The 53,294-nt window shown below is 72.4% G+C and carries 55 protein-coding genes and 1 tRNA gene (1 of these 56 running past the window's edge); 30 read left to right on the forward strand and 26 right to left on the reverse strand.

The window, feature by feature from the left end; all coding sequences use genetic code 11:
• Positions 1 to 185 carry the end of an AraC family transcriptional regulator gene (locus tag ACZ4TG_RS13215; RefSeq protein WP_468162048.1) on the forward strand. The gene continues 646 nt to the left of window position 1, outside the view, so only the last 185 of its 831 coding nucleotides appear in the window; its start codon lies off the left edge, out of view; its stop codon occupies positions 183 to 185.
• A gap of 19 nt (positions 186 to 204) precedes the next feature.
• Positions 205 to 1,017 (forward strand): esterase-like activity of phytase family protein, encoded by an 813-nt coding sequence (locus ACZ4TG_RS13220; protein ID WP_468162049.1) that lies wholly within the window; start codon positions 205 to 207, stop codon positions 1,015 to 1,017.
• Between the two features lie 38 nt (positions 1,018 to 1,055).
• Here the strand turns inward: ACZ4TG_RS13220 and ACZ4TG_RS13225 are convergent, their stop codons facing one another.
• Positions 1,056 to 2,417: a carboxyl transferase domain-containing protein gene (locus tag ACZ4TG_RS13225; protein WP_468162050.1), complete on the reverse strand. Its 1,362-nt coding sequence runs from the start codon at positions 2,415 to 2,417 to the stop codon at positions 1,056 to 1,058.
• Positions 2,418 to 2,842: 425 nt separating this feature from the next.
• On the reverse strand, positions 2,843 to 3,895 hold the full coding sequence (locus ACZ4TG_RS13230; protein ID WP_468162051.1) for a hypothetical protein: 1,053 nt from the start codon (positions 3,893 to 3,895) through the stop codon (positions 2,843 to 2,845).
• 70 nt (positions 3,896 to 3,965) lie between these two features.
• Between ACZ4TG_RS13230 and ACZ4TG_RS13235 the strand changes: the two genes are divergently transcribed.
• Entirely contained in the window at positions 3,966 to 4,406 is a 441-nt protein-coding gene (locus tag ACZ4TG_RS13235; RefSeq protein WP_468162052.1) for an Lrp/AsnC family transcriptional regulator, read from the forward strand.
• A 12-nt stretch (positions 4,407 to 4,418) separates the two neighbouring features.
• Here the strand turns inward: ACZ4TG_RS13235 and ACZ4TG_RS13240 are convergent, their stop codons facing one another.
• Positions 4,419 to 5,996, reverse strand: a complete 1,578-nt coding sequence (locus tag ACZ4TG_RS13240) for a sensor histidine kinase (RefSeq protein WP_468162053.1) — start codon at positions 5,994 to 5,996, stop codon at positions 4,419 to 4,421.
• Positions 5,993 to 7,030 (reverse strand): rod shape-determining protein, encoded by a 1,038-nt coding sequence (locus ACZ4TG_RS13245; RefSeq protein ID WP_468162054.1) that lies wholly within the window; start codon positions 7,028 to 7,030, stop codon positions 5,993 to 5,995. The genes ACZ4TG_RS13240 and ACZ4TG_RS13245 overlap by 4 nt, the downstream gene beginning before the upstream one ends.
• A gap of 221 nt (positions 7,031 to 7,251) precedes the next feature.
• Here ACZ4TG_RS13245 and ACZ4TG_RS13250 point away from each other — a divergent pair, with 221 nt between their 5' ends.
• Positions 7,252 to 7,953 (forward strand): esterase/lipase family protein, encoded by a 702-nt coding sequence (locus tag ACZ4TG_RS13250; protein WP_468162055.1) that lies wholly within the window; start codon positions 7,252 to 7,254, stop codon positions 7,951 to 7,953.
• Between the two features lie 12 nt (positions 7,954 to 7,965).
• Here the strand turns inward: ACZ4TG_RS13250 and ACZ4TG_RS13255 are convergent, their stop codons facing one another.
• Positions 7,966 to 8,550: a hypothetical protein gene (locus tag ACZ4TG_RS13255; protein WP_468162056.1), complete on the reverse strand. Its 585-nt coding sequence runs from the start codon at positions 8,548 to 8,550 to the stop codon at positions 7,966 to 7,968.
• Between the two features lie 78 nt (positions 8,551 to 8,628).
• Here ACZ4TG_RS13255 and ACZ4TG_RS13260 point away from each other — a divergent pair, with 78 nt between their 5' ends.
• Positions 8,629 to 9,651, forward strand: a complete 1,023-nt coding sequence (locus ACZ4TG_RS13260) for an SCO2400 family protein (protein ID WP_468162057.1) — start codon at positions 8,629 to 8,631, stop codon at positions 9,649 to 9,651.
• A 63-nt stretch (positions 9,652 to 9,714) separates the two neighbouring features.
• Here the strand turns inward: ACZ4TG_RS13260 and ACZ4TG_RS13265 are convergent, their stop codons facing one another.
• Positions 9,715 to 10,137 (reverse strand): MarR family winged helix-turn-helix transcriptional regulator, encoded by a 423-nt coding sequence (locus tag ACZ4TG_RS13265; RefSeq protein WP_468162058.1) that lies wholly within the window; start codon positions 10,135 to 10,137, stop codon positions 9,715 to 9,717.
• A gap of 99 nt (positions 10,138 to 10,236) precedes the next feature.
• Here ACZ4TG_RS13265 and ACZ4TG_RS13270 point away from each other — a divergent pair, with 99 nt between their 5' ends.
• The 3 genes from ACZ4TG_RS13270 (at position 10,237) to ACZ4TG_RS13280 (ending at position 12,706) form a co-directional block, all read left to right on the forward strand.
• Positions 10,237 to 11,259, forward strand: coding sequence for an NADP-dependent oxidoreductase (locus ACZ4TG_RS13270; RefSeq protein WP_468162059.1), 1,023 nt, complete (start codon positions 10,237 to 10,239; stop codon positions 11,257 to 11,259).
• A 65-nt stretch (positions 11,260 to 11,324) separates the two neighbouring features.
• Entirely contained in the window at positions 11,325 to 11,747 is a 423-nt protein-coding gene (locus ACZ4TG_RS13275; RefSeq protein ID WP_468162060.1) for an organic hydroperoxide resistance protein, read from the forward strand.
• 68 nt (positions 11,748 to 11,815) lie between these two features.
• Positions 11,816 to 12,706: an EI24 domain-containing protein gene (locus ACZ4TG_RS13280; RefSeq protein ID WP_468162061.1), complete on the forward strand. Its 891-nt coding sequence runs from the start codon at positions 11,816 to 11,818 to the stop codon at positions 12,704 to 12,706.
• Between the two features lie 18 nt (positions 12,707 to 12,724).
• Here the strand turns inward: ACZ4TG_RS13280 and ACZ4TG_RS13285 are convergent, their stop codons facing one another.
• On the reverse strand, positions 12,725 to 13,624 hold the full coding sequence (locus tag ACZ4TG_RS13285) for an NAD(P)-dependent oxidoreductase (protein ID WP_468162062.1): 900 nt from the start codon (positions 13,622 to 13,624) through the stop codon (positions 12,725 to 12,727).
• Between the two features lie 96 nt (positions 13,625 to 13,720).
• On the opposite strand from ACZ4TG_RS13285, the gene ACZ4TG_RS13290 reads away from it, so the two are divergent.
• Positions 13,721 to 14,059 carry a winged helix-turn-helix transcriptional regulator gene (locus ACZ4TG_RS13290; protein WP_468162063.1) on the forward strand — a complete coding sequence of 113 codons (339 nt, stop codon included), beginning with the start codon at positions 13,721 to 13,723 and terminating at the stop codon, positions 14,057 to 14,059.
• Between the two features lie 16 nt (positions 14,060 to 14,075).
• Here the strand turns inward: ACZ4TG_RS13290 and ACZ4TG_RS13295 are convergent, their stop codons facing one another.
• From ACZ4TG_RS13295 to ACZ4TG_RS13305, 3 genes are all read right to left on the reverse strand, one after another.
• Positions 14,076 to 14,714: a CatB-related O-acetyltransferase gene (locus ACZ4TG_RS13295; protein ID WP_468162064.1), complete on the reverse strand. Its 639-nt coding sequence runs from the start codon at positions 14,712 to 14,714 to the stop codon at positions 14,076 to 14,078.
• Positions 14,711 to 15,424 (reverse strand): carbon-nitrogen hydrolase family protein, encoded by a 714-nt coding sequence (locus tag ACZ4TG_RS13300; protein ID WP_468162065.1) that lies wholly within the window; start codon positions 15,422 to 15,424, stop codon positions 14,711 to 14,713. Before ACZ4TG_RS13300 ends, ACZ4TG_RS13295 begins: the two co-directional genes overlap by 4 nt.
• 97 nt (positions 15,425 to 15,521) lie before the next feature.
• Complete coding sequence (locus tag ACZ4TG_RS13305) at positions 15,522 to 16,106, reverse strand: TetR/AcrR family transcriptional regulator (protein ID WP_468162066.1); 585 nt, start codon at positions 16,104 to 16,106, stop codon at positions 15,522 to 15,524.
• A 173-nt stretch (positions 16,107 to 16,279) separates the two neighbouring features.
• Here ACZ4TG_RS13305 and ACZ4TG_RS13310 point away from each other — a divergent pair, with 173 nt between their 5' ends.
• Positions 16,280 to 18,718 (forward strand): beta-glucosidase, encoded by a 2,439-nt coding sequence (locus ACZ4TG_RS13310; RefSeq protein ID WP_468162067.1) that lies wholly within the window; start codon positions 16,280 to 16,282, stop codon positions 18,716 to 18,718.
• 76 nt (positions 18,719 to 18,794) lie between these two features.
• Here ACZ4TG_RS13310 and ACZ4TG_RS13315 read toward each other — a convergent pair whose 3' ends face one another.
• Positions 18,795 to 19,691: an SGNH/GDSL hydrolase family protein gene (locus ACZ4TG_RS13315; protein WP_468162068.1), complete on the reverse strand. Its 897-nt coding sequence runs from the start codon at positions 19,689 to 19,691 to the stop codon at positions 18,795 to 18,797.
• Positions 19,692 to 19,940: 249 nt separating this feature from the next.
• On the opposite strand from ACZ4TG_RS13315, the gene ACZ4TG_RS13320 reads away from it, so the two are divergent.
• Entirely contained in the window at positions 19,941 to 20,435 is a 495-nt protein-coding gene (locus tag ACZ4TG_RS13320; RefSeq protein WP_054222907.1) for a DUF3145 domain-containing protein, read from the forward strand.
• Between the two features lie 89 nt (positions 20,436 to 20,524).
• On the opposite strand, the gene fabF is transcribed toward ACZ4TG_RS13320, so the two are convergent.
• From fabF to fasR, 5 genes are all read right to left on the reverse strand, one after another.
• Positions 20,525 to 21,802 carry a beta-ketoacyl-ACP synthase II gene (gene fabF, locus ACZ4TG_RS13325; protein WP_468162069.1) on the reverse strand — a complete coding sequence of 426 codons (1,278 nt, stop codon included), beginning with the start codon at positions 21,800 to 21,802 and terminating at the stop codon, positions 20,525 to 20,527.
• Between the two features lie 79 nt (positions 21,803 to 21,881).
• Complete coding sequence (locus ACZ4TG_RS13330; protein WP_468162070.1) at positions 21,882 to 22,130, reverse strand: acyl carrier protein; 249 nt, start codon at positions 22,128 to 22,130, stop codon at positions 21,882 to 21,884.
• A 55-nt stretch (positions 22,131 to 22,185) separates the two neighbouring features.
• Positions 22,186 to 23,190 carry a beta-ketoacyl-ACP synthase 3 gene (locus ACZ4TG_RS13335; RefSeq protein ID WP_468162071.1) on the reverse strand — a complete coding sequence of 335 codons (1,005 nt, stop codon included), beginning with the start codon at positions 23,188 to 23,190 and terminating at the stop codon, positions 22,186 to 22,188.
• Between the two features lie 19 nt (positions 23,191 to 23,209).
• Positions 23,210 to 24,127: an ACP S-malonyltransferase gene (locus ACZ4TG_RS13340; protein WP_468162072.1), complete on the reverse strand. Its 918-nt coding sequence runs from the start codon at positions 24,125 to 24,127 to the stop codon at positions 23,210 to 23,212.
• 89 nt (positions 24,128 to 24,216) lie between these two features.
• Positions 24,217 to 25,386, reverse strand: a complete 1,170-nt coding sequence (gene fasR, locus ACZ4TG_RS13345; RefSeq protein ID WP_468162120.1) for a fatty acid biosynthesis transcriptional regulator FasR — start codon at positions 25,384 to 25,386, stop codon at positions 24,217 to 24,219.
• 164 nt (positions 25,387 to 25,550) lie between these two features.
• On the opposite strand from fasR, the gene ACZ4TG_RS13350 reads away from it, so the two are divergent.
• A complete protein-coding gene (locus tag ACZ4TG_RS13350) occupies positions 25,551 to 26,207 on the forward strand; it encodes a pirin family protein (RefSeq protein ID WP_468162073.1) in 657 nt (218 codons plus the stop codon).
• Positions 26,208 to 26,231: 24 nt separating this feature from the next.
• Here the strand turns inward: ACZ4TG_RS13350 and ACZ4TG_RS13355 are convergent, their stop codons facing one another.
• Positions 26,232 to 27,050 (reverse strand): serine hydrolase domain-containing protein, encoded by an 819-nt coding sequence (locus ACZ4TG_RS13355; protein ID WP_468162121.1) that lies wholly within the window; start codon positions 27,048 to 27,050, stop codon positions 26,232 to 26,234.
• Between the two features lie 87 nt (positions 27,051 to 27,137).
• Here ACZ4TG_RS13355 and ACZ4TG_RS13360 point away from each other — a divergent pair, with 87 nt between their 5' ends.
• Both ACZ4TG_RS13360 and ACZ4TG_RS13365 read left to right on the forward strand, forming a co-directional pair.
• Positions 27,138 to 27,530: a MerR family transcriptional regulator gene (locus tag ACZ4TG_RS13360; RefSeq protein ID WP_468162074.1), complete on the forward strand. Its 393-nt coding sequence runs from the start codon at positions 27,138 to 27,140 to the stop codon at positions 27,528 to 27,530.
• Positions 27,527 to 28,549 (forward strand): aldo/keto reductase, encoded by a 1,023-nt coding sequence (locus ACZ4TG_RS13365; RefSeq protein WP_468162075.1) that lies wholly within the window; start codon positions 27,527 to 27,529, stop codon positions 28,547 to 28,549. The genes ACZ4TG_RS13360 and ACZ4TG_RS13365 overlap by 4 nt, the downstream gene beginning before the upstream one ends.
• 45 nt (positions 28,550 to 28,594) lie before the next feature.
• Here ACZ4TG_RS13365 and ACZ4TG_RS13370 read toward each other — a convergent pair whose 3' ends face one another.
• The 3 genes from ACZ4TG_RS13370 to ACZ4TG_RS13380 form a co-directional block, all read right to left on the reverse strand.
• A complete protein-coding gene (locus tag ACZ4TG_RS13370) occupies positions 28,595 to 29,431 on the reverse strand; it encodes a DUF4429 domain-containing protein (protein ID WP_468162076.1) in 837 nt (278 codons plus the stop codon).
• An 86-nt stretch (positions 29,432 to 29,517) separates the two neighbouring features.
• Entirely contained in the window at positions 29,518 to 30,657 is a 1,140-nt protein-coding gene (locus ACZ4TG_RS13375) for an alpha/beta hydrolase (protein WP_468162122.1), read from the reverse strand.
• Between the two features lie 234 nt (positions 30,658 to 30,891).
• Positions 30,892 to 31,545, reverse strand: coding sequence for a TetR/AcrR family transcriptional regulator (locus ACZ4TG_RS13380; RefSeq protein WP_468162077.1), 654 nt, complete (start codon positions 31,543 to 31,545; stop codon positions 30,892 to 30,894).
• A gap of 118 nt (positions 31,546 to 31,663) precedes the next feature.
• Between ACZ4TG_RS13380 and ACZ4TG_RS13385 the strand changes: the two genes are divergently transcribed.
• A complete protein-coding gene (locus ACZ4TG_RS13385) occupies positions 31,664 to 33,271 on the forward strand; it encodes an MFS transporter (RefSeq protein ID WP_468162078.1) in 1,608 nt (535 codons plus the stop codon).
• Positions 33,272 to 33,469: 198 nt separating this feature from the next.
• Complete coding sequence (locus ACZ4TG_RS13390; protein WP_468162079.1) at positions 33,470 to 33,865, forward strand: peptidase inhibitor family I36 protein; 396 nt, start codon at positions 33,470 to 33,472, stop codon at positions 33,863 to 33,865.
• Here ACZ4TG_RS13390 and ACZ4TG_RS13395 read toward each other — a convergent pair.
• Both ACZ4TG_RS13395 and aceE read right to left on the reverse strand, forming a co-directional pair.
• Positions 33,846 to 34,673: a potassium channel family protein gene (locus ACZ4TG_RS13395; RefSeq protein WP_468162080.1), complete on the reverse strand. Its 828-nt coding sequence runs from the start codon at positions 34,671 to 34,673 to the stop codon at positions 33,846 to 33,848. The two genes, ACZ4TG_RS13390 and ACZ4TG_RS13395, sit on opposite strands and share 20 nt — an antisense overlap.
• 79 nt (positions 34,674 to 34,752) lie before the next feature.
• Complete coding sequence (gene aceE / locus ACZ4TG_RS13400) at positions 34,753 to 37,485, reverse strand: pyruvate dehydrogenase (acetyl-transferring), homodimeric type (RefSeq protein WP_468162081.1); 2,733 nt, start codon at positions 37,483 to 37,485, stop codon at positions 34,753 to 34,755.
• Between the two features lie 458 nt (positions 37,486 to 37,943).
• On the opposite strand from aceE, the gene ACZ4TG_RS13405 reads away from it, so the two are divergent.
• The 6 genes from ACZ4TG_RS13405 (at position 37,944) to ACZ4TG_RS13430 (ending at position 42,443) form a co-directional block, all read left to right on the forward strand.
• Entirely contained in the window at positions 37,944 to 38,369 is a 426-nt protein-coding gene (locus ACZ4TG_RS13405; protein ID WP_371678684.1) for a DUF3052 domain-containing protein, read from the forward strand.
• 172 nt (positions 38,370 to 38,541) lie between these two features.
• A complete protein-coding gene (locus tag ACZ4TG_RS13410) occupies positions 38,542 to 39,000 on the forward strand; it encodes a peroxiredoxin (RefSeq protein WP_468162123.1) in 459 nt (152 codons plus the stop codon).
• Between the two features lie 164 nt (positions 39,001 to 39,164).
• The gene (locus ACZ4TG_RS13415) at positions 39,165 to 39,740 is read left to right on the forward strand and encodes a TerD family protein (protein ID WP_030869027.1); all 576 of its coding nucleotides are present in this window, start codon (positions 39,165 to 39,167) and stop codon (positions 39,738 to 39,740) included.
• A gap of 124 nt (positions 39,741 to 39,864) precedes the next feature.
• Positions 39,865 to 40,440: a TerD family protein gene (locus ACZ4TG_RS13420; protein WP_468162082.1), complete on the forward strand. Its 576-nt coding sequence runs from the start codon at positions 39,865 to 39,867 to the stop codon at positions 40,438 to 40,440.
• A gap of 25 nt (positions 40,441 to 40,465) precedes the next feature.
• Positions 40,466 to 41,581, forward strand: a complete 1,116-nt coding sequence (locus ACZ4TG_RS13425; RefSeq protein WP_468162083.1) for a DUF475 domain-containing protein — start codon at positions 40,466 to 40,468, stop codon at positions 41,579 to 41,581.
• A gap of 109 nt (positions 41,582 to 41,690) precedes the next feature.
• The gene (locus ACZ4TG_RS13430; protein ID WP_468162084.1) at positions 41,691 to 42,443 is read left to right on the forward strand and encodes a TerD family protein; all 753 of its coding nucleotides are present in this window, start codon (positions 41,691 to 41,693) and stop codon (positions 42,441 to 42,443) included.
• 99 nt (positions 42,444 to 42,542) lie between these two features.
• Here ACZ4TG_RS13430 and ACZ4TG_RS13435 read toward each other — a convergent pair whose 3' ends face one another.
• Complete coding sequence (locus ACZ4TG_RS13435; protein ID WP_468162124.1) at positions 42,543 to 43,310, reverse strand: TerD family protein; 768 nt, start codon at positions 43,308 to 43,310, stop codon at positions 42,543 to 42,545.
• A gap of 194 nt (positions 43,311 to 43,504) precedes the next feature.
• Here ACZ4TG_RS13435 and ACZ4TG_RS13440 point away from each other — a divergent pair, with 194 nt between their 5' ends.
• Genes ACZ4TG_RS13440 through ACZ4TG_RS13455 form a run of 4 tightly spaced genes read left to right on the forward strand, consistent with a single transcriptional unit; the run spans position 43,505 to position 48,760 of the window.
• On the forward strand, positions 43,505 to 44,671 hold the full coding sequence (locus ACZ4TG_RS13440; protein WP_468162085.1) for an HpcH/HpaI aldolase/citrate lyase family protein: 1,167 nt from the start codon (positions 43,505 to 43,507) through the stop codon (positions 44,669 to 44,671).
• A gap of 8 nt (positions 44,672 to 44,679) precedes the next feature.
• Entirely contained in the window at positions 44,680 to 47,265 is a 2,586-nt protein-coding gene (locus ACZ4TG_RS13445; RefSeq protein ID WP_468162086.1) for a phosphoribosyltransferase, read from the forward strand.
• On the forward strand, positions 47,262 to 48,083 hold the full coding sequence (locus ACZ4TG_RS13450; protein WP_468162088.1) for an HAD family hydrolase: 822 nt from the start codon (positions 47,262 to 47,264) through the stop codon (positions 48,081 to 48,083). The genes ACZ4TG_RS13445 and ACZ4TG_RS13450 overlap by 4 nt, the downstream gene beginning before the upstream one ends.
• 17 nt (positions 48,084 to 48,100) lie before the next feature.
• Positions 48,101 to 48,760 carry an O-methyltransferase gene (locus tag ACZ4TG_RS13455; protein WP_468162089.1) on the forward strand — a complete coding sequence of 220 codons (660 nt, stop codon included), beginning with the start codon at positions 48,101 to 48,103 and terminating at the stop codon, positions 48,758 to 48,760.
• A gap of 147 nt (positions 48,761 to 48,907) precedes the next feature.
• Here the strand turns inward: ACZ4TG_RS13455 and ACZ4TG_RS13460 are convergent, their stop codons facing one another.
• The 3 genes from ACZ4TG_RS13460 to ACZ4TG_RS13470 form a co-directional block, all read right to left on the reverse strand.
• Positions 48,908 to 49,114, reverse strand: a complete 207-nt coding sequence (locus ACZ4TG_RS13460) for an FmdB family zinc ribbon protein (protein WP_468162090.1) — start codon at positions 49,112 to 49,114, stop codon at positions 48,908 to 48,910.
• Between the two features lie 59 nt (positions 49,115 to 49,173).
• On the reverse strand, positions 49,174 to 49,755 hold the full coding sequence (locus ACZ4TG_RS13465; RefSeq protein WP_468162091.1) for a DUF4383 domain-containing protein: 582 nt from the start codon (positions 49,753 to 49,755) through the stop codon (positions 49,174 to 49,176).
• 230 nt (positions 49,756 to 49,985) lie between these two features.
• Entirely contained in the window at positions 49,986 to 51,230 is a 1,245-nt protein-coding gene (locus ACZ4TG_RS13470; protein WP_468162092.1) for a hypothetical protein, read from the reverse strand.
• Positions 51,231 to 51,335: 105 nt separating this feature from the next.
• On the opposite strand from ACZ4TG_RS13470, the gene ACZ4TG_RS13475 reads away from it, so the two are divergent.
• From ACZ4TG_RS13475 to ACZ4TG_RS13490, 4 genes are all read left to right on the forward strand, one after another.
• Positions 51,336 to 51,410, forward strand: a tRNA-Val gene (locus ACZ4TG_RS13475).
• A 299-nt stretch (positions 51,411 to 51,709) separates the two neighbouring features.
• Positions 51,710 to 52,234 carry a CAP domain-containing protein gene (locus tag ACZ4TG_RS13480; RefSeq protein WP_468162093.1) on the forward strand — a complete coding sequence of 175 codons (525 nt, stop codon included), beginning with the start codon at positions 51,710 to 51,712 and terminating at the stop codon, positions 52,232 to 52,234.
• Between the two features lie 70 nt (positions 52,235 to 52,304).
• Positions 52,305 to 52,955 (forward strand): TRADD-N-associated membrane domain-containing protein, encoded by a 651-nt coding sequence (locus tag ACZ4TG_RS13485; RefSeq protein WP_468162094.1) that lies wholly within the window; start codon positions 52,305 to 52,307, stop codon positions 52,953 to 52,955.
• A 15-nt stretch (positions 52,956 to 52,970) separates the two neighbouring features.
• A complete protein-coding gene (locus ACZ4TG_RS13490; RefSeq protein WP_468162095.1) occupies positions 52,971 to 53,204 on the forward strand; it encodes a DUF2277 domain-containing protein in 234 nt (77 codons plus the stop codon).
• Positions 53,205 to 53,294 lie beyond the last annotated feature (90 nt).

Consider the following 53,294-nt stretch of genomic DNA (forward strand, 5'->3'; position numbering starts at 1 on the left):
ACGCCTATCTGACGGGGCGCCGGGTGGCGCGGGCGCGGAGCCTGCTGCTGGCGGGGATGCGGCCGGCCGAGGCCGCGGCGGCGGCGGGGTTCTACGACCAGGCCCATCTGACGCGGCACTTCGGGCGGCACGTCGGGACCAGTCCGGCGCGGTTCGCCCGGTCAGGGGGTTCCGGCCTGGTGTGAAGGGGAGTTGGCGGGTTCGTTGCCTTCGTGTTTCGGACTCCCTCGACAAGACCACGATCGACGCAAGCCGGTCGCAGGCCTGTCCGGGCTCTCGGTCGACCGGCACGGCAAGGTCGCCGCGATCTCCGACAAGTCGGCGCTGTACACGCTGGACGTGGGCCGCGGGAACACCCCCGAGGCCACCGCCACCGCGCGGCTGCCGCTCACCGACGGCGCCGGGAAGATCCTCGACTCGGAGGGGGTCGTCGTCGACCGGGACGGCAGCTACCTGGTCACCGACGAGTCCGCCCCCGCGATCCGGCGGTACGGCCGGGACGGCCGGCTGCTGGGCACCCTGCCGGTCCCGGCCGCCTTCCGGCTCGCCCCCGAAGGCCGCGCGAGCGCCAACCAGACCTTCGAGTCGCTGACCCTGCTGCCCGGCGGGCACACGCTGGTGGCGGGCGTGGAGGGCGCGCCGACGCGCGACGGCCGGCTGATCGTGCTGGAGCGGGGCTTCACGCAGCAGTTCGCCATCACCGTACGGCTGTACGTGGCCGACCCGCTGGGAGCGACGGACACCTCGGCGGTGGACGCGCTGGCCGCCGGACCGAAGCTGCGGACCGCCCGCAAGACGCTGCTCGCGGACTTCGACGACTGCCCGACGCTGGGCGCGCCGTCGAAGCTGCCGCAGAACCACCCGCTGGTGGACAACGTCGAGGGGATGGTGGCGACGGACCACGACGGGTCGGGCCGGGTGCGGCTGCTGCTGGTCAGCGACGACAACGAGCTGCCGCAGCAGGTCACCCGGCTGTACAACGTGGACGTACGGCTCCCGGCCCGCAGCCGGCGCTAGGCCCTCTTTTCGGACCCCGGCCGGCTTCGGGCCCGCCGTCAGGCCTCGGCCGAGACCACCCCGCGGGCCACGCCCAGGGCCACCAGGTCCTGGGGGCGGATGCGGAGCTGGTCCGCCGTGGCCGGGGCCTCGGCGGCGGGGCGCTTGAGGATCGCCGCCGCCAGTTCCGGGGCGATCACCGAGAAGTAGCTGTCCGGGGTCACCCAGGTGTTCCCCGGCGCGGCCAGCGCGAGGGCGCCGCCCGAGCCGCCCTCGCCGATCAGCAGGGTGGTCACCGGGACCGTGGCCGCCGCGACCGCCGCGAAGGTGTCCGCGATGGCCGCGCCGGCGCCCGCGTGTTCGGCGGCGGCGTCGTTGGCGGCTCCCGGGGTGTCGACCAGGGTCAGCACCGGGATTCCGAGCCGGTCCGCGAGGCGGATGACGCGGGCGGCCGTACGGTAGCCCGCCGGGCGGGTGGCGGTGCCGCACTGGGCGGCGTACGCGACGGCCCGGCCCCCGCGCAGCCCGAACCCGCACAGCATCCCGGGGTCCGTGCCGCCCGCCCGGTCCCCGGAGAGGGGCAGGCGCAGGCCGAAGTACGCGTCGAGGTACGCCTGCGCGCGCGGGCGGTCCGGGTGCCGGGCCTGCCGTACCGCGTCCCAGCCCGTCGCCGGCGGGGCGCCGTCGCGTACGCCGCCCAGCGCGGCCGGGGGCTCCACGGGCAAGGCCCTCGCCGTGCGGGGCGCGGCCAGCAGGCGCAGCCAGTCCGTCAGGGTCCCGGCGAGCTCCGCGGGGGGCACGAGCGCGTCGACGTGCCCGGCCGCGTACTGCCCCTCGGCGGTGTAGGCCCCCGGGTCGGCGTCGGCCGGTCGCACCCGGGACCCGGCGAAGCCGACCTGCGCCCCCGGGAGGGCGAGCACGACGTCCGCCCCCGCCCCGAGGGTGGCCCAGCCGCCGCCGGTGGTCGGGTCGCGCAGGACCGCGATCTGCGGGAGGCGGGCGGCGCGGGTCAGCACGGACTGGCGGGCCACGCGCTGGAGCTGGGTCAGCGCCAGCATGCCCTCCTGCATCCGGGACCCGCCGGTGGCGATGAGGGACACCAGGGGCAGGCGGCGATCACGAGCGTGGCTGTACGCGGCTTCGAGCCGGTCTCCGGTGCGCTCGCCCAGCGAACCCCCGAGGAAGCCGAACTCGAAGGAGATCACGGTGGCTTCGTGACCGCCGATGAGGGCGGTGCCGGTGACCACGGACTCCTGCTCGCCGGTCCGCTGCGCGGCGCGGGCGCGGGAGGCGTCGTAGCCGTCCCAGCCGATGGGGCCGTTGGCCGGGGACTCCCTTGGCGGGGCCGGGAGTTCGGCGAAGCTGCCGGGGTCGGTGATGGAGGCGATGGCCGCGCGGGCCGAGAGGCGGGTCGTCGTCACGGGCTCACCCTAGGGGGTGACCTGACCGGAGCGGGCCCGGGCGGAGGTCGCCCGAGCCGGGCTCGACCGGCCCCGTCCGCGCTCCGCGTGCCGCCGCCGGTGACCCGCGCCCCGGGTGGGCGGGGCGTACCCCGGCCGTCCCTTCCGGATCGGGCCGGCCGGGCCAGGGGCGCCCCCGGGCGTGCGCCGCTCTCGTGCGGCCGTCCGGCCTACGCCGCTGCCACGTCCGCGCCACGTCCGCGGAGCGGCCGCCGCGGGCGCCCCCTTTCCTGCGCCGGCTGGGCCACCGCGACACGGCGGCCCCAGCGTTCGAGGCGGCGCCGACGGTCAGTCGCGCACGCCGTCCCCGCCCGCCGACGTCCGGCCCGACCGCAGCAGCGCTCGCTGGTCTGGTGGTTCGCCGGGCGGGTCCTACCGGACGGGTCCTAGGGGAGCGGGAAGGCGATCTTCACGGCGTAGGCGGCGACCAGGCCATAGCCGAGGCGGAAGGTCCAGGCGCGGGTGGCGGGGGAGATCTTGGTCCCGGCGAAGGAGCCGATCACGACGAGCAGTTGCTGCCAGAGGAGGGAGGCGAGGGCGACACCGGTGAGGAAGGCCGCTCCGGCGGGACCGGTGCGCAGGCCCGCGCCCTGGGCGGTGGTCAGGGCGGTGAAGTAGAGCGCGGTGGTGGGGTTCACGGCGGTGAGGGCGACGTACCGGCCGAAGGCCTTGACCGGCCGGGGGCCCGTCGCCGCGCCGACCGCGCCGTCGGCCGACCGGGGGGCGGGGCCCGCGGGGCTCGGCGCCGCCCCGCCCTTGCGCCACCGACCGGCCACCCCCCGGGCGGCCGGCTCCGCCCGGTCCGGCGCCGCGAACGCCGCGGCCGGAGGCGGGCCGGCACTCCACCCCGCCTCCGGCCCGTCGCCCCGCGGCTCCGGGTCCGGGTGGCCGGGGCCTGGCCCTGTGCCCTGCGGGCCGGGTGCCGCTGGGTCCGCGGCCGGCGCCGGACCTGGGCCTCGGCCCGGACCTGGACCCGAACCCGGAACCGCACCTGGACCTGGACCCGGACCTGGACCCGGGCCCGGGCCCGGACCCGGACCCGGACCCGGACCCGGCCCCGGACCCGGCCCCGGGCCTGGCCCCGGCCCCGGGCCTGGCCCCGGCCCCGGCCCCGGACCCGGCGCCGGCCGCGGGGCCAGAGCACGGGGCGGTCCGGTGGGTCGGAGGCCGTGTGCGGCGATGGCCAGCAGGATCAGGGCCGAGAGCAGCCGGACCCAGGCCTCGACCGGGGCGACGTACGAGGCCACCCACGGGCCGAGGGCCGTGGCCAGGGCCGCATAGCCGAGGTCGACCACGGCGATCCCCGCCGCCGCGGCCATCGCCGTGCGGCGGTGCCGCATCGCCTCCTGGAGCAGCAGTACGCTCATCGCACCCATCGGCATCGCCACGCCCAGGCCCGCCACCACTCCCGACACGGCCGGAGTCATCAGTTCGCTCATGCGGCCGAGGGTGGTCCGGGCGCCTCCGCACACGGCCGCGAATAACGGCCCGCACTGCGAGAATCGCGGTATGGACCGCCTCGACAGGGAAATCCTCGGCATCCTGCAGCAGGATGCGCGGATCTCGTACCGCGACCTGGGCGCCCGCGTCGGCCTCAGCGCCAACGCCACCGCCGACCGGGTGCGCCGGATGCGCAGGGACGGGGTGATCCTCGGGTTCACCGTCGTCGTCGACCCGGCCGCCGACACCAGGGGCGGGCTCGTCGTCTTCATCGACCTCACGCTGCGGCAGGACGTCACCAACGAGGACTTCGAGCAGCGGGTCGCCAAGCTCCCCGGGATCACCGAGGTCGTGCACGTCACCGGGGAGTACGACTACCTCGTACGGGCCCGGGCCGTCGACGCGGCGGCCCTCGACGCACTGCTGCGCCGCCTCAAGCGGGAGGCCGGGGTGGCCCAGTCCAGCACCCGGATCGCCCTGCGCGCCGCCACCCGACCCGGCCAGCCGTGATGCCGCGAGCGCTCAGAGCGGCGCCTCCCACGTCAGCGTCGTGCCCCGGGTGTCCGTCTCCGTGCGGCCGTCGTCGGAGACCGTCAGGCGGACCCGGGTCGGGACGGCGTCCACCTCGACCTCGATCGCGCTGACCTCCGCCCGGCGGTGGGCCGCGGCCAGGGCTCCGCGCAGGGTGGCCAGCAGGTCGCCCACCACCGGCTCCGGGAGCAGGGCGTCCACCGCTCCGGCGAAGTGCACCGACGGCTGGAAGCCCAGCAGCACCGCCGCGCCGCCCGTCTCGCGCAGCACCCGGCCGCGGAAGGTGGTCGGGGCGTCGGTCGGGGGCTGCTGGAGGGCGAAGATGGCGGTGCGGACCTCCTGGATCGTTGAGTCCAGTTCGTCCACGGCCCGGCCGAGCTCGTCCCCGACGGTGTCCCCGGCGGTGTCACCGGCGGTGGCCGCCGCCGAGCGCTTCTTGGTGCTCTCCAGCATCATCTCCGTCGCGAACAGCCGCTGGACCACCAGGTCGTGCAGGTCGCGGGCGATCCGGTCGCGGTCCTCGTACACGGCCAGCTGCTCGCGGTCGTGCTGCGCGTCCGCCAGTACGAGTGCCAGCGCGGCCTGGGAGGCGAACTGCGAGGCCAGCAGCCGGTCCACCGCGTCGTACGGCCGCCCGCCCCGGCCGCGCGGCAGGGCCAGGGTTCCGATCAGCTGGCCGCCGCTCTGGAGCGGGAGCATCATGCTGGGGCCGAAACGTTCCCGCACGTGTGTGGTCATCCGGGGATCCGTCGCGGAGTCCTCGATGAAGACCGGCTCGCCGCCGAGGAGTTGTTCCAGGACCGCCGACCCGGGGGCGATGGTGGTGCCGACCAGGTCCCCGGGGTCCCCCTGGGTGGAGGCGGCCACGATCTCCATGCCACCCTCGGCGGTGGGCTGGAGGACCACCCCGGCCGTCGCGTCCGCCAGCAGCCGGGCCCGCTCCGCCACGCACTTCAGCGCGTCCGCCGCCGGACGCCCCGCCAGCAGGGTCGTGGTCACCGCGGCGGCGCCCTCGATCCAGCGCTCCCGGCGCCGCGCGGTCTCGTAGAGCCGGGCGTTGCCGATCGCTATCCCCGCCTGCGAGGCCAGGACGCGCATCAGCGCGAGGTCCTCGTCCGTGAAGGGGCCGCCGCCGTGCTTCTCGGTGAGGTAGAGGCTGCCGAAGACCTCCGTGTGCACCCGGATCGGTACGCCCAGGAAGCTGCGCATGGGCGGATGGCCGGGCGGGAAGCCGGCCGAGCGGGGGTCCCGGGTGAGGTCGTCCAGCATCAGCGGCCGGGGGTCGCTGATCAGTGCGCCGAGCACCCCGGAGCGGCCGTCGGGCAGCCGGGGGATCGCGGTCCGTTCGGCCTCGGTCATCCCGGCCGTGTACAGCTCGGTCAGCCGGACGCGCTCGGGGTCGACGACCCCGAGCGCTCCGTACCGCGCCGCGCACAGCTCGGCGGCGGATTCCACGATGTGCTGGAGGGTGGCCCGCAGCTCCAGTTCGGAGCCGACGGACAGCACGGCCTCCAGCAGGGCCGGCAGGGTGGACGGTTCGTCCGCGGCCTCCTTGGGGTCCAGCGTCATTCGGCCAGCGGGTTGAGAACCATGGGGGCGATCTTTCCTTCGAGCATCGCGCCGAGACCCAGCACGGCGCAGATGTCCGGCCGTTCCGCGATGGCGACGGGCATTCCGGTCGCGTCCCGCAGCATCTGGTCCAGGCCCGGCAGCAGGGCGCTGCCGCCCACCATCATGATCCCCCGGTCCGTCAGGTCCGCGACCAGGTCCGGCGGGCAGTCCCGCAGCACCTTGCCGATGCCGTCGAGCACGGCGGTCAGCGGGGTGTGGATGGCGTCCCGGACGGCCGCGGTGTCCACGTGGACGGAGCGGGCCAGGCCGGTGGCCACGTCCCGGCCGTGGATCAGGGTGGAGGCCGGGCCCTCGGCGGTGATGCCGTTGCCGTGCAGGGCCAGCTGGAGCGGGCGGACGGCCTGGCTCGGCAGCATGAGCTCGTGCGCGTGCCGCAGGTGCTGGACCACCGCATGGTCGATGGCCTCGCCGCCGACCGGGATCCGCTCGGCCGTGACGATCGAGCCGAGGGAGAGCACGGCGACCTGGGTGGCCGCCGCCCCGCACACCATGATCATCGTCGCGGTCGGCTGCTCCACGGGCAGGCCGCAGCCGACGGCCGCCGCGATCAGGGTGTCGACGAGTTCGACACGCCGGGCGCCGAGTCCGACCAGCGTCTCCACCGTGGCGCGCTGCGCCAGCGGATCCGCGTCGTGGGGGGTGCAGGCGGCGGCCCGCAGGCGGGGCTTGCGGCGCAGGGCGCGCCGCAGCTTCTCGCCGAGGAGGTGACGCAGCATCCGCTGGGCCATCTCGATGTCGACGACGGTCCCGCCGGACACGGGGCGCACGACGCGGATGTAGTCGGGCGTGCGGCCGGTCATCCGCTCGGCGAAGGTCCCTACGGCGATGAGTGCACCGGTGCGGGTGTTCACCGCGGCGACGCTGGGCTCGTCGACGACGAGGCCGGCGCCCTTCACGAAGACGCGGGTCCTGGCCGCCCCCAGGTCGACGGCGACGTGGCAGCGGCGCAACTGCTCAAGGCTGACGGTCACGGCAGATCCTCCCGAGAGCGCTGACGCAAGAAGACCGGCGGCTGCCGATCACAAATCACATCTTCTCGGGTAAATGGCCCACCCCGCCCGTTGGAATGCTCCGGGCGGGGTGTGCCGGATGGGTCGAGAGGTGCTGCACGGGGGTGGATTTCTGTACCGACAGGCAGCACGATGCGCGCACTGTCCGCGCTACTCGCGCGTAACAAGGTAAAGGGGACCCGATGCTGACGCCCCGCCAGCGACTGCTGGCCCTTCTGACGCTCTGCCTGGCCCTCCTCGCGCCCTTTCCGGCCCAGGCGGCCGAACGGGCCGCGCCCCGGCAGGGTGCCGCCCGCAATCCGGTGGTCCTCGTGCACGGTTACAACGCCGACCCGGGCGTCTGGGGGTCGCTCCGCGAGGACCTGCGCGCCGAGGGGTACGCGGACGCCGAGCTCTTCTCCTGGGGTTACGACACCCACCTGTCCGTCAACGAGGCCCTCGCCGGGCAGCTCGGCGCGTACGTCGACCAGGTCCGCGCGCGGACCGGCGCCGCCCGGGTCGACATCGTGGCGCACTCCTTCGGATCCCTCGTCAGCCGCTGGTACGTCAAATACGGCGGCGGCGCGGCGGCCGTGGACCACTGGGTCTCGCTGGCCGGCCCCAACCACGGCACCTCCACCGCCTGGGCGTGCGCCCTGTGGGACCAGGCCTGCCGCGACATGACGCCCGGCTCGTACGTGGTGAAGAACCTGGCCTCCGGCGACGAGACCCCGGGCGCCGTCAAGTACGCCACCTTCTGGTCCGCGTGCGACGAGGTCATCAACCCCGACGGCAGCGTCCCGCTGGCCGGGGCCGTCAACACCCCGGTCGGCTGCCTGAAGCACAACGACCTGCTCGGGGACGACCCCACCTCGGCGGGCGTACGGTCCTTCCTGGCCTCGTAGCCCCCGGGTACCTCAGGCCTCGCCCGGGCGGACCTCCTGGAGCAGCCCGTACGTGAACTCCGCGACGTACGGCGCCCCCGACGCGGTGAACGCCAGCCGCCACCGCGTCGGGGCGGTCCCCTCCATCGGCCGCACCGGGGCGAAGGCCCGCGCCACCTCGTCCACCGTCGCGGACCAGGGCAGCAGGTCCTGCGCCGTCTCCAGTACGGGCCCCCGCGCACCCGGGGCGCGGACCAGCCACTCGTTCCACACCGCCCCGTCCGGCCCGGCCAGCACCTCGAAGCGCAGGTCGGGCCAGAGCGGCACCGGCCACAGCAGGGCCTCGCACTCCAGGTCGCCGATCTTCCGGCGCCCGGCGGACTCGGCCGGGCCCAGCACCGACCGGTAGCGGGCCAGGGCGCCCCGGGAGCGGGGCGAGCGGACCATGGCCTGCCAGCGCTTGTTCGCCGCCCGCTGCTCCGCGAGCGAGGCGCCGAGGCGCAGCCGGGCCTGCTCGGCGAGGTCCGGCCGGAAGTCCGCCATCCTGCGCAGCAGCACCAGCTGGAAGGCGGCCGGGCCGAAGGCTCCCGGGGCGGCCGGACCTTGGTTCAGCGTCATGGGGGACACGATTCCACACAGGATCCTTACGTTCCCGGGATCCGGATGTTGCCCGTGACCACGTAACCTGCGGGCGCTATGAACTATTGCCCTGCCTGCCGGAGGCACCTGAACGGCGCGCTCGCGTGCGCCGGGTGCGGAACCCCGGCCGAGTACCTGATACCCGCCGCGCCGACCGCCCCTGCCCCGGCCGAGTACGGGCAGCAGGGCCAGGCGCAGCCCGGTCACGCCCAGCCCGGTTTCGCCCAGGGCGACTACGCCCAGGCCGGTACCGGCCAGCCCGGCCATGCGCAGTCCGGCTACGAGCGGCCCGGCCATGAGCAGCCCGGCCAACCGCAGTCCGGCTATGAGCGGCCCGGCTACGAGCAGCCCGGCCACGCGCAGTCCGAGTACGGCCAGCCCGGCCAGGCGCAGTCCGCGTACGCGCAGCCCGCCTACGGTCGCCCCGGCCAGGGCGCGCCCGGCCAGGGCCGCTCCGACTACGCGCGCCCCGAGCCGCAGGAGCCCGAGCCCGAGGCCTCCGACGCGTACGCCGACTCGCTGGTCCTGCTGTCCGGGCCGCCCGACAGCCGGCCCGGCGCGCGCCGCCGCTCCACCCACCGCAGGCGCCGCCGGACCCTGCTCGCCATCGGGCTCGGGCTGGTGCTCGCCACCGGCGGGTCGGTGGCGCTGGCCCGCATGGTGGGCGACGGCGAGCGCACCGACCGGGCGTCCAAGGTCGTGCTGACCGACGACGCGGGACCGCAGCAGCCGGTGCCGGCTCCGGCCCTGCCGAGCACCGGTGTGCCCTCGGGGGCGCCGGGCGGGAAGGGCGCCGGGACGGCGAAGGCCACCGCGGGCGCCACGAAGACGGCCGGGCCCAGCGGGTCCCCGAGCGGGTCTGCGGAGCCGGGGCCGCAGGAGAGCGCCTCCGCCCCGGGGAAGCCGGGGCCGTCGCAGACCGGGGCCGGGCCGGGGCCGTCCGTAAAGCCGACGACCTCCGGGCAGCCGTCGCCGAGCGGTTCCGGCACGGCGAAGCCCCCGCCGCCGCCCGCGCCCGTTCCGACGCCGACGCCGACGAAGCCGCCCAAGCCGGACTGCGTGCTCTGGATCTTCTGCTGACGGGTTCGGGCGGTTGACGCGGCGGGCGGTTTGACGCGGCGGGCGGTTTGACGGGTCGGGCGGTCAGCCCAGCATCCGCCTGAGCAGGTCCCGCAGCGCCGTCCGCTCCTCGGTGGACAGGCCGGCCAGCGGCTCGCGCGCGAAGTCCAGCGACTCCCGCAGCCGGTCCGCGGTCTGGAGCCCCTCCTCGGTGGCGGCGGCCAGTTTCACCCGGCGGTCGGCCGGGTCCGGGCGGCGCTCGACCAGGCCGCGGGACTCCAGGCGGTCCACGATGCCGGTCACGTTCGAGGGCTCGCACTTCAGCTTCTGCGCGATCTTGCGCATGGCCGTGGGCTCCAGGGACAGCAGGTTCAGGACCCGGGCCTGGGCGCCGGTGAGCTGGTGGCTCGCGGCGGCGTGCTCGTACTCCTCGTGGTAGCGGGCCACGACGTCGCCGATGAGCTCGACGACCTCAAGGGTCAGTGGGTCTGCGCGACGACTGGGCATGGAACCAGCGTACCCATTTACTTGACAACATGAAATATCCAGGCGCATGGTTGTTTCACCTTGTGAAGCATTTCTTCCCATGAGCATCTGGAGTGCCCCATGTCTGAGATCCCCGCCGTGAGCCGCGAGTGGCACCTCGTCCGCCGCCCGCAGGGCTGGCCCGTCGCCGAGGACTTCGCCCTGCGCGAGGTGCCGGTGAACGCGGACCCCGCGCCCGGCCGGATCCTGGTCCGCAACCTGCACATGTCCGTGGACCCGTACATGCGCGGCCGGATGAACGACGTGAAGTCGTACGTGCCGCCCTTCCAGCTGGACAAGCCGATGGACGGCGGAGCGGTCGGCGAGGTCGTCGCCTCGGCCGACGAGCGCTTCGCGGTCGGCGACCACGTCCTGCACGGCCTGGGCTGGCGCGAGTACGCGGACCTGGACGCCAAGCACGCCACCAAGGTCGACGCGGCGCTCGCCCCCCTCTCCGCCTACCTCGGCGTGCTCGGCATGCCGGGCCTGACCGCCTACGCGGGCCTCTTCGAGGTCGCCTCCTTCAAGGAGGGCGACTCGGTCTTCGTCTCCGGCGCGGCGGGCGCGGTCGGCAGCCTGGTCGGCCAGTTCGCGAAGATCAAGGGCGCTTCCCGGGTGATCGGCTCGGCCGGCTCGGACGAGAAGGTGACGCTCCTCACGGAGAAGTACGGCTTCGACGCCGCCTTCAACTACAAGAACGCCCCCGTCGCCGAGCAGCTGAAGGAGGCCGCGCCCGAGGGCATCGACGTCTACTTCGACAACGTCGGCGGGGACCACCTGGAAGCCGCCATCTCCTCCCTCAAGGTGCACGGCCGGGCCACCCTGTGCGGGGCGATCGCCCAGTACAACGACACCGAGCCCGCCGCCGGCCCGCGCAACCTCGTGCAGGTCATCGGCAAGCGGCTGCGCCTGCAGGGCGTCCTGGTCGGGGACCACGCCGGGATCCAGAACCAGTTCGTCCAGGACGTGGCCGGCTGGCTGCGCTCCGGGGAGCTCCGCTACGACGAGACGGTGGTCGAGGGCGTGCAGAACGCGGCCGACGCCTTCCTCGGAATGCTGCGCGGTGAGAACACCGGAAAGATGATCGTTTCCTTCACCGGTTAGGCTCACTGCACACCGTCGTGATCGTGGGCGCGAGTCACGGCGATTTACCAGGAGGATCTTCTTACATGTCCATCCAGCAGTCCGACGTTCTCTACACCGCCGTCGCCACCGCCGAGAACGGCCGTGACGGTCGCGTCGCCACCAACGACGGTCAGCTCGACGTCGTCGTGAACCCGCCGAAGGAGATGGGCGGCAGCGGCGCCGGCACCAACCCGGAGCAGCTCTTCGCCGCCGGCTACAGCGCCTGCTTCCAGGGTGCGCTCGGTGTCGTCGCCCGCAACGAGAACGCCGACGTCTCCGGCGCCACGGTCACCGCCGAGGTCGGCATCGGCAAGAACGACGAGGGCTTCGGCATCATCGTCAAGATCTCCGCCTCGATCCCGAACGTGGACGCCGCCACCGCCAAGGACCTCATCGAGAAGGCCCACCAGGTCTGCCCGTACTCCAAGGCGACCCGCGGCAACATCACGGTCGAGCTGGCCGTCTGATCCGCACCCTGCCGCAGCGGAGGCCGCACCCCCTCAAGGGGGTGCGGCCTTCGCCGTAAACTGCCCGCATGCGTGATTTTGCGGGGGGATTCCGGTACTTGCTCGCCGGACAGCGTTGGGTGTTCGCACACGGCCGCTGGCTGGGCTTCGGTCTGCTGCCGGGGCTCCTGGCCCTGGTGCTGTACGCCGGCGCCCTGATCGGGCTCGGCTACGGCGCCGACGACTTCACCACCTGGCTGACCCCCTTCGCCGACGACTGGGGCTCGCCCTGGCTGGGGCTCTTCCGGGGCTTCCTGACCACGCTGGTCTTCGGCCTCGGGATCTTCCTCGCGGTGATCACCTTCACCGCCGTGACGCTGCTGGTCGGCCAGCCCTTCTACGAGTCCCTGTCGGAGCAGGTCGACCGCACCGAGGGCGGCGAGGTCCCCGAGTCCGGGCGCACCCTGTGGCAGGACCTGTGGATCTCCGCCCGGGACAGCGTGCGGCTGCTGGGCCGGGTGGTGCTGTACGGGATCCTGCTGTTCGCCCTCGGGTTCATCCCGGTGATCGGGCAGACCGTGGTCCCGGCGATCGGGTTCTGCGTCTCCGGCTACTTCCTCACCCAGGAGCTCACCTCGGTCGCCTTCCAGCGGCGCCGGGTCGACCTCGACGAGCAGCTGGCGCTGCTGCGGGCCCGGCGGGGGCTGGCGCTCGGGTTCGGGGTGCCGCTGGTGCTGGTGTTCCTGATCCCGCTGGTGGCGGTGTTCCTGATGCCGGGCGCGGTGGCGGGGGCGACCCTGATGGCCCGCGACCTGGTGGGGGAGTCCGCCGACGGGGAGGGCGCGGAGGGCGCGGAGGGCGCCGGGGGCGCGGGGGAGGATGCGCCGGCCGAGGGGCCCGCCCAGGCGCGGGCCCAGGCTGCCCCGGCCCATGCCCCGGCCCCGGTTTCCGGCTTCGGGCCGCCGCCCTCGTACTCGTAGGGCGTCCTCAGGGGCCGCCTACCGTGCCCCGCGCCGCAGCAGGGTGATCGCCCCCACCGTGTCCTCGCCCGCGTGGGCTGCCGGATCGGCATCGAGCCGCTCCCGCATCAGGTCCAGGTACGGGGAGATCAGCTCGGTGCTGACCCCCTGGTCCTCGGCGGTGCGCAGCAGGGTGCCGCTGGCCGCGACCTGCATGGCCAGGTTGGAGACCACCCCGGTGGTGAAGTCCCGCGAGGTCAGCCGTTCGGCGGCGTTCCCGACGAAGAACCCCATGGCGCCCAGCCATTCGGACAGCAGCGGGGACAGGTCCTTGGGGGCGATGTCCTCGCCCTCGATCAGCGCGTAGGCGTGGGAGATCCCGGCGAACAGCCCCGTCATCGCGCTCAGCAGCGCCACGTCGTGCAGGGCCGCGTGCCCGGCGTCCTCGCCGACGAAGCGGGCGCCCACCGGAACCTCCAGGATGCCCCGGTGGGTCTCGAACAGGCCGCGCGAGCCGCTGTAGAAGACGTAGCCCCCGGCCTCGGGGACGCCGATCATCGTCGGGGTGGCCATGATCCCGGCGTCCACGAACCGGGCCCCGCGCTCCTCGGCCCAGGCGGCCCGCGCCCGGCCCTCGGCGGGCGTGCCGGTGGTGAGGTTCACCAGGTCCTTGCCGGTCAGGTCGAGGCCGTCCAGGGTGGCGCCGATGGAGGCGTCGTCGAGCAGGCAGAGGACGACCAGGCCGTTGGCGGCCACCGCCTCGGCCGGGCTCGCGGCGACGTGCGCCCCTTCGGCGGCCAGGGCTTCGGCCTTGGCGGCGGTGCGGTTCCAGACGGTCAGGGGGTGCCCGGCGGCGAGCCAGGTGCGGGCGAGGGCGGTGCCCATGTCACCGAGTCCGAGCAGGGTGAGCGGGGGCTTCTTCGTGTGCTTGTCGGTCATGGCGTTTAGCCTGGTGGCAGGCCGTGAGGCGCTCAAGTACGCACTTCGGGGTGGGTGGTTACCCCCAGGTGAGCGAGCAGGTGGGAGGGGTGCGCGATGTCGGTGACACGAAGGCCCGGTGCGGATCACTGCGGGATCGCCGCGGCGATGTCCGTGATCGACGGCAAATGGAAGGTCTCGCTCCTGTGGGAGCTGGAGCGTTGCCCGCGCCGCCGCTTCGGCGAGCTGCGCCGGCTGGTCCCGGGGGTCTCGGAGAAGGTGCTCGCGGCCCAGCTGCGCGAGCTGGAGACGGACGGCATCGTCCACCGCGAGGTCTACGACGAGGTCCCGCCCCGCGTGGAGTACTCCCTGACCCCGCTGGGGCAGGAACTGAACGCGGCCCTGGCCTCCCTCGGGGAATGGGGAACCAGACACCTGCTGCCCGCCCCGGCGTGACGCGGGGGCCCGGGGGTCACGGCGCGGCGGCCTCCAGGGCGTCCACGCTGCCCGACATGACGGTGCGCACGTGCCGGGTGAGGTGCTCGGCCGGCCAGTCCCACCAGGCGACCGCGAGCAGCCGGGCCACGTCCGCCCCGTCGTAGCGGGTGCGGATCAGCCGGGCCGGGTTGCCGCCGACGATGCCGTAGTCCGGTACGTCCTCCACCACCACCGCGCCGGAGGCGATCACGGCGCCGTGGCCGATGCGGACCCCCGGCATCACCATCGCGCCGTGCCCGAACCAGACGTCGTTGCCGACCACGGTGTCCCCGCGGCCCGGCAGCGCGGTGATGAGGTCGACGTGCTCGGCCCAGGCGCCGCCCATGATGGGGAACGGGAACGTCGAGGGGCCGTCCATCCGGTGGTTGGCGCCGTTCATGATGAACCGCACGCCCGTGCCCAGGGCGCAGAACTTCCCGATGACGAGCTTCTCCGGCCCGTAGTGGTAGAGCACGTTGCGGGTCTCGAACGCCGTCGCGTCGTCCGGGTCGTCGTAGTACGAGTACGCCCCCACCTCGATCAGCGGGGACTTCACCAGCGGCTGGAGCAGCACCACGCGCGGCTGCCCCGGCACGGGGTGCAGCACCGAGGGGTCGGGCGGGACGGGGCTCACGCGGCCACCTCCGCCGTCGCCACCGAGGGGGTGCGGTCGTCCGCCTCGGCCAGCGGCGTCCCGTCCGGGGCCCATACGGCGGCCCCGCCGCAGCCGGTCCACGGGCCGGCCGGACCGACGTGGTTGGCGAGGACCACGTACAGGCCGTGCTCCTTCGCGATCGCCGGATGGAGCGCGGCCCGTTCCTCGATGCCGCCGCCCGTCCCGTAGAGCGAGCTCGCCAGGTGCACGGTGCAGCCGTCGGCCGCGCCCCGGCCGGGCAGTTCGGGGAAGTGGTTGTCGAAGCAGACGCCCAGGGAGAAGCGGATCCCGCCGAGTTCGAAGCGGCCGTCGGCGGTGCCCGGCGCGAACACGCCCTGCTCGTGCTGGAAGAGGTGCTGCTTGGCGTACGTCGCCACGTGCGCGCCGTCCGCGTCGTGGACCAGGGTCGCCAGAGCCGGCAGCGGCCCGTCGGTGCGCAGCGCGACGTTGACCGCGGTGGCGATCCCGGCCGAGCGCACGGGGTCCAGCCTGGGGTCCTGCGCATCGGCGAGCCACAGCCCCGGGTCGGCGGTCAGGGCCTCGATCTCGTAGCCGGTCAGGCAGAGTTCGGGGAAGACGACGAGCTCGGCGCCCTGCTCGCGGGCCTCGGCCGCGAGGGCGGCCACCCGGGCGGTGTTGGCGGTGATGTCGGCCGGTACACAGGTCATTTGGGCTGCGGCGATCTTCATGCGCCCAGGATGCCAAACCCTGGACGCGAAGGCCCCCGCCCCCCGGCCCCCCGGCCCCCGCCCCCCGGCCCCCCGCCCCCCGGCCCCCGGCCGCCGCCTACGGAGTCGCGGGGGCGGCGCCTCGTAGCAGCGTCAGGAACGAGCGGAACGCGGCCGGCATGTCCACCGACTCCGGGGCGAGCAGCCACTGGTACTGGAGCCCGTCCATCACCGCCGTCAGCAGGGGCGCCGCCTGCTCCGGGGTCAGCCCCGAGGGCAGCCGGTCCCCGAACTCGGCGCGCAGCACGGCGGCCATCTCGCCCCGGACCTGCGCGTACCGCTCGGTGAAGAACTCCCGGGCCGGGTGCCCGTCGGTGACGCTCTCGCCCAGCAGCGCGGAGAAGGTCTGGACGATGCCGGGGCGCATCGCGTTGTACTCCACCAGCGAGGCCAGCAGATCCAGCCGCCAGGTGCCGGCCGAGGCCCGGGAGCCGCCGCCGGTGTCCCAGCGGTCGCGCTCCTCCAGCACCGCGACGAGCAGCGCCTCCTTGGTCGGGAAGTAGTGCAGCAGCCCCTGCTGGGTCAGGCCCACCCGCTCCGCGACGGCCACCAGGGACGCGCCCCGGTAGCCGCGCTCCGCGATCACCTCGACCGCCGCGCGGACGATGTCGCCGCGCCGTTCCTCGCTCCTCGCCCTGGCCATCGCCCGGCACCCCTTCCGATTCGCGCCCCTGTCAGGACCGTACGCGATCCATGTATCACGAAGACATAACGAACCCTACCGTTCACCAGGTAACCGGTCCACGATGGGGGCACCGCGCCGCACCGCGCAACCGCACGCACCGCACGCACCGCACTCGATGAGGAGGCACGGCCGTGACCGATGCCGATCAGGTCCGCAACGACGCCGTAGAAGCGGCACTGGGCAAGCTCGACCTCGACGCCAAGGCCCGGCTGCTGGCCGGCCAGGACATGTGGTCCCTGCCCGCCGTCCCCGGGATCGGGCTGGAGTCCCTGGTCATGTCCGACGGGCCCATCGGGGTACGCGGCGTGCGCTGGACCGCCGACGACCCGTCCATCGCCCTGCCCTCCCCGACCGCGCTCGCCGCGGCCTGGGACCCCGCACTCGCCCGCCGGGCCGGCCGGCTCCTGGCCCAGGAAGCCCGCCGCAAGGGCGTCCACGTCCTCCTCGCCCCCACCGTCAACCTGCACCGCTCCCCGCTCGGCGGCCGGCACTTCGAGTGCTACTCCGAGGACCCGTACCTCACCGGAGCCATCGGCAGCGGTTACGTGAACGGGGTCCAGGACGGCGGGGTCGGCACCACCGTCAAGCACTTCGTCGGCAACGACGCCGAGACCGAGCGGTTCACCGTCGACAGCGTGATCGCCCCGCGCCCGCTGCGCGAGCTGTACCTGGCGCCCTTCGAGGCCATCGTCGCCAACGCCCACCCGTGGGGCATCATGACCGCCTACAACCAGGTCAACGGCACGACTATGACCGAGCACCAGTACCTGGTCAACGAGGTCCTGCGCGCCGAGTGGGGCTTCGACGGCTACAACGTCTCCGACTGGATGGCCGCCCGCTCCACCACCGGCGACATCCTCGGCGGCCTCGACGTGGCCATGCCCGGCCCGCAGACCGTCTACGGACCCGCCCTCGCCGAGGCCGTCCGGGCCGGAGAGGTCCCCGAGTCCGCCGTCGACGCGGCCGTACGCAACGTCCTGCGGCTCGCCGCCCGCGTCGGCATCCTGGAGGGCGCCCCGGCCGTCGTCACCGGGACCCCGCCCGCGATCGACGGACAGGCCCTGGCCCGCGAGATCGCCGCCCGCGGCTTCGTCCTCGTACGCAACGAGAACGGCGCGCTGCCGCTGGACGCCGGCGCCGGCCGCACCGTCGCGCTCATCGGCGCCGCCGCCCGCGACGCCCGCGTCCTCGGCGGCGGATCCGCCACCGTCTTCCCCGAGCGGATCGTCTCCCCGCTCGACGGGCTCACCGCGGCCCTGCCGCAGGGGGCGCTCACCTTCGCCGTCGGCGCCGACCCCAGCGAGGAACTCGCCCCCGCAGACAAGGGCTTCGAGCTGCGCGCCGTGTGCCGCGACGCCTCCGGAGCCGTCCTCGGCGAGGGCAGCCTGCCGACCGGCCAGGTCCAGTGGATCGGCGACGACCTGCCCGAGGGCGCCACGTACGAGACCATGGCGAGCATCGAGGTGACCGGTACGTACGTGCCGCGCGAGAGCGGCGAGCACGCCTTCGGCACCCGCGGGCTCGGCGCCTTCACCCTCGCCGTCGGCGGACGGACCCTCTGGGAGGGCGTCCAGGAGATGGGCGACGAGGCCGACCCCTTCGAGGCCTTCTTCGGAGCCCCCAGCGAACGCGCCCGGATCGCCCTCACCGAGGACGAGCCCGTCGAGGTCTCACTGACCTTCCAGGTCCCCGACATGACGACCCTGCCGCTCAAGGCGATCATGTTCTCGCTGCTCCACCTGGGCCCGCAGCGCGACGCCGACGAGCTGATCGCGGAGGCCGTGGCCGCCGCCCGCGCCGCCGACACCGCCGTGGTCGTCGTCGCCACCACCGAGCGCGTGGAGTCCGAGGGCTTCGACCGCACGGACCTGACCCTGCCGGGCCGCCAGAACGACCTGGTCGCAGCCGTCGCCGCCGTCAACCCGAACACCGTGGTCGTCGTCAACGCCGGTTCCCCCGTGGAACTCCCGTGGCGCGAGGACGTGGCCGCCGTACTGCTGACCTGGTTCCCCGGGCAGGAGGGCGGGGCCGCGCTGGCCGACGTGCTGTTCGGGGACGCGGAGCCGGGCGGGCGGCTGCCCACCACCTGGCCCGCGCGGTTCGCCGACGCGCCCGTCACCGAGGTCACCCCGGCCGGGGGGCGGCTGGAGTACCGCGAGGGCCTCTTCATCGGCTACCGGGCGTACGAGGCCCGGGGCGTGGCCCCCGCCTACCCGTTCGGGCACGGCCTCGGCTACACCGACTGGACGTACGAGTCCCTGGAGGTCACCGCCACCACCGCCCGGGTCCGCGTCACCAACACCGGCACCCGGACCGGCCGCGAGGTCGTCCAGGTCTACCTGGCCCCGGTCGCCGACGCGGTGGAGCGCCCGGCGAGCTGGCTGGCCGGCTTCGCCTCCGTCGAGGCGGGACCCGGCGAGAGAGTGGAGGCCGAGATCGCCCTGCCCGCCCGGGCCTTCGAGATCTGGGACGAGGACACGCGCGGCTGGACGAGGGTCGGCGGAGCCTACGAGGTCCGCGCGAGCCACGCGCACGGCGACACGCGGCTCACGGCCACGCTCGCCGTCTGAGCGGACATGGCCGGAAAACACCCATGAACCGGACCGGGGGCGGGCCCTGACACCCGCCCCCGGTCCGTACCAGCCGTCAACGCGGCGGTTCGGCCGCCGTCACCTGTCGGTGCGCGAGTTCCGCCAGCCGCGCCTGCCCGTCGCGGCCCGGGTGGAAGAAGTCCCAGCGGCTCAACTGCTCCGTGGAGAAGGGGTACTGGAACACGGCCCCGCCGTCGTAGCGGCACAGGGCGTCCTTCGCGCAGACCTCGCGCAGTACCTCGTTGTACTCGACCACCCGCGCCCGCACCTGCTCGCGCCGCGACGTCGCACCGGTCGCGATCGACAGCGGTTCGGCCAGCATCGACTGGCAGATCCCCAGCTTCCACACCTGCCGCACCATCGGCTGGTCCTTGCCCTGCTCCCACAGCCGCTGGAGGTCCGGCACGGAGGAGACGTACACCTGGGAGGCGGGCGACGCGGCCCGCAGACCGGCCAGCGCCTGCTCGAAGCCGGACCGGAAATCCGCCACCGCGGTCATCGACGAAGCCAGCGGCCGGCAGGCGTCGTTCGAGCCCACCATCACCGTGACCAGGGCGGGCTTGTGCTCCGCCGCCGAGGCGAGCTGCCCCGGCAGGTCCGCCATGCGCGAGCCCGTCACCGCGTAGTTCCAGCTGCGCGCGGGCGCCTGCGACTGACCGAGCAGGCGCGTCGCCAGGGAGGCCACCTGGGGATCGCTGCCGGTGGCCCAGGAGACCTCCGGGCAGTCCGCCAGCACCGAACAGGCGTCGAAGCCACGCGTGATGGAGTCGCCCACGGCCGCGACGGAGTCGGGCGCGGTGTTCCACCGGGGGCCGGCCTGCGCCCCCCGCTCGCCCCCGGCCGGCGAACCACCCCCGTCACACCCTGTGACCGCCCCGGCCAGTACGGCGGCCGTCGCGATCGCGCCCGTCAGCGTCCGACGCGCGCGGCGGCGTGGAGCGGTGGTGCCCATCGGGTGGTCCCTCCCTCGTCGCCCCGCGTCCTTGCGGGGCGTCCTGCTGAGTGAATGCTCTGTGTCTACGGGGTTTGGAGCGACCGTACGTCACACCAGGACCCCTGGCGCACGGTAGCTTTTTCCCGTGGCGTTTCGGCCGCAAGTCCCGCAACGCAATGTCAGATCATTTCCGTTAGATTACTTCTCGTCACAAACTGTCCGTTTTCTGGAGTTTATTCCTGACCTCGTCCCACACTGGAGGTCCCGGTGACGACACGTGGAGTTCTGTACGTGCATTCCGCACCGCGCGCGCTCTGCCCGCACGTGGAATGGGCTGTTGCGGGCGTGCTCGGGGTGCGGGTGAACCTCGACTGGATCAGGCAGCCCGCCTCCCCCGGCACCTGGAGAGCCGAGTTCTCCTGGCAGGCCGAAGCGGGCACCGCCTCGAAACTCGCCTCCGCCCTGCGCGGCTGGCACCTGCTGCGCTTCGAGGTGACCGCGGAGCCCTGCCCCACCGCCGAGGGCGAGCGCTACAGCTCCACCCCGGAGCTCGGCATCTTCCACGCCGTCACCGGGATGCACGGTGACATCCTGATCCCCGAGGACCGGCTGCGCGCCGCGCTCGCCCGGTCGGCCCTCGGCGAGACCGACCTGGAGGCCGAGATCGCCAAGCTGCTCGGCAAGCCCTGGGACGACGAGCTGGAGCCCTTCCGCTACGCGGGCGAGGGCGCCCCGGTCCGCTGGCTCCACCAGGTGGTCTGAGCCGGGCCTGGTCTGAGCCGGGCCCCCGACGCAGGAAAGGCCCACCCGGACACCGGGTGGGCCTTTCCTGCGTTCCAGGTCCGGGCGGACTACACGCTGCGGAAGGCCAGCGTGACGTTGTGGCCGCCGAAGCCGAAGGAGTTGTTGATCGCGGAGATCGGCATGCCGACGGGGAGCTTGCGCGGCTCGCCCCGGACGATGTCCGCGTTGATGTCCTCGTCCAGGTCGTCGACGTTGATCGTCGGCGGGGCGATCCGGTGGTACAGCGCCAGCACGGTCGCCACGGTCTCGATGCCGCCGGCACCGCCCAGCAGGTGACCGGTCATCGACTTGGTCGCGGAGATCGCGATGTGGTCGAGGTCGTCGCCCAGGACCTTGCGCAGGGCCTTCAGCTCGGCCGTGTCACCCTGCGGGGTGGACGTGGCGTGCGCGTTCAGGTGGACCAGCTCGGCCGGGTCGAGGCCCGTGTTGTCCAGCAGGTTCTGCATCGCGGCGGCGACACCGCGACCGGTGGGCTCGGGCTGCGCGATGTGGTGGCTGTCCGCGGACAGACCCTGGCCCAGCACCTCGCAGTAGACCCGGGCGCCGCGCGCGGCGGCGTGCTCGGCGGACTCCAGGATCACGACACCGGCGCCCTCGCCGAGGACGAAGCCGTCACGGGCCTTGTCGTACGGGCGCGAGGCCTGCTCGGGGTGCTCGTTGTTCTTGGACATCGCCATCATGTTGGCGAACGCGGCGATCGGCAGCGGGTGGATCGCCGCCTCGGTGCCGCCGGCGACGACCACGTCGGCACGGCCGGTACGGATCATCTCGACCGCGTACCCGATGGCCTCGGCGCCCGAGGCACAGGCGCTGACCGGGGTGTGGACGCCCGCTCGGGCGTTCACCTCCAGGCCGACGTTGGCCGAGGGGCCGTTCGGCATGAGCATGGGGACGGTGTGCGGGGAAACCCGGCGCACACCCTTTTCCTTCAGTACGTCGTACTGGTCGAGCAGGGTCGTTACGCCGCCGATGCCGGAGGCGATCACGGTGCCCAGTCGCTCGGGCGCGACGGAGGCGCCCGTCTCGGTCTCCTCGCCGGCCGGAGCGGTGTAACCCGCGTCCGCCCAGGCCTCACGGGCCGCGATGACGGCGAACTGGGCGGAACGGTCGAGCTTGCGGGCCAGCGGGCGAGGCAGGACCTCGCTCGGGTCCACGGCGGCCTGAGCGGCGATACGGACCGGCAGTTCGGCGAAGCGCTCGCCCTCCAGGGGCGATACGCCGGAACGGCCGGCAAGCAGACCTTCCCAGGTCGAAGCGCTGTCGCCACCCAGCGGAGTGGTTGCGCCGATACCGGTGACGACCACGGTGCGATTGGTCGGGCTCACAGGAATTCTTTCTCCACGTCTAAGGGGGTGCTGAATTGTCACGGCGCCACCGCCAGGTGGCGACAAACGCTCGTCAGGCTCAGGCCTGGTTCTTCAGGATGTAGTCCGCGGCGTCGCCGACCGTCTTGAGGTTCTTGACGTCCTCGTCCGGGATCTTGACGTCGAAGCGCTCTTCGGCGGCGACGACGACCTCGACCATGGACAGCGAGTCGACGTCCAGGTCGTCGGTGAAGGACTTGTCCGTCTGGACGTCCTCGGTCGGGATGCCCGCGATCTCGTTGACGATCTCCGCGAGACCCTCGACGATCTCTTCCTGCGTGGCGGCCATGTGGCGCTCCTTCTATAGCTAACTGGATGTTCGGGCAGGGAAAACGATCCCGGCCCTAGGGGAGGGTAACGACCGTCGCGGCGTAGACGAGTCCCGCCCCGAAGCCGATGACGAGCGCGGTGTCGCCGCTCTTCGCCGCACCGGTCGCCAGGAGCCGCTCCATTGCGAGCGGAATCGAGGCGGCCGAGGTGTTGCCGGTGGTCTCGATGTCACGGGCGACCGTGACGTGCTCCGGCAGCTTCAGAGTCTTCACCATCGAGTCGATGATCCGCATGTTTGCCTGGTGCGGGATGAAGACGTCCAGGTCGTCCGCGGTGATCCCGGCGGCGTCGAGCGCCTGCTGGGCCACCTTGGCCATCTCGAAGACGGCCCAGCGGAAGACCGCCTGACCCTCCTGCGTGATGGCCGGGAACTTCTCTCCGCCGTCCTTGCCGCGGTACTCGTCCCACGGCACGGTCTGCTTGATCGTCTCGGACTTGTCGCCCTCCGAACCCCACACCGTGGGGCCGATGGCCGGCTCGTCCGAAGGGCCGACGACCACGGCGCCGGCGCCGTCGCCGAACAGGAAGGCCGTCGCGCGGTCCTCCAGGTCGGTGAGGTCCGACAGCCGCTCGACACCGATGACGAGGACGTACTGCGCCGACCCCTCGACCACCAGGCCCTTGGCCAGCGTCAGACCGTAGCCGAAACCGGCGCAGCCCGCGGAGATGTCGAAGGCGGCGGGCTTGACCGCCCCGATCCGGTGCGCGATCTCGGTCGCGACGGCCGGGGTCTGCTTGAAGTGCGACACCGTGGAGACGATCACGGCGCCGATCTGCTCGGGGGACACCCCGGCATCGGCCAGCGCCTTGCCGGAGGCCTCCACCGACATGGCGGCGACGGTCTCCTGCGGGGAGGCCCAGTGCCGGGTCGCGATGCCCGAGCGCGAGCGGATCCACTCGTCGGAGGACTCGATCGTCTCCAGGATGACCTCGTTGGGCACCACGCGGACCGGGCGGTAGCCGCCCACCCCGAGGATGCGGGCGTACGGGGAGCCCTTGGCAGGCTTGATCTTCGACATGCTGTGTGGGCTCCTTCTCTCAGGCCGCGTGCTCGGCGAGGAGCGCCGCGGCCTTGTCGAGATCGTCCGGGGTCTTCAGGGCCACGCTCGGTACGCCCTTGAGCGCGCGCCTGGCCAGACCCTGCAGGGTGCCGCCGGGGGAGAGCTCGATGATCCCGGTGACGCCCAGCTCGGCGAACGTCTCCATGCACAGGTCCCAGCGGACCGGGTTGGCCACCTGGCCGACCAGGCGGGCGACAACGTCGGCGCCCGTGGTGACGACCTGACCGTCCTTGTTCGAGACGTACTTCAGCGCCGGGTCCGCCGGGCTGAGGGCCTGGGCGGCCTTCTCCAGCGTGGCGACCGCGGGCGCCATGTGGTGGGTGTGGAAGGCGCCCGCGACCTTGAGGGCGACGACCTTCATGGAGCCCTCGGGCTTGTCGGCCTCCAGAGCTGCGATCTGCTCCATCGTGCCGGCGGCCACGATCTGGCCCGCACCGTTGATGTTGGCCGGGGTCAGGCCCAGCTTCTCCAGGTGCGCGACGACCACGTCGCTCTCGCCGCCCAGGATCGCGGCCATGCCGGTCTCGGTGACGGCGGCGGCCTCGGCCATGCCGAGCCCCCGGGTGCGTACGAACGACAGCGCGTCGGCGTCGCTCAGCACGCCGGCGTACGCGGCTGCGGTGATCTCGCCGACGCTGTGGCCGGCGACGGCACCGAAGGCCGTCGGGGCGCCCAGCGCGGAAGCGGACAGCAGACCCGCCGCGACCAGCAGCGGCTGGGCCACGGCCGTGTCACGGATCTCGTCCGCGTCGGCCTTCGTGCCGTAGTGGGCAAGGTCGAGCCCGATGGCGTCGGACCACCCCGCGACGCGCTCGGCGGCGCCGGGGAGTTCGAGCCAGGGAGTCAGGAAGCCGGGCGTCTGAGCGCCTTGGCCTGGAGCGACGAGTACGAGCACCCTCACACTCTCTCTTGTATCCGGCCCGCGCCGCCCGTGGGGACAGGGACGAAGAACCGTCGGGGTAATTGTTGATGTCCGACAAAAGTCTAGGACTGAAGATCGCCGTCGGCCAGACGTCCCAGAATCAGGGCGATCCGCAGCGTGAACGCCGAACGGACGTCGGAGGGTGACCAGCCGGTGACGTCGGTCACACGTCGGAGCCGGTAGCGCACCGTGTTCGGGTGCACGAACAGCATCCGCGCGGCCCCCTCAAGGCTGCTCGCCTGCTCCAGGTAGACACTCAGCGTTTCCAGCAGCGCCGAGCCCGCCTCCTCCAGCGGTCTGTAGATCTCCTCCACCAGCTGCTCCCTGGCCGAGGGGTCGGACGCGATCGCCCGCTCGGGCAGGAGATCGTCCGCGAGAACCGGACGGGGAGCGTCCTGCCAGGCCGTGCAGGCCTTCAGGCCGGCCGCCGCGGCCTGCGCCGACTTCGTCGCGTTCAGCAGGTCCGGGACCACCGGACCCGCCACCACCGGACCGGCCGCGAACGGGCCGATCAGGGACTTCGCCACCTGCATCGGGTTGTCGCTGCCGCCCGCGATGACCACCAGGCGGTCGCCCAGCACCCCGGTGAGGACCTGGAGCTTGTGGTGCCGGGCCGCGCGCCGGATCGCCTCGACCGTCAGCTCGCTGTCCCCGTCCGGGGCGGTGCCCAGCACGACGCACACGTGCTCGGGCGAGTTCCAGCCCAGCGCCGCGGCCCGCGACAGCGCGCCCTCGTCGGCCTCGCCCGAGAGCACCGCGTTGACGACGAGCGACTCCAGCCGGGCGTCCCACGCGCCGCGGGCCTCGGCCGCCTGGGCGTACACCTGCGCGGTCGCGAAGGCGATCTCCCGGGCGTACACCAGCAGCGCCTCGCGCAGGATCGACTCGTCGCCCGGCGCCGCCACCTCGTCGATCGCGGTCTCCATGACCTCGATCGTCGTACGGACCATCTCGACGGTCTGGCGCAGCGTGATCGCCCGGGTCAGCTCGCGCGGAGCCGTCCCGAACACGTCGGTGGAGATCGCCTGAGGGGTCTCCGGGTGCCGGAACCACTCCGTGAACGCGGCGATGCCCGCCTGCGCGACCAGGCCGATCCAGGACCGGTTCTCCGGCGGCATCGCCCGGTACCACGGCAGGGTCTCGTCCATGCGCGCGATGGCGTTGGCGGCGAGCCGACCGGAGGATTTCTCCAGCCGGCGCAGCGTCGCGGTGTGCGGATGGGCGGGATGCACGGCATGCGCCGGGTGCGCGGGGCTGGTTTCGGGGGAATGCTCACGTTCGGGTTGGGGCACGGGACAAGACTGCCCTATCGGCGCCCCGGCGCGGACTCCGGTCCGGCGCCGGACGCCGTCCCGTCGGCTCGGCGCGGCGTCCCCCGGGGTCTACCGTGGCCCCCATGATTGATGTACGCCGCGCGGCGGACCGGTACGAGGGCGGGGACCCGGCCGCCGGGATCACCACCCGGCACGCCTTCTCCTTCGGCTCCTTCTACGACCCGGACAACATCCGGTTCGGCCCGATACTGGCCTGCAACGAGGAGCGCCTGCGGCCGGGCGCCGGCTTCGACGAGCACCCCCACAGCCACACCGAGATCGTCACCTGGGTGGTGGAGGGCGAGCTCACGCACAAGGACAGCGCCACCGGCCAGAGCGGGCAGGTCCACCCGGGCGACGTCCAGCACTTCGGCGCCGGTTCCGGGGCGCGGCACGTGGAGCGCAACGACGGCCCGGAGCCGCTGCGGTTCGTACAGACCTGGCTCGCGCCGCTGACCGCCGGCGGCGAGCCCTCGTACGCGCTCGTACGGGGCCTCGCGGACGGCGTCCCGTACGAGGTCCCCGCGGCGGGCGCGGTACTGCGCGTCCGGCGGCCGGGCGCGGGCGAGCGGATCCCCGTACCGGCGGCCGAGCGGGTCTACCTGCACGTGGTGCGCGGGGACCTGCGGCTCGACGGCGAGGAGCTCGGCCCCGGGGACTCGGCGCGGATCACCGGCGAGAGCGGCCTGGAGATCGTCGCGGGATCCCCGGGGGAGCTGCTGATCTGGGAGCTGCCGTAAGGGGTGTCGTCGCAGCGCGGGGGCTCAGGCGGACTTCAGTTCGGCGAGCACCGCGTCGGTGAACGGGGTCCAGGCCTCCACGGCCCACGGGCCGAAGGCGCGGTCCGTCAGCGCCACGCAGGCGGCGCGTGCGTCCGGGTCCACCCACAGGAAGGTGCCGGCCTGGCCGAAGTGGCCGAAGGTCCGCGGCGAGGACGTGTCGCCCGTCCAGTGCGGGGACTTGCCGTCGCGGATCTCCAGGCCGAGCCCCCAGTCGTTGGGGGACTGGTGGCCGTAGCCGGGCAGGACGCCCTTGAGGCCCGGGTGCACGACCGAGGTGGCCTCGGCGACCGTGCGGACGTCGAGCAGGCGGGGCGCCTGGAGCTCGGCGGCGAACCGTACGAGGTCGGACACGGTGGAGACGCCGTCCTTCGCGGGGGAGCCCTCCAGGCTGCTCGACGCCATGCCCAGCGGCTCGAAAACGGCCTGGTGCAGGTACTCCGCGAAGGGGATCCCGGTGGCCTTCGCGATGTGGTCGCCGAGCACCTCGAAACCGGCGTTGGAGTACAGCCGGCGCTGCCCGGGCGGGCCCATCACGCGGTGCTCGTCGAAGGCCAGGCCGCTGGTGTGCGCGAGCAGGTGACGGACCGTGGAGCCCTCCGGTCCGGCCGGCTCGTCCAGTTCGACCGCGCCTTCCTCGTACGCGACGAGGACGGCGTACGCGGCGAGCGGCTTGGTCACCGAGGCCAGCCGGAAGCGGTGGTCGACGGGGCCGTGGGAGCCGGCGAGGCTCCCGTCCGCGCGGACGACCGCCGCGGCGGCGGTCGGCACCGGCCAGTTCTCGATGATCCGCAGGCTTTCCAGGCTGTTCACGGTCTCCACGCCCTCCAGGCTGTCCATGCGGCCGAGAATACTTGCTTGGAGTGCACTCCAAGGTTTTAGCGTGGGGACATGACCTTGACGCAGACGCGCTACACGATCAGCGAGGTGGAGGCCCGGACCGGTCTGACCCAGCACACGCTGCGCTGGTACGAGCGGATCGGCCTGATGCCGCACGTGGACCGCTCCCACTCGGGGCAGCGGCGGTTCAGCGACAAGGACCTCGACTGGCTGGCCTTCGTGGGCAAGCTGCGGGCCACCGGGATGTCGGTGGCGGACATGGTCCGGTACGCCGAACTGGTCCGCGAGGGCGCACACACCGTCGACCAGCGGCGCGAGCTGCTGGAGCGCACGCGCCGCGAGGTCCGGGCGCGCATCACCGAGCTGACGGACGCCCTCGCCGTACTGGACTTCAAGATCGGGATGTATTCGATGAGCACGGCTACGGAGAAGGCACACCAATGACGGAGCACAGCACGGTCATCGAGCAGGTCGAGCTGGGCAAGGGCGGCCCGCTGGTGGGCGTCCAGGGCCTGGGCTGCATGGGCATGAGCGAGTTCTACGGGGACACGGACGAGGCCGCCGCCCGCGCGACCCTGGACGCGGCGCTGGCCGCCGGGGTCACGCTCTTCGACACCGCGGACGTCTACGGGCGGGGCGCGAACGAGGAGTTCCTCGCCCCGTTCGTGGCCGCGCACCGCGACCGGATCACGCTGGCCACGAAGTTCGCCATAGAGCGCACCGACGACCCTCGGTACCGGGGGATCCGCAACGACCGCGCGTACGTCCGGCAGGCCGTCGAGGGCAGCCTGCGGCGGCTCGGCACCGAGGTGATCGACCTCTACTACATGCACCGGCGCGACCCCGCCGTGCCGTTCGCCGAGTCGGTGGGCGCCATGGCGGAGCTGGTACAGGAGGGGAAGGTGCGACACCTGGGGCTGAGTGAGGTCACCGGGGCCGAACTGCGCGAGGCGTACGCCGTGCACCCCATCGCGGCGCTCCAGTCGGAGTGGTCGCTGTTCAGCCGGGACGTGGAGCGGAGCGCGGTGGGCGCGGCGGCGGAGCTGGGCGTGGCCTTCGTGCCCTACTCCCCGCTCGGGCGCGGCTTCCTGACCGGCGCCTTCGCCGACGCGGCGGCGGAGCTGTCGCCCGATGACTTCCGCCGGCACCAGCCGCGGTTCACCGGGGAGAACGCCAAGGCCAACGCCGCTCTGCTGGCTCCCGTGCGGGAGGTCGCGGCCGCGCACGGGGCGACCCCGGCGCAGATCGCCCTGGCGTGGGTGCAGCAGCGGGCCGCGGTGCACGGCCTGACGGTGGTCCCGATCCCGGGCACCCGCAAGCCGGGGCGCCTCGCGGAGAACACGGCGGCGACCCGGATCACCCTGACGGCCGCCGAGCTGGCGCTGCTGGAACCGATCGCCTCCCGCGTCGCCGGCGACCGCTACCCGGACATGGGCTCGACGTCGGCGGCCCGCGAAGGCTAGGTCTCGCCGCGGCCGGTCCCGGTCCCGGTCCGGCCCCGGGGTGGCTCAGGCTTCGAGCGCCTCGGAGGCGAACCCGGACCGCAGGTACGCGTACTCGGTGTCGGTCAGGAGGCCGGCGCCGTGGAGCTCGCTCAGGTGCTGGAGCCGTTCGTCGGCGCGCGGGCGCGGGACGGAGGCCACCGTGGCCCGGCCCCGCACCGCGGCGAGGAGGGCCGCGGCGAACGGCAGGGACTCGTGCACCGCCCCGTACCCGACCCCGAACACGGCGGCCGCCAGGTCGTGGTCCGGACGCGCCCCACCGGTGGCCGCGTCCCGCAGCAGGAGGCGCAGGTGCCCCTCCGGCCCGTCGGGGGAGTGCCACTCGACGCCGCTGACGGCCGTCAGCGGATACCGCTGGTCGCCCGCCTTCCACTTCGTGCTGCTGGCCCCCGTACGCGACCAGTGGAAGGTGACGGCCGAGCCGTCGAAGCCCACCCGTGCGTCGTAGGCCTTCAGGTGGACCGGCGGCTGCGGGACCCGGACCAGGAACCGCTCGGCCGCCCCGGCCGGCCCCAGCCGACCGCGCACCGCGTCCGCCAGCGCCGCCGCCAGCGGGGCCCGGTCGCCCGGCAGCACCAGCCGGTACGGGTCGCAGGCTTCCTTCAGCTGCCCGGCGGCCGCCTCCATCAGCGGGTCGGCGCCCGGGCGCGGTACCGCACGCAGGACCACCGTGTCCCGTCTGCCCCCGGACACGGTCACTTCGGACAGCGCCTCCAGGGGGATCCGTCGTTCCCCCAGGGCATGCCAGAGCCTCGGTGTGCGCAGCCCCCTTGTGAAGCGGATGGTCACGGAGTCCGACTCGAACTCCCAGACGGCATGGTTTCCGGCCAGTACGTCCCCCATGCGGCACATGGTAAAGGGACGGGCCCCTGCCCGTCCCCCTTGCCGACGGGACCGTTTTCCGGAACCGCTACACGCGTCAGCCCCCGTCAGTCCCCGGTCGGACCGGAAATTCCGCGTCCACAGGCATCGGCGCCGGTCGCGCACACAACGGAACCGAACGTGCCGGTTCCGATCTTCGCGAAGTTGTCCAAGGACGCCGTGCCTGGCTCGAAATAGCCGGTGTGGCTCCGCGCGCCGGCCGAGGACAGCAGCCGCGCGCCGAACTCCCGGGACACCGGATCCGCCCCGTGGCCCAGTCCGCCCACCTCCAGGTGCGGTACGTCCGCGATCCAGTCCCCGGGGTCGCGCATCGCCCACACCCGCGCCGACGTCTTCAGGTCGGCGGCGCTCGAAGCGCGCATCCCGGGGCTGCCCGCCACCACCAGGTCGGTCACCCGCGCCGGCAGGTGGTGCGCGGCGACCCCGCAGACCACCGACCCGTAGCTGTGGCAGAACAGCGCCACGCTGGCGTCCCCGGGCAGGGCCGCGGTCAGCGACCCCAGCCGTGCGGCGCCCTCCACCGCCAGCCGGCCGGTGGCGGCGTCCACGCCGACCCCGGTGGGCGCGGTGTAGCCGGCCCAGGCGATGACCGCGGTCCGGCTGTCGGGAGCGGCCGTGCGCTCGGCCTCGTACAGGGACTGCGCCATGCCGACGGGGGCGGTGAGGCGGCGCTGGGTGCGCTCGAAGGTGAGCGCGTCGGTGTCGACGCCGGGCACGATCACCGAGACCCGGCGGGCCCGGTCGAGGTCGCCGAAGACCTCGGCGACGAGACCGTCGCCGGTGGGGTCGAAGGTGAGGATCTGCCGGCCCGGCTCCGCGAGGGACTCGAAGCGGTGGGAGCGCCGGGTGGCCTCCGAGCGGTCGGCCGGGGTCAGCGCGACATCGCGGCCGCGGGCCTCCTCGGCGACCCGGGCCTGCTCCAGGCCGCGCTGGTTGGCCCGGTAGCGGGTGGCGGCGGGGACCCCGTCGAGGTTTCCGACGACGAGCGGGTAGCCGTCCGCGAGCCGGGCCCGCTGGGCGCCGTCGAGGGTGCTGAAGAAGCGGGCCACCGTGCGGACGGGAGCGTCGGCCGGCGGCAGTGGCCGGCCGTCCATCCGGGCCACTGCCCACGCCGAGAGCGCGGCGGACCGTGCCGAGACCCCGGCTTCGGGGCGGTGCACGGCCGTCCAGCCGGTGGTCACCAGCATGACGAGGACGACCGCCAGCACGAACAGGGTGTGCAGGGCGGCGGGGCGCTCGGGGGCGCCGGCGAGGTGATGGGCGGAGCCGGGCAGGTTCACTGGAGCCAGCCTAGGAGACCACTTGAGCCAGTGGCGCGCCGGGTGACAGGGGTCACCGCCGACCGTGTCACACCGCGCGCTCCGGCCCCGCGCTCGGAGCCCGTACGCCAACACCCGGCGCGGGGAGCTCCGTACCCGGATTCAGCGCCAGTCCGCGGCCAGTGCCGGGCCGATCTGGTCCAGGTACGCCTCGGTCATCCGCCGGATGGCGGCCACGCTGGTGTCCTGGCCCTGCCCCCACAGCCGCCCGGTGACCCGCATCACACCGGAGAACGCGGCGACGGCCACCCGGGGCCGCGGATCGGCGTCCAGGTCCAGGCCCTCCCGGTCGGCGATCAGCCGGGAGATCTCCTCCTCCAGCTCGGCCGAGCGCCGCAGGTGGACCGCGAGCAGGGCCGGGGTGGACTCGATGAGCTGGTAGCCGCGCATGTAGAGGTCGACCGGGACCACCTCGGAGATGGCCTCCTCGACGGTGTCCCACGCCGCGAGCACCGCGTTGCGCATGGCCTCCAGCGGCCCCTCGGCGGCCGGGCGGGCGCGCAGTTCGGCGACGAAGTGCGACTCGACGAGGTCCTGGACGGCGAAGGCGACCTCTTCCTTGTTGGCGAAGTAGCGGAAGAACGTGCGCTGGGAGACGTTCACGGCGTCGGTGATCTCGTCGACGGTCGTGTGCTCGTAGCCCTGGGAGATGAAGAGCAGCAGGGCGGCGCGCAGCAGGGCGTCGCGGGTGCGCTGTTTCTTGCGCTCGCGCAGCCCCGCCGCCGGGGCGGCCGGCGCGGGCCGCAAGTCGGTCATCACCGTGGGTTCCTTTTCTGACGCTGAGTGAGCGGTCAGGGTACCTGTGACGGACCTGACAGTGGCCGTCCTGCTGAGCCGTCTGTGAAGTGTCAGCGACTGTCACTAGCCTGTTCGCATGACTCGTCAGATCACCGTCAACGATCAGGTGCCCACCAAGGAACCAGGCCCGATACCGGCCCGCACCGGACTGCGCGGCCATCCCTGGCTGACCCTCTTCGCCGTGGCGATCGGCGTCATGATGGTCACCCTCGACGGCACGATCGTGGCCGTCGCCAACCCCGCCATCCAAAAGGACCTCGGCGCCACGCTCGCCGAGGTGCAGTGGATCACCAACGGCTACCTGCTCGCCCTCGCGGTCTCCCTGATCACCGCCGGCAAGCTCGGCGACCGCTTCGGACACCGCCAGACCTTCCTCATCGGCATCGCCGGCTTCGCGCTCTCCTCCGCCGCCATCGGCATGTCCTCCGGCGTCGAGCTCGTCATCGGCTTCCGCGTCGCCCAGGGCCTCTTCGGCGCCCTGCTGATGCCCGCCGCGCTCGGCCTGCTGCGCGCCACCTTCCCCGCCGAGAAGCTCAACATGGCCATCGGCATCTGGGGCATGGTCATCGGCGCCTCGACCGCCGCCGGGCCCATCGTCGGCGGCCTGCTCGTCGAGCACGTCAGCTGGCAGTCCGTCTTCTTCATCAACGTGCCCGTCGGCATCCTCGCGCTCGGCTTCGGCCTGTTCATCCTGCTCGACCACCGGGCCGAGAACGCCCCGCGCTCCTTCGACGTGCTGGGCGTACTGCTGTTGTCCGGCGCGATGTTCTCGCTGATCTGGGCCCTGATCAAGGCGGCGGAGTGGGGCTGGGGCGATGCGAAGACCCTGCTCTTCCTGGGCGCTTCCGCGGTCCTGTTCGTGGTCTTCGCCCTCTGGGAGAGCAAGGTCTCCGAGCCGCTGATCCCGCTCGGCATGTTCCGCTCGCTCCCCCTGTCGGCCGGCACCGTGCTCATGGTCCTGATGGCCTTCGCCTTCATGGGCGGTCTCTTCTTCGTCACCTTCTACCTGCAGAACGTGCACGGCATGAGCCCGGTCGACAGCGGCCTGCACCTGCTGCCGCTCACCGGCATGATGATCATCGGCTCGCCGCTGGCCGGCGCCGCCATCACGAAGGTCGGCCCGCGCGTCCCGCTCGTCGCCGGCATGGTCGCCACCGCCGCCGCGTGCTTCGGGATGGCACAGCTCACCCCGGGCACCGGCACCCTCACCATGTCCCTCTGGTTCGCGCTCCTGGGCCTCGGCCTCGCGCCCGTCATGGTCGGCGCCACCGAGGTCATCGTCGGCAACGCCCCGCTGGAGCTCTCCGGCGTGGCCGGCGGACTCCAGCAGGCCGCCATGCAGGTCGGCGGCAGCCTCGGCACCGCCGTCCTCGGCGCGGTCATGGCCAGCACCGTCAGTGGCTCGTTCGGGGACAACTGGACCGGGGCCGGACTCCCGGCGCTCGCCCCCGAGCAGCTCGACCTCGCCCAGAAGGGGGTCCAGGTCGGCATCGCGCCGGTCCCCGAGGGCGCCCCGACCGAGATCGGCCAGACCATCGCCCGGGTCGCCCACGACACGTTCGTCTCCGGCATGAGCACCGCGTTCACCGTCGCGGGCGCGGTCGCGGTCCTCGCCGCCATCGTGGCCGGCTTCACCAAGCGCGGGGAGAACGCCGCCGCGGGCGCGGGCGCGGCCCACGTCTGAGCCCGCCCCCGAAGCCCCGCGCAGGCGTCAACTCCGCAGGCACGACAGCCCCGCCGGACGGTTCCGGCGGGGCTGTCGCCTATCCGGGTGGACCCGCCCCCACCCCCTTCCGCCGGGCCGTTCTCGCAGGTCAGCTTGGTGCCGTCGGAGCCCCGGAAACGGTCCGGGGCCCCCGCGTCCACAAGGAGTTGACCCGTCATGCGTACGTGTTTCCCCGCGAACCCCAGCACCCTCCTGGCCGCCGTCGCCCTCGCCGCCACCGCCCTGATCCCGGGCACGGCCACCACCGCACACGCCGCCGGGCCGCCGCCGATCGGAGCCTGCGCCACAGGACAGCTGTGCCTGTGGGCTAAGCCGGACTTCAAGGGCACCAAGCAGGTCCACGAGCTCAGCACCGTCAGCATCAACAGCTGTACCGCCCTGCCCGCCGGGACCAGCGCCCAGTCGCTCGCCAACCGGGTCGGCCGTCCGGTGACCACGTACCAGTCGGCCGAGTGCGCGGAGACGGGAGAGTTCCAGACCTACCCGGGCGACGGGGTCTACCTGCCCGCCTCGCCCTACCAGGTCAGGGCGTTCAAGGTGTGGGAGAGGTAGCCCCGAGCGGCGCCGGGGCCGCGTCGGGCGCCTGGCCGGGTACGTCGGCCCCCGCGCCCGGCGCGGTCGGCCCCGCCGGGGACCCCGGGCCCCCCAGCCGGGCCACCTCGGCGCGCAGGCTTCGTACCTCCGCCGTCAGCTCCGCGATCGCGGCGGTCTGGGCCCGCTCCACCTGGTCGTCGCGCTCGAAGCGTGAGATGAACCAGGCCGCGATGTTGGCGGTGACCACACCCAGCAGCGCGATCCCGGACAGCATCAGCCCGACCGCCAGCAGCCGGCCGAGCCCGGTGGTGGGGGAGTGGTCCCCGTACCCGACCGTGGTCATGGTGGTCACCGACCACCACAGGGCGTCCCCGAGATTGCGGATGTTGCCGCCGGGGGCGTCGCGCTCCACGCTCAGCACCGCCAGCGAGCCGAACATCAGCAGCCCCACCACCGCGCCCGCCACGTACGTGGTCAGCCGGATCTGCGGAGCCATCCGGGCCCGCCGGCCCACCAGCATCAGGGTGGACACCACCCGCAGCAGCCGCAGCGGCTGGATCATCGGCAGCAGCACCGCCGCCAGGTCCAGCCAGTGGCTCCGCACGAAGGCGGTCCGTGCCTGCGACAGCGCCAGCCGCACGAGGTAGTCGGCGGCGAAGGCGGCCCACACCACCCACTCCGCGTGCGTGCAGGCCCGGTGCACGGCCGGATCCGCGTCGGGCGCGACGATCGGCACGGTGTAGGCGACGGCGAACGCCAGGGCGAGCACGAGCAGCGGGGTCTGAGTCCGCCGCTCCCACCGCAGCTGCCGGGAGGCTTCCTTCATGCGGAGCATCGTAAAGAACGGGTAAGGGGCGCTGGGACAGGTGTCCCGGCGCCCCCACCAAAGGATGACTCCTACGCCCCTACGCGTCGCCGCCCGCGGCACCCGGATCGGCCGCGGTCACGTCCAGCAGCTGGTAGCGGTCGATCGCCTGCTTCAGCACCGAGCGGTCGATCTTCCCCGCCTTGGCCAGCTCCGTCAGCACCGACAGGACCACCGACTGCGCGTCGATGTGGAAGAACCGCCGCGCCGCACCACGCGTGTCCGCGAAGCCGAAGCCGTCCGCGCCCAGCGAGGTGTACGGGCCGGGCACCCAGCGCGAGATCTGGTCCGGCACGGAACGCATCCAGTCCGAGACCGCCACGAACGGCCCCTCGGAACCCGACAGCTTCCGCGTCACGTACGGGACGCGCTGCTCCTCCTCCGGGTGGAGCAGGTTGTGCTCCTCCACCTCGACGGCCTCGCGGCGCAGCTCGTTCCAGGAGGTCGCCGACCAGACGTCCGCCCTGACGTTCCACTCCGAGGCCAGGATCCGCTGCGCCTCCAGGGCCCACGGCACCGCCACGCCCGAGGCCATGATCTGCGCCCCGATGCTGCCCTCGGCGCCCTGGGACACCCGGTGGATGCCCTTGAGGATGCCGTCCACGTCGACGTCCGCCGGCTCGGCCGGGTGCTGGATCGGCTCGTTGTAGACCGTCAGGTAGTAGAAGACGTCCTCGGCCTGCGGCCCGTACATCCGCCGCAGACCGTCCTTGACGATGTGCGCGATCTCGTAGCCGTACGCCGGGTCGTACGCCACACAGCCCGGGTTCGTCGACGCCAGCAGCTGGGAGTGACCGTCGGCGTGCTGGAGGCCCTCACCCGTGAGGGTGGTCCGGCCCGCGGTCGCGCCGAGGACGAAACCGCGCGCCAGCTGGTCGGCCATCTGCCAGAACTGGTCACCGGTGCGCTGGAAACCGAACATCGAGTAGAAGACGTACACCGGGATCAACGGCTCGCCGTGCGTGGCGTACGCCGAACCCGCCGCGATCAGCGAAGCCGTGCAGCCGGCCTCCGAGATGCCGTCGTGCAGCATCTGGCCGGTCGGGGACTCCTTGTACGCGAGCAGCAGCTCGCGGTCGACCGCCTCGTACTGCTGGCCCAGCGGGTTGTAGATCTTGGCGCTCGGGAAGAACGCGTCCATGCCGAAGGTGCGGTACTCGTCCGGCGCGATCAGCACGAAGCGCCTGCCGATCTCCTTGTCCCGCATCAGGTCCTTGAGGATGCGGACGAAGGCCATGGTGGTGGCGATCGACTGCTGCCCCGAGCCCTTCTTGGCCCCCGCGTACGCCGAGTCGTCGGGCAGCTGGAGCGGCTTCGCGCGCACCACGCGGGTCGGCACGTAGCCGCCGTGCGCGCTGCGCTGGTCGTGCATGTACTGGATCTCGGGCGAATTGCGGCCCGGGTGGTAGTACGGCGGGGCGCCGCTCTCCAGCTGCGCGTCGGTGATCGGGATGTGCAGGCGGTCGCGGAAGCGCTTGAGGTCGTCGACCGTCAGCTTCTTCATCTGGTGCGTGGCGTTGCGGCCCTCGAAGTTCGGGCCGAGCGTCCAGCCCTTGACCGTCTGCGCCAGGATCACGGTCGGCTGGCCCTTGTGGGCCTTGGCCGCCGCGTACGCCGCGTAGACCTTCTTGTGGTCGTGGCCGCCGCGGCCCAGGTGCTGGATCTGCTGGTCGCTCATGTTCTCGACCATCGCGCGCAGCCGCTGGTCGCCGCCGAAGAAGTGCTCGCGGATGTACCCGCCCGACTCGGTGGCGTACGTCTGGAACTGCCCGTCCGGCGTGGAGTTCATCTTGTTGACCAGGATGCCGTCGCGGTCCTGGGCCAGCAGCGGGTCCCAGGAGCGGTCCCAGATCAGCTTGATGACGTTCCAGCCGGCCCCGCGGAAGATCGACTCCAGCTCCTGGATGATCTTGCCGTTGCCGCGCACCGGGCCGTCGAGGCGCTGCAGGTTGCAGTTGACGACGAAGGTCAGGTTGTCCAGGCCCTCGCGGGCGGCGATGGACAGCTGGCCGAGCGACTCCGGCTCGTCCATCTCGCCGTCACCGAGATACGCCCATACGTGGGACTTGGAGGTGTCCGCGATCCCGCGCGCCTGCATGTACCGGTTCATCCGGGCCTGGTAGATCGCACCGAGCGGGCCGAGGCCCATCGAGACGGTCGGGAACTCCCAGAAGTCCGGCATCAGCCGCGGGTGCGGGTAGCTGGAAAGGCCGTACGGAGCCTTCGACTTCTCCTGCCGGAACGCGTCGAGCTGCTGCTCGGAGAGCCGGTCCAGGAGGTAGGCGCGGGCGTAGATGCCGGGGGAGGCGTGGCCCTGGAAGAAGATCTGGTCGCCGCCGTCCCCCTCGTCCTTGCCCCGGAAGAAGTGGTTGAAGCCCACGTCGTAGAGGGAGGCGGAGGAAGCGAAGGTCGCGATGTGACCGCCGACGCCGATCCCGGGACGCTGGGCGCGCGAGACCATGACGGCCGCGTTCCACCGGGTGGCGTTCAGGACCTTGCGCTCGATCTCCTCGTTTCCGGGGAAGAACGGCTCGTCCTTGGTGGCGATCGTGTTGACGTAGTCCGTGCTGCGCATCTCGGGCACGGCCACGCGCTTCTCGCGGGCCCGCTCGATCAGCCGCAGCATGAGGTAGCGGGCGCGTTCACGGCCCCGCTCGTCGACGGCCGCGTCCAGAGAGTCGAGCCACTCCTGCGTCTCCTCCGGATCGAAGTCCGGGACCTGACTCGGCAGGCCGCCAATAATGATCGGATTGCGATCGGATGCGGAAGCCACGCTGTTCCTTCGCTGTCGGGGGAGTCGTGCCTTGGGTCGCCGCCTCCCATGGTCTTACGCTCGGCCGAAATCTTCACCTCTACCACTGGGTAACCCCTGGAAACTCCGGGCACCGCGAGTGGAGCGGGAAGAGGGGACGGCGAGCGGGTGCAGCCAAATCGCAACCTTACGCCCAAGTCGATCAGCCGGTTCGTAAGGGCGTTCGTCCCTCAAACAGGTAGGAAAGTCGGTAAGCGTCGCCGATGATGCCGAATGAGTTGGAATGGTGTGGGATGAATCACGAGAGGTGCGCGCGGGAAGGCTGAAAGTTGCGGCGAGACGGCCGCAATCGTCACCGTTTCGACGGTCTCGGCGGCCGGGTACTTGCGCGATCCGCCGCGCCCGTGTGGACTACGCCCAATGCTGCGCGTACGCGCGCCGCCGAAAGACATTCACCGAACATGAGCAGGAGGCACCCCGTGAGCGCGACCGCGGACCACGCGGAGAGCCTGGCCGCCCGGCTGGGTTTCCAGTCCGAACAGGTGGTCCAGGAGATCGGCTACGACGACGACGTCGATCAGGAGTTCCGTGACGGCGTCGAGAAGCTCGTCAGCGAGCTCGCCGACGAGGACTACGACGACGTCGCCGACGCGGTGCTGTTGTGGTTCCGCGACGAGGACGGCGATCTGACGGACGCCCTGGTCGATGCGACCGAGCTGGTCGAGGACGGCGCACTGATCCTGCTGCTGACCCCCAAGACGGGCCGTGACGGCTACGTCGAGGCCAGCGACATCAGCGAGGCAGCCGAGACGGCCGGCCTCTCGCTTGCCAAGGGCCTGCCCGTCGGCAAGGAGTGGACCTCCACCAAGCTGGTGACGCCGAAGGCCGCCAAGGCCAAGCGCTGAGCCGTAACCCGCAGCCAAGCGGACACACACCCCGCCGACCGGAATCGACCCCGGTCGGCGGGGTGTGCGCGTTACGGACCCGCACCGCCCGGCCCCACCGGCCGGGCACCCCATAGGCTGGCCCCACCCGAACAGACCCACGCAGGAATGCAGGAACGAAGGGATGCGACAGATGGCGATCGAGGTCGGCAGCAAGGCACCGGACTTCGAGCTCAAGGACAACCACGGCGCCACCGTGCGGCTCTCCGACTTCCGGGGCGAGAAGGCCGTGGTGCTCCTCTTCTACCCCTTCGCCTTCACCGGCGTCTGCACCGGCGAGCTGTGCGAGCTGCGCGACCAGCTGCCCCGCTTCCAGAACGACGACGTGCAGCTGCTGGCCGTCTCCAACGACTCGGTGCCGACCCTGCGGGTCTTCGGCGAGCAGGAGAACCTGGACTACCCGCTGCTGTCGGACTTCTGGCCGCACGGTGAGACCTCCCGCGCCTACGGGGTCTTCGACGAGGCGAAGGGCTGCGCGGTCCGCGGCACCTTCATCATCGACAAGGACGGCATCGTGCGCTGGACCGTCGTCAACGGCCTGCCCGACGCGCGTGACCTGAACGAGTACATCAAGGCCCTCGACAGCCTCTGAGGTTCCCGCCCCTGGATTGCGGGCACGGTTCCGGACGAAAATCAGCTACAGGCGGGAACCCGTCACTAGGATCGGAACGTTGATCCGATAGCTCCCCCAGCCACCGCTGGGAGGGCCCCCTGCACGACGGGGCACCGCCCCACACAGAAACCAATGGAGGACCCGTGGGAGTCAGCCTCAGCAAGGGCGGCAACGTCTCGCTGACCAAGGCCGCGCCTAACCTGACGGCGGTCATCGTCGGTCTGGGCTGGGATGCTCGCACCACCACCGGTGTCGACTTCGACCTCGACGCCAGCGCGATCCTGACCAACGACCAGGGCAAGGTCGCCAACGACTCGAACTTCGTGTTCTTCAACAACCTGAAGAGCCCGGACGGCTCGGTCGAGCACACCGGTGACAACACCACCGGTGAGGGCGAGGGCGACGACGAGGCGATCAAGGTGAACCTCGCCGGCGTCCCCGGCGACGTGGCCAAGATCGTCTTCCCCGTCTCGATCTACGAGGCCGAGAGCCGTCAGCAGAGCTTCGGCCAGGTCCGCAACGCGTACATCCGCGTCGTGAACCAGGCCGACAACAGCGAGCTCGCCCGCTACGACCTCTCCGAGGACGCGTCGACCGAGACCGCCATGGTCTTCGGCGAGCTGTACCGCAACGGCGCGGAGTGGAAGTTCCGCGCCATCGGCCAGGGTTACGCCTCGGGCCTGCGCGGCATCGCGCAGGACTTCGGCGTCAACGTCTGAGCCTGAGCTCGACAGCTGCCCCTGGCAGCCGCATCCTGTCCGGCGCCGTGCACTGTGTGTACGGCGCCGGACCGGCTTGTGCCACCGGCACCACCATCACCACGTCGTCCGGGGAGGACACAACATGGGCGTCACACTCGCCAAGGGGGGCAATGTCTCCCTGTCCAAGGCCGCACCGAACCTCACCCGGGTTCTGATCGGCCTCGGATGGGACGCGCGCTCGACCACGGGAGCCGACTTCGACCTGGATGCCAGCGCGCTGCTGTGCAACAGTGGCCGGGTTCTCGGGGACGAGTACTTCGTCTTCTACAACAACCTGAAGAGCCCCGACGGCTCCGTCGAACACACCGGGGACAACCTCACCGGCGAGGGTGACGGTGACGACGAGTCGATCATCATCGACCTCAGCAAAGTGCCGGCCCAGGTCGACAAGATCGTCTTCCCGGTGTCGATCCACGAGGCGGAGGCCCGGCGCCAGAGCTTCGGCCAGGTCAGCAACGCCTTCATCCGCGTCGTCAACCAGGCGGACGGGCAGGAGCTGGCCCGCTACGACCTCACCGAGGACGCTTCCAGCGAGACCGCGATGATCTTCGGCGAGGTCTATCGGTACGGCGGCGAATGGAAGTTCCGTGCGGTGGGGCAGGGGTACGCGTCGGGGCTGCGGGGCATCGCTCTAGACTTCGGGGTCAACGTTTCGTAAAGCCGTACAAGACGATGGGATGCCAGTGGTTCTCAAAACCTTCGGCTGGTCGTTCGCAATCACTGCGCTCGGACTGGTCGCAGCGGTGCTCTACGGGGGGTGGGAGGCCTTCGGGATCGTCGCGATCCTGTCCATCCTCGAGATCTCGCTGTCCTTCGACAATGCGGTGGTCAACGCCGGAATCCTGAAGAAGATGAATGCCTTCTGGCAGAAGATCTTCCTCACGGTCGGTGTGCTCATCGCGGTCTTCGGCATGCGACTGGTCTTCCCCGTCGTCATCGTCGCGATCAGTGCCAAGATCGGGCCCATCGACGCAGTCGATCTGGCCATGAACGACAAGGACATGTACCAGCAGCTGGTCACGGACGCCCACCCGTCCATCGCCGCCTTCGGCGGCATGTTCCTGCTGATGATCTTCCTCGACTTCATCTTCGAGGACCGCGACATCAAGTGGCTCGCCTGGCTGGAGCGTCCGCTGGCCAAGCTCGGCAAGATCGACATGCTGTCGGCGTGCATCGCGCTGATCGTCCTGGTCATCACCTCGATGACCTTCGCCGCCAACGCCCACCAGCACGGCGGCGTCCACGTGGACAAGGCGCAGACCGTCCTGGTCTCCGGCATCCTCGGCCTGATCACCTACATGGTGGTCGGCGGCCTCTCCGGCTACTTCGAGAACAAGCTGGAGGAAGAGGAGGAGGCCGAGCACGAGGCTGAGGAAGAGGCCAAGCGGAGCGGCAAGCCCGTCACGGCCGTCGCCATGGCCGGCAAGGCCGCGTTCTTCATGTTCCTCTACCTCGAAGTCCTCGACGCCTCCTTCTCCTTCGACGGGGTCATCGGCGCCTTCGCCATCACCAACGACATCGTGCTCATGGCCCTCGGCCTCGGCATCGGTGCCATGTACGTCCGTTCGCTGACGGTCTACCTGGTCCGCCAGGGCACCCTCGACGACTACGTGTACCTGGAGCACGGCGCGCACTACGCCATCGGCGCGCTCGCCGTGATCCTGCTCGTCACCATCCAGTACGAGATCAACGAGGTCATCACCGGCCTCGTCGGCGTCATCCTGATCGCCTGGTCCTTCTGGTCCTCCGTGCGCCGCAACAAGCGCATGGAGCTGGAGGGATCAGCCGCCGAGGCATGACCTCGGCGTTAATGCGGAACGCTCCATCTGCGGGGCGGCCGGGCGGGTCCACGGACCCGGCGGGCCGCCCCGCTTCCGTACGCGAGGGGAAACAGGGGGCAGGGGGGACATGGGATTCTTCGACGGATTCTTCGACGGCATCAGGGGCGCCCGGGCCATGCGGTTCGACTCGGGCAACGCCTCGTCCAACGCGATCGAGCTGACCAAACGACATCCGACGGTGTCGCTGACCAAACAGCAGGCGGTCCACGGCAATCTGCGCGTGAACCTCTCCTGGCGGATGCGGACCTCCGACATAGGCGGCCGCTCCGGCCAGAGCGGCCAGCTCTTCCGCCACCCGTTCAAACTGTTCAAGCCCGACATCGTGCAGGCGCACACCCAGGGCATGGTCAACGTCGACCTCGACATCGGCTGCCTCTACGAGCTCGCCGACGGCACCCGGGGCGTGGTCCAGCCCCTGGGGAACCTGCACGGGGACATCAACAGCCCGCCGTACGTGAAGCTCAGCGGAGACGACAGGTTCGGTGCGCCCTCCGGCGAGACGATCTTCGTCAATCTCGACCACGCCGAGGAGATCAAGCGGCTGCTCGTCTTCGTCTACATCTACGACCAGACCCCGGCCTTCGACCGGACGCACGCCCTGGTCACCCTCTACCCGATCACCGGCCCGCGGATCGAGATCCCCCTGGAGGAGCGGCACCCGCAGGCCCGCTCCTGCGCGGTGGTCTCCCTGGAGAACGTCAAGGGCGAACTGGTCGTGCGCCGCGAGGTGAAGTTCGTGTACGGATTCCAGGCCGAGCTGGACCGGTTGTACGGGTGGGGGCTCCAGTGGGGACGGGGCTACAAGAGCACCAAGGCCTGACCGGAGCCCCGGTGGGTGCCCCCGGGGCCGCCGGGGCGGCTGCCCGAGCGGCCGCCCGGGAGCCTGCCCGAGCGGCCGGCCGGGCCGGGGTCGGCGGGGTCAGCGGCGGATGAACTGCGGACCCTGCACCGGCAGCCGGAACGTCGGGTCGCCGCCCGGACCCGGCACCGGGGCCGGGGACACCGGCTGCGGGTACCCGTAGGCCGGCTGGACGGCCGGCGGGGCCTGCGTCGGCGGCGCCGGGGGCGGGGTCGGCGGGCGCATGGCGGCCGTCTGCTCGGCGGTGGGGCCGGTCGAGGGGCTCGCGGCGGCCTCCTGGGCGTTCTCGTCCACCGAGATCCCGTGGTCGGTCGCCAGCCCCACCAGGCCGTCCGAATAGCCTTCGCCGAGCGCGCGGAACTTCCAGCCTTCTCCCCGGCGGTAGAGCTCGCCGCAGATGAGCGCCGTCTCGGCGCCGGTTTCGGGGCGTACGTCGAAGTAGGCCAGCGGTTCGGAGCCGCCGGTCGCGGTGGCGTCGTACAACAGGATCCGCAGGTCCCGGACCCGCTGGAAGGGCACGTCCTCGGCGGAGGCCACCACCAGGATCCGGTCCACGGCCGGGGTCACGGCGCGCAGATCCGCCTGCACGGCGTCGGTGATCCCGTCGCCGAGCTGTTTCTTGCCGAGCCGCCACACCGCTCCCGAGGGGTGCCGGGGCTGGTTGTAGAACACGAAGTCCTCGTCCGAGCGCACGCGCCCGTCCGCCCCCACGAGCAGCGCGGAGGCGTCCACGTCCGGCACCTCGGGGCCGGTGGTCCAGCGCAGCACCGCCCGGACCGCCACGGCGGCCACCGGGATGTTCGAGCCCTTCTGCATCGCGTGCGTCATGGCGGTCATCCTGCCCTCCCGGACATGACCTGGACAATGCGGCCCCCCGTGAGGCCTTGTCGCGAACGCAAGAGCTGGGCATGGTGCAAGAGGGTTACCTGGATTTCATGTGCTTGAGGAACTCTTGAATCTCATTCGTACGTACTATTACCGGCCACGCCAGTTGGGCCGCCGAGGCAGTACGGGGGAAGCACATGCGTCACTTCGGGCATATTTCGCCCACGGTCCGCAAGGACCTCTTCCACCAGGAGCCGGCCGAGTTCACCGCCGCCTCCCCCTCCCGCACGCTCGCGGCCGCGCTCGGAGCCACCCTCTACAGCCCGGCCACCCGGCCGCACCTGGCCGCCGACATCCGCAAGCAGGCCGGCCGCGGAGTCGTCTCCATGGTCCTCTGCCTGGAGGATTCCATCGGCGACGCCGAGGTCGTGGCCGGCGAGGGCAACCTCGTCCGCCAGTTCGAGACCCTCGACGCGGACCCCGAGGAGCACCCGCTGCTCTTCATCCGCGTCCGCACGCCCGAGCAGATCCCCGACCTGGTGAAGCGGCTCGGCGGCACGGCACGGCATCTGGCCGGATTCGTACTGCCCAAATTCAGCGAAACACGCGGAACCGCCTTTCTCGACGCCGTGGCCGACGCCGAGGCCCGCAGCGGCCTGCCCCGCCTGTACGCCATGCCCGTCCTGGAGACCCCCGAGCTCCTGCACCTCGAAACCCGCGTCGAGGCGCTCGCCGGCATCTCCCGCACGGTCAACCGCTACCGCGAGCACGTCCTCGCGCTGCGCCTGGGCGTCACCGACTTCTGCTCCGCGTACGGGCTGCGCCGCACCCCCGACATGACCGCCTACGACGTCCAGATCGTCGCGGGCGTCATCGCCGACGTGGTGAACGTGCTCAGCCGCGCCGACGGCACCGGCTTCACCGTCACCGGTCCCGTCTGGGAGTACTTCCGCAGCCAGCAGCGCCTCTTCAAGCCGCAGCTGCGCCGCAGCCCCTTCCTGGAGGAGGGGGTGGAGGAACTGCGCACCGCGCTCATCGAGCACGACCTGGACGGCCTGCTGCGGGAGATCGAGCTGGACCGGGCCAACGGCCTGCTGGGCAAGACCTGCATCCACCCCGCCCACGTGACGCCCGTACACGCCCTGTCGGTGGTCTCCCACGAGGAGTTCAGCGACGCCCAGGACATCCTGCGCCCCGAGCGCGGCGGCGGCGGAGTGATGCGTTCCGCCTATACGAACAAAATGAACGAGGTGAAGCCCCACCGGGCCTGGGCCGAGCGCACCATGCTGCGCGCCGAGGTCTTCGGCGTGGCGAGGGAAGAGGTCGGCTTCGTCGACCTGCTCACGGCCGGGCTCCAGGTGTGAGACCGGCCGTGACGACCGACAATTTTCTTGACGAGAGAGGGAAGACGATCGAAGAGGTGTGGTCGGGAACCTGGGTCGCGGACCGGCTGGGCGTCAGCCTGGAGCAGGGCGCGGACCGCCGCTCGCCGGGAGCGCCGCGGCTGGAGGACCTGCTCGGGCTCGCCCTGCGGCGCAACCCCAAGCGGGCCCACCTGCTGGTCTCGCAGGTGCTGGGCAAGCACGTCCCGCAGTCCCCGGCGGTCGTCCACGCCGCCGGCCACGGGCTCGGGGAGCGCGTCAGGGAGCTGCTCGGCGACGAAGCGGCCGCCCGCGCGGTGGTCCTCGGATACGCCGAGACCGCCACGGGTCTCGGCCACAGCGTCGCCGACGGCCTCGGGCTCGCCCCCTACCTGCACTCCACCCGCCGCCCCGTGCCGGGCGTCGTGCCGGCCGGCGGGTTCGAGGAGGCCCACTCGCACGCCACCTCGCACCTGCTGCTGCCGCAGGACCCGGAGCTGCTCGCCGGCAGCGGGCCGCTGGTCCTGGTCGACGACGAGTTCTCCACCGGCAACACGGTCCTGAACACCATCCGCGACCTGCACGCCCGCCACCCCCGCCCGCACTACGTCGTGGTCGCCCTCGTGGACATGCGCTCCCCGGCCGACCGCGAACGGCTCGACGCCTTCGCCGCCGAGCTCGGGGCCCGGGTCGACCTCGTCGCCCTCGCCTCCGGCACGGTCCGCCTCCCCGAGGGGGTGCTGGCCAGGGGCCAGCAGCTGGTCGAGGAGTACGAGGCCCCCTACGCGCCCGCCGAGGCCCCGGCCGCCGCCCCGGTCCGGCGGGTCGAGCTGGACTGGCCCGCCGGGGTGCCCGACGGCGGACGCCACGGCTTCACCCCCGCGCACCGGGCCCGCCTGGAGGCCGCCCTGCCCGCGATGGCCCGGCGGCTGGCCGAGGCGCTGGCGCCGGAACCCGGTCGTGGTGCGGCCGGAGGCGCTTCCGGTGGCGGGGCTTGCGGCGAGGCTTCCGGTGGCTCTTGCGGTGACGGGGGACCCGCACGGGTCCTCGTACTCGGCAACGAGGAGCTGATGTACGCGCCGCTGCGCCTCGCGCTGGCGCTGGAGGAGCACGGAGCCCGCTCCGGGGCGGTCGGCGAGGTGCGCTTCTCCACGACCACCCGCTCGCCCGTGCTCGCCGTCGACGACCCCGGCTACGCCATCCGCAGCCGGCTGGTGTTCCCGGCCCACGACGACCCGGCCGACGGACCCGGCGACCGCTACGCCTACAACGTCCACCACGCGGACGGCGCCGGCTTCGACGCCGTCGTCGCCGTGGTCGACTCCCACGGGGACACCGCCGCCCTGCACGCCCCCGACGGGCTCCTGGCCAGGCTCGCCCCGCACACCGGCCGGGTCGTGCTGGCCGTCGTACCGTCCTACGTACCCCCTTCGTCGTCAGAGCGGCAGGATCCGACCATGACCGAGCCCCTGCGCGGGCCCGCCTTCTCCTCCTACGCCGCCGAGGACGTCGGCTGGCTCCTCCAGGACTTCTCCGACGTGGAACTGGAGGCCCCGACCGAGGAACGCGAAGAGGCCATCCAGGCGGGCGGCGCGCACTACGCCGAGTCCCTGCCGGTGGAGTACCAGCCGTCCCCCGAGTACCAGCAGCTCTACCAGAGCGCGCTGAACGCCTCCGCGGCCCGAATAGCCCGCGCCGTCGGCACGGTCACCGAGACCGTCCTGGCGGAGCGCTCCCCCTCCCCGGTGCTGGTCTCCCTGGCCCGCGCCGGCACCCCCGTCGGCGTGCTGATGCGCCGCTGGGCCCAGACCCGGTACGGCCTGGACCTGCCGCACTACGCCGTGTCCATCGTGCGGGGCCGGGGCATCGACGCCAACGCGCTGCGCTGGCTCGCCGCCCACCACGACCCCGCCGACATCGTCTTCGTCGACGGCTGGACGGGCAAGGGCGCCATCACGCGCGAGCTCGCCGCCGCCCTGGCGGAGTTCGAGGGCTTCGACCCGGAGATCGTCGTCCTCGCCGACCCCGGCTCGTGCGTGCCCACGTACGGCACCCGCGAGGACTTCCTGATCCCCTCCGCCTGCCTCAACTCCACCGTCTCCGGACTCGTCTCGCGTACCGTGCTCAGGTCCGACCTGGTCGGTCCCGCCGACTTCCACGGCGCGAAGTTCTACCGGGAGCTCGCCGGAGCCGACGTCTCCGTCGAGTTCGTCGACACCGTCGCCGCGCACTTCGACGAGGTCGCCGATGCCGTGGACGACGAGGTCAAGGAGCTGCTCGCCGCCGACCGGACCCCCACCTGGGTGGGCTGGGCGGCCGTGGAGCGCATCAGCGAGGAGTACGGCATCCACGACGTGAACCTGGTCAAGCCCGGCGTCGGCGAGACCACCCGGGTACTGCTGCGCCGCGTGCCGTGGAAGATCCTCGCCCAGCGCGGTGCCGGGGCCGACCTGGACCACGTACGCCTGCTCGCGGAGCAGCGGGGGGTGCCCGTCGAAGAGGTGGACGGGCTGCCCTACACGTGCGTGGGACTCATCCACCCCCGCTTCACGCGCGGCGCCACGGGCGCCGACGGAAAGGCCGTGGCCACCAAGTGACTGTCCTCGTAGCCAGTGATCTCGACCGTACGCTCATCTACTCGACGGCCGCCCTCGCTCTGACGATGCCCGACCCGGTGGCCCCCCGGCTGCTGTGCGTGGAGGTGCACGAGCACAAGCCGCTGTCGTACATGACGGAGACGGCGGCGGGGCTGCTGGCGGAGCTGTCGGCCGATCCGGGCGTCGTCTTCGTGCCGACGACGACCCGTACGCGCAAGCAGTACCAGCGGATCCGCTTCCCCGGACGCCCGGCCAAGTACGCGATCTGCGCCAACGGCGGTCAGCTGCTGGTCGACGGGGTCCCGGACCGGGACTGGCGGCGGGACGTCGCCGGACGGCTGGCCGAGGAGTGCGCACCGCTGGAGGAGGTGCACGCCCACCTGCTGGCGACGGCCGACCCGGCGTGGCTGCGCAAGGCCCGGGTGGCCGAGGACCTCTTCGTGTACCTGGTCGTCGAGCGGGAACTGGTCCCGCAGGAGTGGCTGAAGGCACTGGTGGAGTGGGCGGAGGCGCGGGGCTGGACGGTGTCCCTGCAGGGCCGCAAGATCTACGCGGTCCCGCGTCCGCTGACCAAGAGCGCCGCCATGCGTGAGGTGGCCCGCCGCACGGGCGCCACCTCCACACTGGCCGCCGGCGACTCGCTGCTGGACGCCGACCTGCTGCTGGCGGCGGACCGGGCGTGGCGGCCGGGGCACGGGGAGCTCGCCGACGTCGGCTGGACCGCGCCGTCGGTGACCGCGCTGAGCGTGGCGGGCGTGCTCGCGGGCGAGGAAATCGTGCGGGCAATCGGGCGAGCGGCCGGTGCGGCGGGTCGCTGACTCGGCAGACTGTGGGCATGACCAAGGGCAACAGCACCAAGATCACTGACGAGCTCTACCGGTACGTGCTCGCCCACAACCCCCCGCTGGACGAGGTCCAGCGGGGGCTGGTGGCGACGACGTACGAGAAGTTCCCCGACGTGGCCGGGATGCAGTCGGCGGAGGAGCAGGGGCCGCTGCTGGCCTTCCTGGTCCGCCTGACCGGCGCGCGGCACATCGTGGAGGTGGGCACCTTCACCGGCTTCTCCTCGCTGTCCATGGCGCAGGCGCTGCCCGCCGACGGCAAGCTGATTGCTTGCGACGTGTCGGAGGAGTGGACGGCGTACGGGCGCGAGGCCTGGGAGGCGGCGGGCGTCGCCGACCGCGTCGAGCTGCGGATCGGTCCGGCGCGCGAGACGCTGGCCGCCATGCCGAAGGAGCCGCACATCGACATGGCCTACCTGGACGCCGACAAGCAGAGCCAGATCACCTACTGGGAGGAGCTCGTGCCCAGGCTGCGGCCGGGCGGCCTGATCGTCACCGACAACACCCTGTTCCACGGAGCCGTGCTCGACGAGTCGGCCACGGGGTCGGCGGCGGGCGTCCGCGCCTTCAACGAACACGTGGTGGCGGACGCCCGGATGGAATCCGTGCTGCTGGGGATCTCGGACGGGCTGACCCTGTCGCGCAAGCGGTAGGGGGCGGGGCGGGGCGCGGCGGGGCTGACCGGCCGCGGCCGACAGGCCCGCACGGGGCTCCTCGGCCGGGGCCGGTGGGGCCCGGTCGGGGCGATGGGCCTCGGCCGGGGCCGTGGGGCTCAGCCGGGGCCGGTGGGCCGGTGGGGCTCAGCCGCAGCCGCCTCCGCCGCAGCAGCCGCCCATGGCCGCCGGGGCGGGGGCGGAACTCGTACCCGCCACGGCGACGGCGGAGAGCAGCTTGACGGTGTCGGCGTGCCCCGCCGGGCAGTCGGCGGGGGCGGAGGACTCGGCCATCGGCCGGCTGACCTCGAAGGTGTCTTCGCAGGTCCGGCAGCGGTATTCGTAACGAGGCATACGGACAGGCTACGCAGGGCGAGGGCACTGCGGTATCCCGCCGGGTCCCGGGAGCGTCGTCAGCGGGCCACCGGACCGCTGCCCTTCGCCAGCGCCCGCTGCCGCTCCTCCAGAGCCGCCTGCTCGGGATGGCGGGCGCGCCAGTACGGATTGTCGTGCGGCAGGGCGCTGCCCACCCGCCCGTACATCCCGAACCACATCAGCATCACGCCCACCACAAAACTGAACAGCACGTTCGGGATGTGGAAGGCCAGGAAGTTCAGGCCGGTGTCCAGCAGGGCGAGATTCACGAACCCGCTCGCGATGAACAGCAGCCCCAGCACGATGTTCAGCGTCGAGGCGAAGTTCCCGCCCACGACCATCCCCCAGACCAGCAGCAGCCCCACCAGGATCGACAGGACGCTCAGCGCTCCGTTCGTATTGAGCGTGAGCACCCGGTCCCCGCCGGTGTCGAAGAAACCGATCCGGTCGATCAGCCCCAGGATCCCGAAAACGATCAGCAGCAGCCCGGTCAGCCCCGCCCCCACCCGGTACACCTTGCTGAGCTTGTGATCGGCCGGCAGGTGCTCGTCGAGCCGGGCAGTGACGGGATGCACGACGCGCCGCACCACGTAGGGAACGTGTGGCGCGCGGAGCTCCATCGGCTCATGCGGCGTGTAAGGCGCATAAGACTCGTGGGCCTCATGGCACCCGTAGGCCGCATGCGGTGTGGTCGCGGGCGGCACCTGAGGCGCATGCGGCGTGCGGGAAGTGCGGGAAGTGCGGGAAGTGCGGGAAGTGTGGGATGTGTGGGCAGCCATACCGCCCTCCTATGCTCCGGTCCTGCACCTCCCAGCATCCGCCGACGCCCCTCCCGGGACAAGCGGGGGCTTCAGCCGTGCCCGCGCTGCTCCCGGATGTCGTTCACGACGCGGTGCACGGAGGCCCGTACCCCCTCCAGCTCCTGGAGGAAATGCCAGTAGTCCGGATGCCGCCCCTCCAGCCCCGCCAGCGCCCGGTCCATCCGCGCCACCGACTCGTCCAGCGGCCGCGCATGCCGCGGATCCGGCACACTGCGCCCCTCCATCGCCAGCCGCTGCGCGTCCCGGATCGCGAACCGCGTCCGCCGCACCTCCTCCTGCGGATCCCGCGCCACCGCCTCCAGCCGCGTCAGCCGGTCCTGCGCCGCCGACACCGCCTCGTCGGTCGCGTCCAGCGAGCCGCGGACCGCCTCGATCAACGCCGCCACATCGGCCCACCGCTGCTCGTCCCGCGCCCGGCCGGCCTCCCGCAGCCGCTCCTCCGCCTGCGCGACCTCCCGCACCGCCTGCTCCGGCACGTGCTGGAGGTCCTGCCAGCACGCCGCCGAGAACCGCCGCCGCAGCTCACTGAGCACCGGATCCACCCGGTCCGCCCGGTTCCCCAGCGCCTGCGCCCGGGTCCGCAGGCTCACCAGCCGCCGGTCGATCTCCGCCGCCCGCTCCGGCAGCCGGGCCGCCTCGGCCCGTATCCCCTCCGCGTCCCGCAGGATCCGGTCCGCCCGCTGCACCGTCGCCTGGACCCCGTGCTGCGCCGCGCCCTGGTTCAGCTTGGTCAGCTCCGGCCCGAGCGCCGCCAGCCGCGCCGCCAGATCGTCCGCCCGCATCCCCTTGCCGCGGACCTCGTCCAGCGCGTCGCTCGCCGCCAGCAGCGCCGCCTTCGCCCGCTCCCGGGCCGGCGCGACCCGCGCCAGCTGCGTCTCGGCCTTGTCCAGCAGCGGCTGCAGCCCCTGCGCGAACCGCTCCAGCTCACCCTTGACCCGGACCAGCTCGTCCCGCGCCCGCGTCAGCTGCTGCGCGGCCCGCGTCGCGACCGAGGCCTCCAACTCGACCCGGTCCAGGTCGTGCGCGTCCACCGCCTCGATGTACACGTGACTGACCTGGTCGATCCGCTGCCCGAGCGCGGCGAACCCCTCGGTCGCCTGCCGCGCGGCCGGCGAACCGTCCGCCGCCGCGATCGTCTCGATCGAGATCCGCAGATCCCGCTGCGCCGTGTCCAGGTCGTAGAACGCCGCCGCGGCGGCATCCTTCGCCGCCTGTGCATCCGCCCGCCGACTCTCGTCCCGCCCGCCGAACCACCGCCGGGATGCCGTCGTCACAATCCCTCTCCCGTGCCGCGTCCGCCATGCCCCGCTCCATTCTCTCCCACGGGAACGGGTTTGCGTCGGGGGTGCGCCCTCCATGTAGGCTGTCCACTCATCCACGGGTGCGTAGCTCAGGGGTAGAGCGCTGCTCTTACAAAGCAGATGTCGGCGGTTCGAAACCGTCCGCGCCCACCAGCACGAAGGCCCCCCGCCGATCATGGCGGGGGGCCTTTTGCATCCGGATGTGCTGGGTGACCTGCTGTGCTGGGTGGCCGGCGGGCCGGGCTGCGGTCGGTGGGGTCAACTCCGTTCTCCGGTCGCCGCGTAGACGGCCCGGCCATAGGCTGGACCCAGCGGCGGCGGCCGTGCTGCCGCCGGGGTTTTTCGGGGCCGTCGTGGGCTGGCCGGTCGTGGGCTGGTCGTACGCCAGGCTTCCGGCGTTCCCGGACAGGGTTGCCTCGCGCCGCCCGTTCTCGTGCGACCAGGGAGTCGCAATGAAGATCCGCACTTGCATACCCCGCCGCGTGACGGCCGTCGCCGCGGCAGTGCTTCTGGGCGGGGGCGTACTGGTGGCAGGTGGCACCGCGAGCGTCTCCGCCGGGCTCCCCGCCGATCTCAGTCCTGCCGAGCAGCAGGCCATCGTCGCCGAGACCAACAGCGTGCGCGAGCAGGCCGGTCAGCCACCGCTCGCCTGGGACAGCGCGCTCGCCGCCGAGGCCCAGGCCTGGGCCGACGACCCGGCGTCCACCCAGGGCGGCGAGCTGCACCACGCCACGATCGAAAACGCCGCCGAGAACATGTCCGGCTATCCGCCGGGCCAGGCCACGGGGCAGTGGGCCGAGGAGAAGGCCGCCTACGACGCCGATCCCGACCATGACACCGGCAGCCCCGGCTACCAGACCTGGGGGCATTACTACAACATCATCGACGCCAGGTGGCAGAAGATCGGCTGCGGCGCGAAGAGCGGTGTTCCCATCCCCGGTGGCGGGTGGGTCGTGGTGTGCCGGTACGGGAGCTGATCCAAGTCGGCGAGCACGAGCCGGAGTTCGGTGTCTTGGCGGGGCGTGAGGGGCGTGGGAACCTCGGGGGATGGGGGAGTGGATTGCCGGAGGGGTCGGGCTGCTCGTCGCCGTCGCGGCGTACGTCGCGCTGGAGCGGGCCGCGGGGAAGGCGTTCGAGCGGAGGCGGGATGCCGAGCGGGAGCGGCTGCTCGCACGGGTCGCGCCGTCGCAGGACGGGCCCCGGGGCGCGGTGGCGGACCCCAAGTACGGGGACACCGGCTGGGCCCCGTCGCGGCCGGCCGGGCAGCCCGCACAACTCGGCGACCGCTATGACGACTTCACGCCCATCCTCGTCGAGTACTACGCCTACGGGCTGACGCAGGCCCGGAGCAGCTTCGTCACCAGCCAGCGGTTCGCCGGGGCCGGCGCGGCCGTCCTGCTGCTCGGGGTGGCGCTCGCGGTGTGGAAGGCGGAGAGCAGCGGTGACCTGTACCTCGGCGTGGTGACCAGCTCGGTGGGACTCGTCGTCACGCTCATCGGGCAGCTCTTCCACCGCCGGGCCGACATCGCCCTCAGGCACATGGCCGGCCAGACGGCCTCCCTGCGCGACGACCGGCGGGCCGCCGAGTCGATGGCGCAGGCGATCGGGCTGCTCGACGAGGTCGCCGACCCGGTGCTGAGGGGGCGCCTGCAGGCCGGACTGATCATGAAACTTTCCGGGGCCGAGCTGCCCCGGTAGCGGGATAGTGGAGGTATGTGCCGCTCCATTAAGACCCTGCGCCCGCCCGCCATCCCCGAGAAGGCCACCGAGGAGGAGATCCGCGCCGCCGCCCTCCAGTACGTACGGAAGGTGTCCGGGTTCCGGGCACCGGCCGCGCACAACCAGGAGGTGTTCGCCGCCGCGGTCGACGCGATCGCCGAGGCGACCCGGGACCTGCTGGAAGGCCTCCAGGTCAGAGGCACGGCGGCCGCCGCCCAGGCGTCCTAGGTGTGTTGTCCCGGGACGTTGGTGACACGCGTGCTGGGTTCTTGAAATGGGTGAGGGCCTCCGGGTTCGGTGTGGATTGCGACATCTACA

It is taken from the genome of Streptomyces sp. NPDC028314 (genome assembly GCF_055565795.1).

What these genes read in the sequence shown, in the direction of transcription:
- ACZ4TG_RS13230 (WP_468162051.1), bottom strand. Translation starts at nt 3,895, where the DNA reads ATGAGCGAACTGATGACTCCGGCCGTGTCGGGAGTGGTGGCGGGCCTG.
- ACZ4TG_RS13235 (WP_468162052.1), top strand. Translation starts at nt 3,966, where the DNA reads ATGGACCGCCTCGACAGGGAAATCCTCGGCATCCTGCAGCAGGATGCG.
- ACZ4TG_RS13240 (WP_468162053.1), bottom strand. Translation starts at nt 5,996, where the DNA reads ATGACGCTGGACCCCAAGGAGGCCGCGGACGAACCGTCCACCCTGCCG.
- ACZ4TG_RS13250 (WP_468162055.1), top strand. Translation starts at nt 7,252, where the DNA reads ATGCTGACGCCCCGCCAGCGACTGCTGGCCCTTCTGACGCTCTGCCTG.
- ACZ4TG_RS13255 (WP_468162056.1), bottom strand. Translation starts at nt 8,550, where the DNA reads ATGACGCTGAACCAAGGTCCGGCCGCCCCGGGAGCCTTCGGCCCGGCC.
- ACZ4TG_RS13260 (WP_468162057.1), top strand. Translation starts at nt 8,629, where the DNA reads ATGAACTATTGCCCTGCCTGCCGGAGGCACCTGAACGGCGCGCTCGCG.
- ACZ4TG_RS13265 (WP_468162058.1), bottom strand. Translation starts at nt 10,137, where the DNA reads ATGCCCAGTCGTCGCGCAGACCCACTGACCCTTGAGGTCGTCGAGCTC.
- ACZ4TG_RS13270 (WP_468162059.1), top strand. Translation starts at nt 10,237, where the DNA reads ATGTCTGAGATCCCCGCCGTGAGCCGCGAGTGGCACCTCGTCCGCCGC.
- ACZ4TG_RS13275 (WP_468162060.1), top strand. Translation starts at nt 11,325, where the DNA reads ATGTCCATCCAGCAGTCCGACGTTCTCTACACCGCCGTCGCCACCGCC.
- ACZ4TG_RS13280 (WP_468162061.1), top strand. Translation starts at nt 11,816, where the DNA reads ATGCGTGATTTTGCGGGGGGATTCCGGTACTTGCTCGCCGGACAGCGT.
- ACZ4TG_RS13285 (WP_468162062.1), bottom strand. Translation starts at nt 13,624, where the DNA reads ATGACCGACAAGCACACGAAGAAGCCCCCGCTCACCCTGCTCGGACTC.
- ACZ4TG_RS13290 (WP_468162063.1), top strand. Translation starts at nt 13,721, where the DNA reads ATGTCGGTGACACGAAGGCCCGGTGCGGATCACTGCGGGATCGCCGCG.
- ACZ4TG_RS13300 (WP_468162065.1), bottom strand. Translation starts at nt 15,424, where the DNA reads ATGAAGATCGCCGCAGCCCAAATGACCTGTGTACCGGCCGACATCACC.
- ACZ4TG_RS13305 (WP_468162066.1), bottom strand. Translation starts at nt 16,106, where the DNA reads ATGGCCAGGGCGAGGAGCGAGGAACGGCGCGGCGACATCGTCCGCGCG.
- ACZ4TG_RS13315 (WP_468162068.1), bottom strand. Translation starts at nt 19,691, where the DNA reads ATGGGCACCACCGCTCCACGCCGCCGCGCGCGTCGGACGCTGACGGGC.
- ACZ4TG_RS13330 (WP_468162070.1), bottom strand. Translation starts at nt 22,130, where the DNA reads ATGGCCGCCACGCAGGAAGAGATCGTCGAGGGTCTCGCGGAGATCGTC.
- ACZ4TG_RS13335 (WP_468162071.1), bottom strand. Translation starts at nt 23,190, where the DNA reads ATGTCGAAGATCAAGCCTGCCAAGGGCTCCCCGTACGCCCGCATCCTC.
- ACZ4TG_RS13350 (WP_468162073.1), top strand. Translation starts at nt 25,551, where the DNA reads ATGATTGATGTACGCCGCGCGGCGGACCGGTACGAGGGCGGGGACCCG.
- ACZ4TG_RS13360 (WP_468162074.1), top strand. Translation starts at nt 27,138, where the DNA reads ATGACCTTGACGCAGACGCGCTACACGATCAGCGAGGTGGAGGCCCGG.
- ACZ4TG_RS13365 (WP_468162075.1), top strand. Translation starts at nt 27,527, where the DNA reads ATGACGGAGCACAGCACGGTCATCGAGCAGGTCGAGCTGGGCAAGGGC.
- ACZ4TG_RS13370 (WP_468162076.1), bottom strand. Translation starts at nt 29,431, where the DNA reads ATGGGGGACGTACTGGCCGGAAACCATGCCGTCTGGGAGTTCGAGTCG.
- ACZ4TG_RS13375 (WP_468162122.1), bottom strand. Translation starts at nt 30,657, where the DNA reads ATGCTGGTGACCACCGGCTGGACGGCCGTGCACCGCCCCGAAGCCGGG.
- ACZ4TG_RS13380 (WP_468162077.1), bottom strand. Translation starts at nt 31,545, where the DNA reads ATGACCGACTTGCGGCCCGCGCCGGCCGCCCCGGCGGCGGGGCTGCGC.
- ACZ4TG_RS13385 (WP_468162078.1), top strand. Translation starts at nt 31,664, where the DNA reads ATGACTCGTCAGATCACCGTCAACGATCAGGTGCCCACCAAGGAACCA.
- ACZ4TG_RS13390 (WP_468162079.1), top strand. Translation starts at nt 33,470, where the DNA reads ATGCGTACGTGTTTCCCCGCGAACCCCAGCACCCTCCTGGCCGCCGTC.
- ACZ4TG_RS13395 (WP_468162080.1), bottom strand. Translation starts at nt 34,673, where the DNA reads ATGAAGGAAGCCTCCCGGCAGCTGCGGTGGGAGCGGCGGACTCAGACC.
- ACZ4TG_RS13410 (WP_468162123.1), top strand. Translation starts at nt 38,542, where the DNA reads ATGGCGATCGAGGTCGGCAGCAAGGCACCGGACTTCGAGCTCAAGGAC.
- ACZ4TG_RS13420 (WP_468162082.1), top strand. Translation starts at nt 39,865, where the DNA reads ATGGGCGTCACACTCGCCAAGGGGGGCAATGTCTCCCTGTCCAAGGCC.
- ACZ4TG_RS13430 (WP_468162084.1), top strand. Translation starts at nt 41,691, where the DNA reads ATGGGATTCTTCGACGGATTCTTCGACGGCATCAGGGGCGCCCGGGCC.
- ACZ4TG_RS13435 (WP_468162124.1), bottom strand. Translation starts at nt 43,310, where the DNA reads ATGACGCACGCGATGCAGAAGGGCTCGAACATCCCGGTGGCCGCCGTG.
- ACZ4TG_RS13440 (WP_468162085.1), top strand. Translation starts at nt 43,505, where the DNA reads ATGCGTCACTTCGGGCATATTTCGCCCACGGTCCGCAAGGACCTCTTC.
- ACZ4TG_RS13455 (WP_468162089.1), top strand. Translation starts at nt 48,101, where the DNA reads ATGACCAAGGGCAACAGCACCAAGATCACTGACGAGCTCTACCGGTAC.
- ACZ4TG_RS13460 (WP_468162090.1), bottom strand. Translation starts at nt 49,114, where the DNA reads ATGCCTCGTTACGAATACCGCTGCCGGACCTGCGAAGACACCTTCGAG.
- ACZ4TG_RS13465 (WP_468162091.1), bottom strand. Translation starts at nt 49,755, where the DNA reads ATGGAGCTCCGCGCGCCACACGTTCCCTACGTGGTGCGGCGCGTCGTG.
- ACZ4TG_RS13480 (WP_468162093.1), top strand. Translation starts at nt 51,710, where the DNA reads ATGAAGATCCGCACTTGCATACCCCGCCGCGTGACGGCCGTCGCCGCG.
- ACZ4TG_RS13485 (WP_468162094.1), top strand. Translation starts at nt 52,305, where the DNA reads ATGGGGGAGTGGATTGCCGGAGGGGTCGGGCTGCTCGTCGCCGTCGCG.
- ACZ4TG_RS13490 (WP_468162095.1), top strand. Translation starts at nt 52,971, where the DNA reads ATGTGCCGCTCCATTAAGACCCTGCGCCCGCCCGCCATCCCCGAGAAG.